A 55810-nucleotide genomic window follows, 5' to 3' on the forward strand; every position below is an offset into this window, starting at 1 on the left:
CGACCGCCACCGGCTCCACGCACAGCCGCAGGATCCGCGTGTGCTCCGGCTGCGGCCGGGCGGCCGTCTCCGGCTGCGGGTCCGCCGCCGTCACCGTCGTGATGAGCGTGAAGTCGGCGCGGCTCGGCCGGGTGCGGCCCCCGGTCAGGGTGAACGGCCGTACCAGCCGGCCCGCCGAGTCGCTGCCGCCCACGTCACACGCCTGGGTCGACGGCGGGACCGCCGGCGTCCCGCGGGGCCGCGCTGAGGTGCTCGCCGATCTTCTTCACCAGCATGTTCATCTGGTACGCCACCACGCCGACGTCCGCCTTCGGACCCGTCAGCACCACCAGGTGGGCGCCGGGCCCCGCCGAGGTGAGGATCAGGTAGCTGTGCGCCATCTCGATGAGCGCCTGGCGCACCGGGCCGCCGCGGAAGTCCATGCTGACGCCCTTGCTGAGGCTCATCAGACCGGACGCGGTGGCGGCCAGTCGCTCCGCGTCGTCGCGCAGGAAGCCGGTGGACTTGCTGACCACCAGGCCGTCCTCGGAGAGGACCACGGCCTGGTTCACGTCGGCGACCCGTTCCACGAGTCCGGTCAGCAGCTGGTCGAGCTGGGTGTGGGTGGCGGGCAGGGGGCGTGTCATGGCGGTGTTCCTTCGTCGGCGTTCAGCGGTCGGCGTCAGCGGTCGGGGTCGGGTGCCCGGGGGACGGGGCGGGCACGCGCGGCGGGTCCTGCGGGGTGTCCTCGTGCTCCGGCTTCTCGTCCGGCGCGGCGCGGTCGTCGCCCTCGGGCGCCCCGCCGACGGCGTCCCGGGCCTTGGACGTGCCGCGCTGGAAGCCTCCGAGGGAGGAGGCGGCGCGTTCCGCGGTGAACTCCTCGTCGGACGCGTCCGCGGGCCGCCGCCCGGGCGCCGGCTCCTCGAGCAGTTCGGCGGCCAGGCTGGTCTGCGGCACCCGGCGGGGGAGCGGGGCGAGCCCGCCGCCGGAGCCCGGGACGGCCGCGTCGTTCTCCCGCGCGGGCACGGGCCGCGGGGCGGCGGTCCGGGGCACGGCGGCCGGGGCGGCGGTGTCCGCCGCCGGACGGGCGGGGCGCGTCCGGGGCTCACCGCCCGCGTCGTCGGGCTTGGCGGCGCCCGCCGTGCCGTCGGCGGCCCCGGCGTCGCGGACCACGACGTCGTGCGGGACCAGCACGATCGCGGTCGTCCCGCCGTACGGCGACGGGCGCAGGGTGACGGTGATGCCGTGCCGGTGCGCGAGCTGGGAGATCACGAACATGCCGAGGCGCAGGTCGTCGGCGAGCGCCACCACGTCGAACTGCGGGGGCTTGGCCAACTGCCTGTTGAGGGAGTCGTAGTCCTCCTCCGACATGCCGAGGCCCCGGTCCTCGACCTCCACGGCGAGGCCCTTGGCGACCATCGCCGCGCGCACCGTGACGGGACCGGGCGCCGGCGAGTACACGGTGGCGTTGTCGATCAGTTCGGCCAGCAGGTGGATGACGTCGGCGACCGCCGGCGGGGCGAGCGCCACCTCCTCGTCGGTGAACACCTCCACCCGCTGGTACTCGGCCACCTCGCCGACGGCGCTGCGCAGGATGTCGATCAGCGCGACCGGTTCGCTCCAGCTCCGCCCGGGGCGCTCACCGCTGACGATGACCAGGTTCTCCTCGTAGCGGCGCAACTGGCTCGCCGCGGAGTCCAGTTCGTACAGGCCCTTGAGGACCTCGGGGTCGGTGTGCCGGCGCTCCAGCGCGTCGAGCTTGCTGAGCTGGAGGTTGACCAGGTTCTGGCTCTGCCGCGCGATGCCCAGGATGATCTTCTGGAAGCCCCGCCGAGTGTCGGCGAGTTCCACCGCGGTGTGCACGGCCGTGCGCTGCGCGGTGTTGAACGCCTGCGCCACCTGTCCGAGTTCGTCGTGACCGTAGTCCAGGGGAGTGGTCGCGGACTCCGCGTCGACCTTCTCGCCCCGCTCCAGGCGCGCCACCACGTCGGGCAGCCGCTCCTGGGCCAGGCCCAGGGTGGCGAGCCGCAGCCCGCGCAGCCGGCGGGACAGCGAGCGGGTGATGCGCCAGGACAGCCCCACGCACAGCAGCAGCGCGAGCAGCCCGGCGGCGCTCAGGGACGCGGCCGTCACCAGCAGGCTGCGGGCCTCGTCGGCGCTGCGGGTGAGCAGTTCGCCGGTCTGCTGCCGGATCATGGTGCTGTAGCGCGGGGAGACCGTGTCCATGGCCCCGTCCCAGCGGTCCTTCAGGTCCGGCAGCTCGATCTCACCCGCCTCCCCCTCGGCCGGGGTGGCCAGGACCTGGTCCTCCACCGCCTCCAGCGCCCGCCACGCGGGGCTCTGCAGGATCTCCTCGGCCTGCGTCTTGATGCCGCCGCTGAGCGACGGCACGATCTGGTCCGCGACCAGCCAGCGCCGGGTGTGCACCAGCGCGGCGAACTCCTGCCGGCGCTCGGCGCCGAGACGGCCCGACGGCCATGCCAGGGTGAGCAGCGCGTCCTCCCGGGAGACCAGCTCCGCCGCGTGCTCCAGCGCCACCAGCGGCTGCGCCTGGGAGGTCAGGTCCCCGTCGTCGACCTGGGACAGCTCCTGGAAGGCGTGGATCTGGTCGTCGATGATCGAGGTGTACTGCTCCAGCGCCTCCTCCGCGGTGATGTCGCGGGGGCTGTCGATCTGGTCCCGGTAGTACTCCAGGCTGCCCACCGAGCCGAGCACCGAGTACAGCCGGTCCGAGACGCGCGCCGGTGCCTCGGCGATCGCGTCGGCCTGAGCCGTCAGCCGCGCCACCGACCGGTCGGTGGTCCGGCGCTGGGCGTCGAGCGCGGACCGCGAACCCCCCGGTCCGGCCAGCCAGGCCGCGGTGAGCCGCCGTTCACGCTGAAGGGCGAGCGTGGCGTGGGTGCCCATGGCGCCGGTGTCACGGCTCAACTGCGTCTGCGACCGCAGCTCCAGACCCTCCGAGAACATGCGGATCGTCGTCAGGCCCCACAGGGCCGCGAGGGTGACGCAGGGCACCAGGGCGAGCAGGATCAACGAGAGGCGTATGGAGCCGAGACGGCGCCGGGCACCTGTCCGAGAAGACATCGTGGTCCTAGAGCGGTCGGGTGAGGGGGACGGTACGCACGGGTGGCCCGTCAGCGGGTTCCGTCGGCGGCGAACCGGGCGACCGAGTCCGCCTGCGTCTTGGTGACGAACGCCGGCCCGGTCAGGACGGGCGCGACCCCGCCGCCGCTGACGTTGCCGTTGGTCCGGTACAGGTGCAGCGCGTCCACGGCGAGGTAGCCCTGCAGGTAGGGCTGCTGGTCGACGGCGAACCGCACGTTGCCGCCGCGCACGGCGTCCACCAGGTCCTCGTTGAGGTCGAACGTGGCGACGGCGGCGTCGCTCTCCGCCTTCGCCGCCGCCTCGACCGCGGTGAGCGCGATGTCGGCCCCGTTGGTGACGACCTGGTCGATGGTCGGGTCCTGGCGCAGCCGGGCCGTGACGATGCCGGAGACGGCCCGCTCGTCGGTACCGTCCACATAGAGGTTCTCCGTCGTGCCGCGGAACGTCTTCTTCACCCCGGCGCAGCGGGCCTCCAGGCCGACGTTGCCGCGCTCGTGGACGACGCACAGGGTGTGCTTGGCCCTCAGGTCGTTCAGCTTCTCGCCGACGGCCCGGCCCGCCAGGCTTTCGTCCTGGCCGAAGAAGGCCAGCAGTCCGGCCTTCTTCCACGCGTCGAGGCCCGAGTTGAGCCCGACCACGGGGATGTCGGCGGCCCGCGCCTCGTTGACCGGGCCCTTCATCGCCTGCGGCTTGGCCAGGGTCAGCGCGATGCCGTCGACGCCGTCCCGGACGGCCTGGCGCACGAGGTCCGCCTGCCCCGCCCCGTCCGGGTCGCTGAGGTAGGTCAGCTCGATGCCGTCCCGGGCGGCCGCCGCCTCGGCGCCCTTGCGCACCCGGTCCCAGAAGACGTCACCCTCACTGCCGTGGGTGACCAGGGCGACCCGCATCCCCCCGGAGCCGCCCGCCGCGTCCGAGGGCCTCTCGTCCGTCCCGGAGGCGGAACAGCCGGCCGTCAGCAGGCCGATGGCGACCGCCACGACCGCCGTACGGCGTCTCGGGATGCGGCGGGACGGGGGACGAGTGTTCATGAGGAGCGCGGACCTCGCTGTGCGGCAGAGCAAGTGCAGGGGAGAGCACGGACGGATCCGGGCCACCGCAGCGTGCGGCCGACCGGGTGACTCTCGCTGGCCGGAGCCAACCGCGTGGAACCACTGGTCGTCAAGTGAACAGCCACGTGAAGTGAGGCGCCGCTGCCGCATTGTGATGAACCGTGAGCAGAGGCGGTCGGGCGTGCACCCTCCGCTCCGGGCGTTCCGGCACCGCGTGCGAAGACCCGGCGCGCTGTTTCGTTCCGCGACGTACGCTGCTTTTGCCCCTCTTGTTCAACTGCGCCCGCCCGACGGGGTGGTGATCGCCCGCACACAGTGAGTTATCGTGTACAGGGCGTTAAAACAAACGGCATGGACCGTCGCTTTCCGGCCACAGGAGTGCAGTCGATGGCAAGGCAGGTGCGCGCCGAGAAGACGCGCGCGACGATCATCACGGCCGCCGCCGACCTCTTCGACCGGCAGGGCTACGAGTCGACCAGTCTCAGCGACATCGTCGAGCACGCCCGGGTCACCAAAGGGGCGTTGTACTTCCACTTCGCGGCGAAGGAGGACCTCGCCCACGCCGTCCTCGAGCTCCAGTCCGTGACCTGCCGCCGGCTCGCCCGGGACACCGCGCCCCAGGGCCGCACCTCCCTGGAGGCGCTGATGCGCCTGACCTTCTGCGTGGCCAGGATGTCCGCCGAGGACCCGGTGCTGCGGGCCGGGCTGCGTCTGGCCACCGGCGGCACCCGGCCGCGCCCGCCGCTCAGCCATCCCTTCACCGAATGGCTCGACATCGTCACGGCCCGGCTGGAGGGCGCCGTCGAGGAGTCCGACGTCCACCCGGACGTCGACATCGACGTCGTCGCCCACTCCCTCGTCTGCTTCTTCGTCGGCACCCGGGTGGTCGGCCGGACCCGGGAGGACGTCACCCGTCAGCCCCGCCGCACGGCCGAGATGTGGCAACTCCTCGTCCGCGGCCTGGTCCCCGTGCCCCGCCGCGCCCGCTACCTCTCCCTGGCGGCACGGCTGGAACGGGAGATCGCGCCGCTGTGACACCCGGCGCCCCGCCCGCCCCCGGGTTACGGTGAGCCCCATGTCCGACACCACCGCCGCCCCCGTGATCGTCGCCGACGAGCCCGGCACCTTCCCGCACGGCGTGCTGGCCGAGCGGCATCCCGCGATCCTCCGGCAGATCGCCGAGGCCCTCCCGTACGGGCCCGATCAGCGGCGCGCGCTCGACGACCTGCTGGCGAACTGCACCGAGGGCACCATCACCCCCCTGCCCGCCGACGCCCACGACCGTGACCGCTGGGCCGCCTGGGGCATGGACGCCCACGCCGGCCGCTCCTGGTACGACGTGCCCTGGCTGTGGTCCGAGAGCTGGTTCTACCGTCAACTGCTCCACGCGGTCGGCTACTTCGCGCCCGGGCCCTGGCAGGGCATCGACCCCTTCCGCCCCGCCAAGCTCGCCGAGCTCGACGCGCCCGCCACGGACGAGGAGCTGGCCGCGCTCGACGACCTCGAAGGCCGCCCCGAGGAGATGCGGGCCCGTGCCCTGCTGCACGGCTCCCTCTGGGGCAATCGCGCCGACCTCGGCTTCCGCCTGTCCGCCGAGGGCGCCGAGGAGACCGCCGCCGTGCCCGCGCTGGTGGCCGACGACAGTGAGCGCCTGTGGGCGCTGCTCGACGGCTCCCCGGCCGGCACCCTGTGCCTGGTCGCCGACAACGCCGGCCGCGAACTCGTCCCCGACCTGCTGCTGATCGCCCACCTGCTGGCCTCCGGCCGCATCTCCCGCGCGGTGCTGCACGTCAAGCCGCACCCGTACTACGTCTCCGACGCCACCACGGCCGACGTTCTCGACGCCGTGCACCGGCTCACCGGTGCCAAGGGGGCCGCCGGGGCGTACGGACAGGGCCTGCGCGCCGCCCTCACCGACGGCCGGCTCGAACTGCGCGCCCACCCGTTCTCCTGCGCGCCCCTGCCCTACTCCGACATGCCGGACGACCTGCGCGCCGACTTCGCGGAGGCCACCGTCACCGTCCTCAAGGGCGACCTCAACTACCGCCGCCTCGTGGGCGACCGGTACTGGCCCCCGACCACCCCGTTCGCCGACGCCACCGCCTACTTCCCGGGACCGGCCGCCGCCCTGCGCACCCTCAAGTCCGACGTGATCACCGGACTCGCCCCGCAGACGGAGGCGGCGCTGGACGCGGAGGAGGGCGGGCGCTGGCGCACCGGCGGCACCCACGCGCTGGTCCAGGTACGGACCTGAGCCCTCAACTCCCGTTTCCGGGCACGGTTCACGCGAAGGTGTGATCACGAAGCGGCCGGCGGATGCGGCCGGAGCGGCGCGGGTAGCCCCCGGCCATGACGCAGCCCTTCGAACTCCCGCACTTCTACATGCCGCACCCCGCGCGCCTCAATCCGCACGTGGACCAGGCCCGGGCCCACTCCACGGCCTGGGCGCGCGAGATGGGCATGCTGGAGGGCAGCGGGGTCTGGGAGCAGGCCGATCTCGACGCGCACGACTACGGCCTGCTCTGCGCCTACACGCACCCCGACTGCGACGGCCCCGCGCTGTCCCTGATCACCGACTGGTACGTGTGGGTGTTCTTCTTCGACGACCACTTCCTGGAGAAGTACAAGCGCACCCAGGACCGCGTCGGCGGCAAGGCCCACCTGGACCGGCTGCCGCTGTTCATGCCCCTGGAGCCCGGGACGCCCGTCCCCGAGCCGGAGAACCCGGTCGAGGCGGGCCTCGCCGACCTGTGGGCGCGCACCGTGCCGGCCATGTCCGCGGACTGGCGCCGCCGCTTCGCCGTCGCCACCGAGCACCTCCTCAACGAGTCCCTGTGGGAGCTGTCCAACATCAACGAGGGGCGGATCGCCAACCCCGTCGAGTACATCGAGATGCGCCGCAAGGTGGGCGGCGCCCCCTGGTCGGCCGGACTCGTGGAGTACGCCACCGCCGAGGTGCCGGCCGCCGTCGCCGGGTCCCGCCCGCTGCGGGTGCTGATGGAGACGTTCTCCGACGCCGTGCACCTGCGCAACGACCTGTTCTCCTATCAGCGGGAGGTCGAGGACGAGGGCGAGCTGAGCAACGGCGTCCTCGTCCTGGAGACCTTCTTCGGCTGCACCACCCAGGAGGCCGCCGACCTGGTCAACGACGTCCTCACCTCGCGGCTGCACCAGTTCGAGCACACCGCCTTCACCGAGGTCCCCGCCGTCGCCCTGGAGAACGGCCTCACCCCGCCCGAGACCGCGGCCGTCGCCGCGTACGCGAAGGGCCTGCAGGACTGGCAGTCCGGCGGCCACGAATGGCACCTGCGCTCCAGCCGCTACATGAACGAGAACGCCCGGCCCGGCGCCTCCTGGCAGTCCCTCACGGGCCCCGGCACGTCCGCCGCCGACGTCGGCGCGCTGCTGGCGAGGGCCGGCGCGGAGCGGCTGCGGCCCTACCGGCACGTGCCGTACCAGAAGGTCGGGCCGTCGGTCGTGCCGGACATCCGGATGCCGTTCCCGCTGACCCTCAGCCCCGCCCTCGACGGATCACGGCGGCACCTTCTGGAGTGGTCGTACCGCATGGGCATCCTCAGCGAGGGCGTCTGGGACGAGGACAAGCTCGCCAGCTGCGACCTGCCCCTGTGCGCGGCGGGCCTGGACCCGGACGCCACCCAGGAACAGCTCGACCTCGCCTCCGGCTGGCTCGCCTTCGGCACCTACGGCGACGACTACTACCCGCTGGTCTACGGCCACCGCCGGGACCTGGCCGCCGCCCGGCTGACCACGGCCCGCCTGTCGGCCTGCATGCCGCTGGACGGCGAGGAGGTCCCGCCCCCCGCCAACGCCATGGAGCGGTCCCTGACCGACCTGTGGGCCCGCACCACGGCCGGCATGACCCCCGAGCAGCGGCGGCCCCTGAGGGCGGCCGTGGACACGATGACCGAGTCCTGGGTGTGGGAGCTGTCCAACCAGATCCAGAACCGCGTCCCGGATCCGGTGGACTACCTGGAGATGCGCCGCGCAACCTTCGGCTCCGACCTCACCCTGGGGCTGTGCCGCGCCGGACACGGACCGGCGGTCCCGCCCGAGGTCTACCGCACCGGACCCGTCCGCTCCCTGGAGAACGCGGCCATCGACTACGCCTGCCTGCTCAACGACGTCTTCTCGTACCAGAAGGAGATCGAGTTCGAGGGCGAGATGCACAACGCGGTCCTCGTCGTGCAGAACTTCTTCGGCATCGACTACCCGACCGCGCTGTCCGTGGTCGCGGACCTGATGAACCAGCGCATGCGCCAGTTCGAGCACGTCGTGGAGCACGAACTGCCCGTGGTCTACGACGACTTCCAGCTGTCGGAGGAGGCGCGGACGGTCATGCGCGGCTATGTGACCGACCTGCAGAACTGGATGGCGGGCATCCTCAACTGGCACCGCAACGTCGACCGGTACAAGGACGAGTACCTCTCCGGCCGGGTGCACGGCTTCGTGGCCCACCGCTCACCGGCACCCCCCGTTCTCGTCTGACGGCCGGCCCCGACCCCGGGCGGTCCCCTGACGGCCGGCACGTCCGGCGGAGGCGACATCATGGAACAACCTGTACTGCGGCCCCGGCCGATGCCGGGGGACCGGGTCGGGCCGCAGTACTCTCCCGAGCCGGCCCCGGCCGGGGGCGGCACGCCGAAGCGGCCGAGACGGCTGCTGCGCGCGCTGCTGGGCACGGCGGCGGGCCTGGTGCTGCTGCTGTCCGGCGTCGGCCTGGGCGTGCTCGGGGCCACACTGGCCGGCGGGGGCGGGCTCGCCGAACTGACGCGGCAGGCGGGCCTGTCCCCGGCCGCCGGGGCGCCCCCTCCCGCCGCGCCGGCACCACGGCAGGCGCCGGCCGCGCCCGTCGCCGCCCGGCTCGGCGTGGAGGTGGCCGACGACAGCGGACCGGGCGCCCTGGTGGTCGGCGTGCACGTGCCGGGGCCCGGCTCCGCCGCCGGTCTGGAGCAGGGCGACCTGCTGCTGGCCTTCGGATCCACCCGCGTCGACTCGGCCGCCGACCTGGCCCGCGCCGTGGCCCGGGCACGCCCCGGCGACGAGGTGAAACTGACCGTGCGGCACCCCGGCGGCGGCTACCGGCAGCTGACGGCCGTCCCCGGCATCCTCACGTGACCACCCGGAAGTGGCTGGTCAGCCGCCCCTCGTCGTCCAGCACATGGAAGGCGAGCCCGACCGGGGCGTCCCGGTCGGCCGGCTGCTCGCCCTCCCAGGGAAGCCGCAACGTCCACGTCACACCCGGCCCCACCAGCACCGGCCGGCCGGCGAACGTGGTGGCGGCCGGGGTGTGGGCATGACCGGTGATCAGCGCCACGACCTCGGGGTGGCGCGCCAGCAGCACGGCCAGCCGCTCCGGTTCGCGCAGCGGATACGCGTCGGGCAGGGGGTGGTGCAGCGGCACCGGCGGGTGATGGAAGGCGAGCAGCGCCGGCAGTCCCGCGTCGAGCCCGTCCAGGGTGGACTCGATCCAGGCGACGGTCGCGTCGTCCAGGGCGCCCTCGTCCTCGCCCGGAACGCTCGAGTCGCACATCAGCACGGCGGCGCCGTCCAGCACCCGCACCTCGTTGACCGGCCTGTCCGCGGGCGGCAGGCCCAACAGCGCCTTGCGGTACGGCCCCCGGCTGTCGTGGTTGCCCGGACAGGCCAGCACGGGGAACGGGGCGTCCCCGTCGCGCAGCCCGAGCAGGGCGGCGGCCTCCTCGTACTCGGACTCGGTGCCGTGGTCCGCGATGTCACCGGTCACCAGCAGCGCGTCCGGCGGGACCGGCAGCCCCCACAGGTGGTCGCGCACCCTGCGGGCCCGCTCCGTCGCCCGTGCGGTGCCGTCCAGGTGCAGGTCGCTGACGTGTGCGAGTACGAGCACGGTCGTACGCCTCCTCGGCCGAGCCGTTAATGGTTGGCCATGATCCAAGCATTAGACCGGGGGGCGGGGCAACGGGGTGCCGCCGGCCGGGCGCGGATCGGCGGGACGAACACCGCGAACCGGCTCGCGCCGCACCCGTCCGGCGGGCAGGATGCTGCCCGTAGCCCCGACGTCCGCCCTGGGAGGCACCCCGGATGACCGGCACCGCGCCCGCGTCCTTCACCGCCGACGACTACAGGACCCGCATGGACCGGGCGGCGCGGCAGGCCGCCGACGCGGGACTGGCCGGACTGCTGGTCGCCCCGGGCCCGGACATGGTGTGGCTCACCGGGTACACACCTCCCGCCGTCACCGAACGGCTCACCCTGCTGGTCCTGGCCGCCGGGCGGGAACCCGTGCTCGTCGTGCCCACCCTGGAGGCACCCGACGCCGAGCGCGCCGCCGGCGCTCCCGCCCTCGCGCTGCGCGACTGGACCGACGGCCAGGACCCCTACGCCGCCACCGCCGCCCTGCTGGACGCCGAGGGACGGTTCGGCGTCAGCGACAACGCCTGGGCCCTGCACCTGCTGCGGCTTCAGCAGGCACTGCCCCGCACCGCGTACGTCTCCCTCACCGAGGCGCTGCCGATGCTCCGCGCCGTGAAGGACGCCGCGGAACTGGACCGGCTCGCCGCGGCCGGTGCCGCCGCCGACGCCGCGTTCGAGGAGATCAGGAACGTCGCCTTCGCCGGCCGCCTCGAGTCCGAGGTGGCCGCCGACCTCGCCGGTCTGCTGCGCCGCTTCGGCCACTCCCAGGTCGACTTCACCATCGTCGCCTCCGGACCGAACGGCGCCGACCCGCACCACGAGGCCGGCGACCGCCGCATCGGGCGCGGCGACATGGTCGTCCTCGACTTCGGCGGCCTGAAGGACGGCTACGGCTCCGACACCTCCCGCACGGTGCACGTCGGCGAACCCACCGAGGAGGAGCGCCGGGTGCACGACCTGGTGCGCGAGGCGCAGGAGGCGGGCTTCCGCGCGGTGCGGCCCGGGGCGGCCTGCCAGGACGTCGACCGGGCGGCCCGCGCGGTCATCGCCGACGCCGGGTACGGCGCGTACTTCATCCACCGCACCGGGCACGGCATCGGCGTCACCACCCACGAACCGCCGTACATGATCGAGGGCGAGGAGCAGCCGCTCGTCCCCGGCATGTGCTTCTCCGTCGAACCCGGCGTCTACCTGCCGGGCCGGTTCGGCGTGCGCATCGAGGACATCGTGACGGTCACCGAGGACGGCGGGCGGCGGCTGAACGACACCACACGGGAGATGGTCATGGTGGACTGAGCGGCCCCTCCCGTCCCTCCCTGCCCTCTCCGAACGGCAATGGCGCGACCATGACCCAGGCACCGACACCCACCGCGGACACCGTCCGCCGACTGGCCCGCACCCTGCTGAAGGACGGCGGGCAGACCGGCGACGCGACTTCCGCGGAGCCCGACCTCAGGCCCGTCGAGGGGGCCGCGCCCACCGCGTGGTGGGTCGGCACCCGGCACGTGCTGCGCCTCGCCCCGGACCGTGCGGCGAGCACCCGCCGCCGCCGCGAGCTGAGGCTGCGCGAGCTGGTCCGCCCGCACGTCCCGGTGGCGCTGCCCGTCGGGGTGGCGCAGGCCGAGTGGGCGCCCGGGCTGCTGTGCACCCTGGACACCCGGCTGCCCGGCGGGACGGCGGAGGAGAACAGGGTGTCCGCCGTCGGTGAGACCGACCTGGCGGGCCTGCTCACCGGGCTGCACCAGGTGCCGGCCCGGCAGGCCGAGGCGCTGGGCGTGCCCCGGGTGCCGCCGCGGTCCCTGGAGGCGCTGCGCCGGGCCGGCGCGGAGGCCGCCGAACGGCTCGCCGAGGCCGACGAGTTCGAGGCCGGGCGGCTGCACCAGTTCACCCCGGCCGCGACGGTCCAGCTCGCCGCCCAGCCCGGCTCGGCGGTCCTCGTCCACCACGCGTTGACCGGAGGGAACCTCGTGGTCGGCGCGGACGGCCGGGTGCGGGGCGTCCTCGGCTGGGACGCGGCGGTGATCGGCGACCCGGCCGAGGACATCGCGGGACTGGCCCGCGCGCTCGGGGCCCCGGCCGCCGTCCGCGCCGCCACCCTCGCGGGATACGGCGCCCGCCCCTGCCTGCGCGGCCTGTGGCTCGCCCGCTGCGACTGCGTCGTCCAGCTCGCCGAGGCCCTGGCCCACGACGCGAAGGCGCCCCTGCCCCTCCTCCGCACCCGCCTGCGCCGCGCCTGGGAACCCATCATGCTGGAACGCGTCACGGACCTCAGAGACAGCGACGCAGCCCCGTAACCGTGCCCCGGGGCCCGGTTACGGGGCGCCCGCCCACGCAGGCTCCCGCCCCCGCCCCGGATTGGTGAGATCCGCCGCGCACCCCCGGGGCGATTCACGGGGGCCGGCCCCCGGTTGCGGGGTGCTCCGCCTCACTCCTGCAGGAGGACGACCGCCGACTCCGCCGGGAGGCGCAGGACGCCGTTCGGGCCCGGGGGGCCGACCGGCTCCCAGGCCGCCAGGACGCGGGCGTCGCGGATGCCCAGCGGGATGTCGGCCGGGCGGTCGCCGAGGTTCACGGCGACCCGGACGTCACCGCGCCGGAAGGCGAGCCAGCGCTGCTCCTCGTCGTACGCCACCTTGGTGTCGGCCAGGTCGGGATCGGTGAGGTCCGGCTGTTCGCGGCGCAGCTCCAGCAGCCTCCGGTACCAGTCCAGCACCCGTGCGTGCGGCTCGCGTTCCGGCTCGGACCAGTCCAGGCAGGAGCGGTCCCAGGTGGCGGGGTCCTGCGGGTCGGGCACGTCCTGCTCCGCCCACCCGTGCGCCGCGAACTCCCGGCGCCGGCCCTCGCTGACCGCCTTCGCCAGCTCCGGATCGGTGTGGTCGGTGAAGAACTGCCACGGCGTGCCCGCCGCCCACTCCTCGCCCATGAACAGCATCGGCGTGAACGGCGCGGTCAGCGTCAGCGCCGCCGCGCAGGCCAGCAGCCCGGGGGAGACCAGCGCGGCGAGACGGTCGCCCTGGGCGCGGTTGCCGATCTGGTCGTGCGTCTGGCTGTAGCCCAGCAGCCGGTGCGCGGCCACCCGGGTGCGGTCCAGCGGGCGCCCGTGGTGCCGGCCCCGGAAGCTGGAGTACGTGCCGTCGTGGAAGAAGCCCCCGGTGAGCGTCTTGGCCACCGCAGCGAGCGGGGCCCGCGCGAAGTCGGCGTAGTAGCCCTGCGCCTCGCCGGTCAGCGCGGTGTGCAGGGCGTGGTGGAAGTCGTCGTTCCACTGCGCGTGCAGCCCGAAGCCGCCGTTCTCGCGTGAGGTGATCACCCTCGGGTCGTTGAGGTCCGACTCGGCGATCAGGAACAGCGGCCGGCCGGTGTCGCCGGCCAGGGCGTCCACGGCCTGCGACAGCTCCTCCAGGAAGTGGCGCGCGCGGGTGTCCACCAGGGCGTGCACCGCGTCCAGGCGCAGCCCGTCGATCCGGTAGTCCCGCAACCACGCCAGCGCGCTGTCCACGAGGTACGCGCGCACCTCGTCCGAGCCGGGCGCGTCCAGGTTGACCGCCGCGCCCCACGGCGTCTGGTGGGTGTCGGTGAAGTACGGGCCGAACTGCGGGAGGTAGTTGCCCGACGGACCCAGGTGGTTGTGCACCACGTCCAGGACCACCCCGAGCCCCAGCGCGTGCGCCCGGTCGACGAACCGTTTCAGCCCCTCGGGCCCGCCGTACGGCTCGTGCACCGCCCACAGCGAGACACCCTCGTACCCCCAGCCGTGCCGGCCCGGGAACGGGCACACCGGCATCAACTCGACGTGTGTGACGCCGAGGCCGGCGAGGTGGCCGAGCCGCTCGGCGGCGGCGTCGAAGGTGCCCTCGCGGGTGTAGGTGCCGACGTGGAGTTCGTACAGCACCGCGCCGGGCAGCGGACGCCCGGTCCACCCGGTCCGCCAGGTGAAGCCGTCGTGGTCGACGACGGCGCTGAGTCCGTCCGGCCCGTCGGGCTGGCGGCGCGAGCGCGGGTCCGGCAGCACCGGTCCGTCGTCCAGCGCGAAGCCGTACCGGGAGCCGTCGTGCGCCTCGGCATCCCCCCGCCACCACCCCTCCCGCTCCGGATCGCGCTCCAACGCGCGCGTGACGCCGTCGCACCGGAGCGTCACTCGGCCGGCCTGTGGTGCCCACACCTCGAACTGCACGGACGGTTCCCCTTCGTCTGCTCACCGTGATGAAGCGCCTCCATCGTGCGGCATGAGAGATCAATTCGCCGGGGGATCCGCCGTTTTGCGGCGGGTGTCGTACGAGGTGTGCGTGCGAAGGGCGTCCGTTTCCGCGGTTTCTGGACAGCCCGGCCGTGACTGACCGACAATCGACAGCGTGACGTCGTCCTTCGAGTTCTCCACGTATCCCGCGCGGTTGTCCGACGCGGAGCGGGACAAGGCGCTGAGCGTGCTGCGGGACGGCGTCGCCAAGGGCCGCCTGTCCCACGACACGTTCATCCGGCGCATGGAACTGGCGCTCACCGCGCGGCGCGCCGACGAACTCGCCGCGCTCACCGCCGACCTCCCGCGCGAGAACCGTCTCTCGCGCGCGGTGTTCGGCTCGGTCGAGGCCGTCTCCGGGTTCACCGTCCGGCTGCGCCGGGCCTGGCAGGCGGAGAAGCTGCCGAAGCTGCTGCTGCCGCACCCGGCGCACGGCCATCCGCTGCGGATAGGGCGCGACCCCGCCAACGGGCTGCGGCTGACCCACGAGACGGTCTCCCGGGTGCACGCCGAACTGCGCCATCAGGGCGGCCTGTGGGTGCTCCGGGACCTCGGCTCCACCAACGGCACGACGGTGAACGGCCGTCGGGTGGTCGGCGCGGCCGTCGTACGCGAGGGCGACCAGGTCGGCTTCGGCCGGATCAGCTACCGGCTCGCCGTCAACTGACGCTGCGGCAGGCGCTGTTGAGACTCAACGGTGTTGACGTGCCCCCATGATGCGTGACTGACTGTAGGTGTACGGTGCACTCGGAGTGCTCCCGCGCCGGCCGGCGCGATCCCGCACGTCCCGCACGTCCCGGTGCTCACCGCACCGCCCGCACGGCCAGTACATCCGGTGGACGACGGCGTCGCTTCGTGGAGGTGTGACCTGACGCCCCTCCTGAACTACCCGACCGTCGACGAACTCGGCGCCCGGGCCGCCGCCCTCGCCGCCCGGCATCCCCGCGACGCCCGTCTGCGCCGCGTCGGCGTCTCCCGTGCGGGCACCCCGCTGTGGCTGCTCGGCGTCGGCCACGGCAGCCGCCAGGCGCTCGTCGTCGCCGGACCGCACGCCAACGAACCGGTGGGCGGCGCGACCGTGCTGCGGCTGGCCGAGCGCGCCCTCGCCGACAGCCGGTTCACCGACGGTGCCGACGTCACCTGGAACCTGCTGCTCTGCCTCGACCCCGACGGCCTGCGCCACAACGAGGGCTGGCTGACCGGCCCGTACACCCTCGGCCGGCACTACCGGAACTTCTTCCGCCCCGGCTTCCTGGAACAGCCCGAGTGGCTGCCCGACGGCGCCGCCTCCGCCGCGCTGCCGGAGACCCGCGCGCTGCTGGCCCTCCAGGACGAGTTGCGTCCCTTCCTCCAGTGCTCCCTGCACGGCGTCGACGTCGGCGGCGGATTCGTCGAACTCACCCGCGACCTGCCGGGCCTGGACCGCCGCGTGGCCGCCCTCGCCGCCCGCCACGGCGTCCCGCGTGAACTGGGCGCCTACGACGCCCTGTACTGGCCCGGTCTCGGCCCCGCCGTCTACCGCATCCCGCCCCCGCGCCGCCGGGACCTCGCCGCCGCCATCACCGAGGCGGCCGTGGAGTCGACGTGGTTCCACCCGTACGGGTACGGCACGGTCACCGCGGTCGTGGAGGCGCCCATGTGGGCCGTGCCGGGCGTCGAGGACGGCGCACCGCACCCCGACCCCGACGGCGAACTGCGCTCCGTCAGCCGCACCCTGCGTCAGGACACCCGCATGCTCGGTGACCTCGCTGAGCGGGTCCGCCCGTACCTCACCGGTATGCCCGAAGCGGCCCGGCTGCTCGCCCCGGTCGACGACTACCTGCTGGTCTGTCCCGGCCTCGCCGATGCTTGGGACCCCGACTGCGGAAACGATTCCGCACATCCGCTGCCGCCCATGACCACCGCCCGCCTCGCCGCCCTGAGGCTCGCCGGACGGCGCTTGGCGCTGCGCACCGCCGGGCTGCTGCACCAGCTGGTCACCCGCGCCGGACGTGATCCCGTCGGGGCGCTGCCCCGGCTGGACCGGCTGATCGACGCGCGGTGCGCCGACCTGCGTGACGCGCTCGGCGCCCGCTGGATCCCGGTGGAGCGCCAGGCGGAGTACCAGGCCCGGGTGGTGCTCGCCGCGTGCGCCCTGGCGGTACGGCGGACGCCGGGGCCCTCCCGTTCGGGTGAGCCGGGCTGGGGCCCGGGGCCCGCCGTGCCGATGCACCGGGAATGACGCACACCTCGATGACCGCGGTACGGGCAGGACTGTTCGCCGCTGCTCTCCTCCTGCTCGCCGGCGCGACACCCACGGCCCACGCGGACACCCCGCCGGAGTCCGGGAACTGGCTGGTGCTCGGTGTCAGCCACGGGGAGACCCCGGCCGCGGCGGACGGCGGCACCATGCTGCGGTGCGACCCGCCCGGCGGCGGCCACCCGCACGCGGACCAGGCCTGCGCGGACCTGACGGCGGCGGACGGCCGCATCACGGCCCTCCCCGCGGAGGACGCCCTCTGCCCGATGATCTACGCCCCGGTCACCGCCCACGCCCAGGGCATGTGGCGCGACCGCCCCGTGGACTACACGGAAACCTTCCCGAACACCTGCGTGCTGCGCGCCCGAACGGGGGCGCTGTTCGCCCTGGACGGGGCGTAGGCCACACCCCTGCACGGGGCCGGGTGCGCCCGCTCATCAGGCCCGGGCCTGCCCGTTCGCCTGCCGGGGGCGGTCCTGCCACGGGCTCGTGCGCGGGCCCCGCCCCCACGACCTCCTGGTACTGCCTGACGCCCGTTGCCCGGACGACCCCGAGTGCACGGTCCCGAGGGTCAGAGCCCGACCCGTGCCTGTCGTGCGGCCGCCACCACCGTGCGGGACTGGTGTTCCACCTGGTGCCGCACCGGTACCCAACGGGCCCGGAAGCGGGTGGCGAAGGCGTCGCTCCACTGGGCGACCATCTGGTCGAGCCGTGCCGCCGCCTGCGCGTCGGTGTGCCGCAGCGCGCGGCGCAGCATCGCCGCCGCCCGCAGCGGAACCCGGCGGGCAAAGGCGTCCACGCTGCCGACGTAGGCCCGGGTGCCGTCGGCGGGCGGCGTGTGGGCGAGGTCGGCGGCCAGCCCCGGGACCAGCTCCAGCACCCAGGTGGCCGCCCGCAGCAGGGGGCCGTCGGTGTCACCGGGCAGGGGCCGCGCCCCTTCGAACACGTGCCGCACCTCCCCGGCGTCCCGCAGCAGCCGCTCCGCGAGCGCGTGCATCGCGGTGTCCGGCGCCGGATGCGGGGCGGGGTCGTCCACCAGGTCGCTCGCCCACATCGGCACCTCGATCACCGCGGTCAGCCCGCCGTAGCGGTGCGCGTGGTACCAGGTGCTGTGCCGGGCGTCGTCGGACAGGCTGGGGTAGGCCGGCGCGGCCTCCGGCGCGGGCATCACGTGCACCCCGGGCCCCGACGCGGGCCAGCCCGCCGCGTCCGAGGCGCCCGTCTCCACCGGGATGTGCAGCTCGGCCGCGGACTTGGCGAAAGGTTCCGCCAGACCCGGCACGTCCCGGGTCAGCTGCACCCAGCTGCCGCCCAGATCGGTGCCGTGCAGGGACACCTGGAGGAAGGGCCGCAGCTCGTCGATCACCCCGGTCAGCGCCCGGGTCTCCGGCGGGAGCCGGTCGGCCGGCAGCACCGAGGGAGCCCACTCGGGCTGCTCCGGCCCGGCGGGACGGAAGAAGCCGAGGTGGTAGTCGTAGAGGCTGCGCGGGGCCGGTGTGACGTGCAGGCTCGCCCCGTCGGGGTCGGCGCACAGCAGGAAGTGCCACGACATGCCGTCGCGCAGCTCCCGCTGCCGCAGGGTCCGCCGCGCCAGCGCCAGCAACGTGCCGTTGCCCGCGGGTTCGTTGGCGTGGGCGCCCGCCACCACGAGGACGGCGCTACGGGCGCGTCCGACGGACAGCAGGTGCAGGGGCCGTCCCGCGCGGGAGACGCCCACCTGTCGCAGCACACACAGCCCCGGCCACTGGACGGCCAGCGCCCGGGCGGAGAAGACCAGCTCGGCCACCGTCGGATAGCGCGACTCCCGCAGCGGACCCACCCCCCGTCACCGCCCGCATCCGCACTGCGCAGTACCCCACGGTCACGAGGTGGTGTCAAGGGCACCGAGGGGGAGCCGCCAGGGGGCGCCCGGAGGCACTTCCCGGCCCCCGCCCGCACACCCGCCGCCCCGGGTCCGCCGCACCCGCACGAGCCCCGCACCGACCCCGCACGCCGCCCGCACGCCCCTACGTGCGCGCGCCCACGAGGGCCTCCCCGGACCTCACTCCGGCACCCTCTCCAGCAGCGCCACCGGCAACTCCGCGAACAGCTCCGCCGCCGGCACCTCGCCGCCGAACTCCCGGCCCGGGACCCGCACATCGGCCCACCGGCCCGGCGGGAGCGGGAGGCGGGTGTCGTGCCAGCCGCCCGACTCGGCGAGGCGGAGGGACAGGCGGGTCACCGCGGTGATCACCTCGCCGGAGCGGGCGAACGCCAGGCAGTGCGCCGCCGCCGGGCCCTCGGCCGTCAGCGGCTCGTACGACGCCGTCTCGCCGAACAGCTCCGGCCGCCGTGCCCGCAGGGCCAGCGCCGCCCGCGTGACCGCCTCCTTGTCGCCGCCGTCCTCCCCGAACCACACCGGCCTGCGGTTGTCCGGGTCGACGAGGGCCCGGTACTCGTGCTCGGTGCCCTGGTAGAGGTCGGGCACGCCGGGCATCGTCAGGTGCACCAGCGCCGCGCCCAGCGTGTTCGCCCGGATGTGCGGCTCCAGCGACGCGCGGAACTCCGCCACCTTCCGGCCCGGCACCCCGCACGGGCCCGCCGACACGAACCCCGCCACCGCCTCCTCGTACGGCGGCTCCTGCTCGGTCCAGCTGGTGAACAGGCCCGCCTCGCGCACATGCTTCAGCAGCGCCGCCTGCACCCGCTCCTCGTCGGCCGGTCCCAGCCCGAACACCGTCTGCCAGGCCGCCCACGCCAGTTGGGCGTCGGGCACCCCGTCCCCGGTGCGGGACACCTCGGCGAGAAGGTCCGCCCAGCGCTCCGGGCACTCGGTGAGCACGTGCAGCGCCGCCCGCACGTCCGCGCTGCGCTTGGCGTCGTGCGTCGACAGCACCGTCCCCGTGACCGGCCAGTCGCGCTGCACGCGCGCGCAGTACGCGTGGAACCGGTCCGGGTCCACCGCCGGATCACCCGGCTCGCCGCCGACCTCGGTCGCCGACAGCAGCGGGACGTAGCGGTAGAACGCCGTGTCCTCCACGGACTTGGCCCGCAGCGCCGACGCCGTCTGCGCGAACCGCGTACGGAACTCCACGTGCGCCGGTCCGTCCCCGTACCGCCCGAGCACCAGGTCGCGTACGACGTCCACCGCACCGGCCTCCTCCGGGACGGCGAACGCGCGCCGGGCCCCGTCCGCGGCCTCCTCGGTCACCACCGAGGCCGGGTCCACGGAGGCGTACGGGCGGTACACGTCCAGCCGTACCAGCAGCTCCAGCAGGGCGGTGCGCAGTGCCCAGGGCGCGCGGTCCCGCAGGGCGGTCTCCGGCGCGGTCGCGCACAGCCGGCTCGCCGTCCGGGTCAGCCGGTCCATCTCGGTGGCCAGCTCGTGCGTCAGCACCTTGTACGCGGCCCGCCGCACCGTGGCGTCCCAGTCGCCGCCCCGGTCCGTCTGCGGGGCCGCGAAGGCCCGGTAGCGGCCCAGCAGCTTTCCGAACCCGGCCGGGTCGGTGAACACCCCGTCGACATGGCGCAGGGCGTCGTAGCCGGTGGTGCCGGCGACCGGCCAGGACGGCGGCAGCGGCTCGCCGTCGGCGAGGATCTTCTCCACCACCGTCCAGCGGCCGCCCGTCGCCTCGTGCAGCCGCCGCAGATAGCCGTCGGGGTCGGCGAGCCCGTCCGGGTGGTCCACGCGCAGCCCGTCGACCACGCCCCCGTGCAGCAGCTCCAGGATCTTGCCGTGCGTCGCCTCGAACACCTCGGGGTCCTCCACCCGCACCCCGATCAGCTCGGAGATGCTGAAGAACCGCCGGTAGTTGAGCTCGGTGCGGGCCAGCCGCCACCACACCGGCCGGTACCACTGCGCGTCCAGCAGCTGCGGCAGCGGCAGCCCCGCCGTCCCCTCGCGCAGTGGGAACGTGTGGTCGTAGTAGCGCAGCACGTCGCCGTCGACCTTCAGCCGGTCCGCCTCCTCGCCGAGCGGGCCGCCGAGCACCGGCAGCAGCACCTGCCCGCCCTGCGCCTCCCAGTCGATGTCGAACCAGCGGGCGCGGCGCGAGGACGGGCCGTCGCGCAGCACCTCCCACAGCGCCGCGTTGTGGCGGGGGGACATCGCCATGTGGTTCGGGACGATGTCCACCACGAGACCCAGCCCGTGCCGCCGCGCGGTGCGGGACAGCTCCCGCAGCCCCTCCTCACCGCCCAGCTCCTCCCGTACGCGCCCGTGGTCCACCACGTCGTAGCCGTGCTGGGAGCCGGGCACCGCCTCCAGGACGGGCGACAGATGCAGATGGGACACGCCGAGCGAGGCCAGGTACGGGACGGCCTCCGCGGCCGCCGCGAACGGGAAGGACGGCTGGAGCTGCAGCCGGTAGGTCGCCGTGGGGACTGCCGGGTCAGGGCGCTCAGGGGTCATGGGGACGTACGTACCCGCGTTGGCGCGTCTCGTGCCATCGCTGCTCCGTTCGGGGGTGCGAGCGCGATGGTTTTCCGCCCCCGCCGCCCCTTCCCGTCCCGACACCGGGGCGCCGCCCCGGACCCCGCTCCTCGAACGCCGGAGGGGCTGATCTCCAGCCCCTCCGCCCGCTACGCAGGCCGTTGCAGCACCGTCAGGCTGCGGTCGGTCAGCGTCAGCCGGGTGCCGGCCGACACCTTCGGGCCCGTGCCCGGGGGCACGCCGTCCGCGCGCGCGGTGTCGACCACCACCTGCCACTGGGCGCCGTGGTCCACCGGCACCACGAAGTCCAGCGGCTTGGGGGAGGCGTTGAACATCAGCAGGAACGAGTCGTCGGAGATCCGCTCCCCGCGCTGCCCGGGCTCGGAGATGGCGTTGCCGTTGAGGAACACCGTCAGCGCCGACGCCCGCGCCGAGTCCCAGTCCCGCTGGGTCATCTCCGCGCCCTCCGGGGTGAACCAGGCGATGTCGGAGAGGTCGTCGTGGGTGCCCTCCACCGGCCGGCCGTGGAAGAAGCGGCGCCGGCGGAAGACCGGGTGGTCCTTGCGCAGCCACACCATCGCCCGGGTGAACTCCAGCAGCTGCCTGCGGACGTCCCCCGCGTTCCCCCCGCCCCCTTCGCCCTCCTCCTCGTCCGGCCAGTCCAGCCAGGCCAGCTCGTTGTCCTGGCAGTAGGCGTTGTTGTTGCCGCGCTGGGTGCGGGCCAGCTCGTCGCCGTGGCTGATCATGGGCACGCCCTGGGAGAGCATCAGCGTCGCGATGAAGTTCCGCATCTGCCGGGCTCGCAGTCTCAGCACGTCCGGGTCGTCGGTGTCGCCCTCGGCGCCGCAGTTCCAGGACCGGTTGTGGCTCTCGCCGTCCCGGTTGTCCTCGCCGTTGGCGTCGTTGTGCTTGTCGTTGTAGGCCACCAGGTCGTGCAGGGTGAAGCCGTCGTGGCAGGTGACGAAGTTGATCGAGGCCAGCGGGCGCCGCCCGTCGTCCTGGTAGAGGTCGGAGGAGCCGGTCAGCCGGGAGGCGAACTCCGCGAGCGTGCGCGGCTCGCCCCGCCACAGGTCCCGCACGGTGTCGCGGTACTTGCCGTTCCACTCGGTCCACAGGGGCGGGAAGTTGCCCACCTGGTAGCCGCCCTCGCCCACGTCCCAGGGCTCGGCGATCAGCTTCACCTGGGAGACCACCGGGTCCTGCTGCACCAGGTCGAAGAACGACGACAGCCGGTCCACCTCGTGGAACTGCCGCGCGAGGGTCGCCGCGAGGTCGAAGCGGAACCCGTCGACGTGCATCTCGGTGACCCAGTACCGCAGCGAATCCATGATCATCTGGAGCACGTGCGGGGACCGCATCAGCAGCGAGTTCCCGGTGCCCGTGGTGTCCATGTAGTACCGGGGGTCGTCGGTCAGCCGGTAGTACGAGGGGTTGTCGAGGCCCTTGAGGGACAGCGTCGGACCCAGGTGGTTGCCCTCGGCGGTGTGGTTGTAGACCACGTCGAGGATCACCTCGATCCCGGCCTCGTGCAGCGCCTTCACCGCCGACTTGAACTCCAGCACCTGCTGGCCCCGGTCGCCCCAGGAGGCGTAGGCGTTGTGCGGGGCGAAGAAGCCGATGGTGTTGTAGCCCCAGTAGTTGTTCAGGCCCATGTCGACCAGCCGGTGGTCGTTCACGAACTGGTGCACCGGCATCAGCTCGAGCGCGGTCACGCCGAGCTCGGTCAGGTGCTCGATGATCGCGGGGTGCGCCAGACCCGCGTAGGTGCCGCGGAGCTCCTCGGGGAGCCCCGGGTGGCGCATGGTGAGGCCCTTGACGTGGGCCTCGTAGATCACCGTGTGGTGGTACTCCGTCCGGGGGCGCCGGTCGTCCCCCCAGTCGAAGTACGGGTTGACCACGACCGACGTCATCGTGTGCGGCGCCGAGTCCAGGTCGTTGCGCCGTTCGGGGTCGTCGAAGTGGTAGCCGTAAACCTCCTCGCCCCACTGGATCGAGCCACTGATCGCACGCGCGTACGGATCGAGCAGCAGTTTCGAGGAGTTGCAGCGCATCCCCCTCTCGGGGGCGTACGGTCCGTGCGCACGGAAGCCGTACCGCTGCCCGGGCATGACCCCGGGCAGGTACGCGTGCCGCACGAACGCGTCGCTCTCCCGCAGTTCGACCGCGGTCTCGGAGCCGTCGTCGTGCAGCAGACACAGCTCTACTCGGTCCGCGGCCTCCGTGTAGACCGCGAAATTCGTTCCGGCGCCGTCGTACGTGGCACCGAGCGGATATGCCTCGCCAGGCCAGACCTGCATGGACACGACTCTTTCAGGTGTACGGCGCCGGTGGGGACGCCTTGGGTCCGAGTGTCTCCGTGTCTCCCCGAAAGGGCGGGAAGAACCTTCTACCCCGGCCCTCGGCTCCGACGACCGCCCACCTCGCGAATCCGCTATGAAACCGCTCACTCGCCGTCCCGCGGAGGGCGGAACGGTCGCTTGGACGGGGGAAGTTGGGAAACGACCCTGTCCATCGGGCTGCACCGCGCGCCGCAGGCGGAGTAGTCTCCTTGATCGTCAGGACGGGAGTGCTCGGGGGAGCGGAAGGCGGTGCGCGGGTGGGGTCGGGAGGGCTGGAACTGCCCCCTGGTGACGAGGGTCACGAGGGGAGCGGCTCCACGGACGTCCCGCCCGGTGCGGTGTCCCTGGCACGGCCGATGGACGCGGGTTCGATCGGGCCGGAGCTGGACTGGGGCGCGGACGCCTGGCGCGAGGTGCGCACCCGCGCGCAGCGGGCCGGCCGGGCCTACATCTGGCTGAATCTGGTCGAGCAGCGGCTGCGCGCGGTCGTGGCCGCCGTCCTGCGGCCGGTCTACGAGCCCGTGCACGGCGACGACTGGGTGGTGGCCGCCGCCGGGCCCGCCGGGCAGGAGTGGGTGCAGCGCGCGGTCGCCGTGCGCGAGGTCAGCCGCCGCAAGGGCTATCTGCTCGATCCGGCCGACGACAACGTGCTGTCGTTCCTCACCCTGCCGCAGCTGCGTGAGCTGATGGTGCAGCACTGGCCGTGCTTCGAGCCGTACTTCGACGACCGCCGGGACGTCGAGCTGGCCCTGGACGAGCTGGAGGTCACCCGCAACGTGGTCTCCCGCAACCGGGCGCTGTCCGAGGCGGTGCTGAACCAGGCCGAGCGGGCCTCCGCGCGGCTGCTGGAGATGCTGGGTGCCGGCGGCGACGTGCCCTCGGCGCGCCGGCTTCCGGTGGACGCGGTCGAGGACCTGGTCGGCGACCGGTACGCGGACGTGGTCGCCGTGCACCCGGACCGGGTGCGGCTGCTGCGCCAGTTCCCCGCCGAGGACATCTTCGGCGGGGCCCGGCGGCTCGACGCCATCGGCATCGGCCTGAACCTGCTCGTGCAGAACTTCTCCGGCCGCCGGCTGGTGCGGCTCGCCGAGTCGGGCTGCCGGGTGCGGCTGCTGTTCCTCAACCCGGCCTCCAGCGCGGTCAAGCGGCGCGAGCGCGAACTGGGCATCAAACGCGGCGAGCTGGGCCGTTCCGTCGAGATGAACATCCTGCACATGCGCCGCGTGCGGTCGCGGCTGAGGGACCCGGGCGCCTTCGAGATCCAGGTGTACGACGAGACGCCGCGCTGCACGGCCTACCTGGTGGACGGCGACGGCTCGGACGGCATCGCCGTGGTGCAGAACCACCTGCGGCGCGTCCGGGGCATGGAAGCGCCGGTGCTGGTCCTGCGCAACGGGACCAAGGTGGTCAAGCCGGGCGAGATCGAGGAGGGGGGCCTGTTCCCCACGTACCGCGAGGAGTTCGAGCTGATGTGGGCGGATTCGCGGCCGGTGTCCTGAAAGCGGGTGACTGTCCGGGATCGGGCGGGGCGTACCGCTCGGGGCCGGGCCGGCCCGTCCCTCCCGGCAAGCGGAATGCGATCCTCTGATTGTCAGTGGCGCGTGTCAGGGTGAAAGCCACTGGGGGAACGCACCACACAGAAGGGGGGCAGCCCATGGGCTGGCACCGGGAGCTGCTGATCGGCTTCGACCTGGAGACGACGGGGACGGACCCGCGCGAGGCGCGGATCGTCACGGGAGCCGTGATCGAGCTCAGGGCGGGCGAGCCGCTGGGGCGCCGTGAGTGGCTGGCCGACCCGGGCGTGCCGATCCCGGACGACGCGGTCGCGGTCCACGGCATCAGCAACGAGCGCGCGGCCGCCGAGGGCCGCCCCGCCGACCAGGTCGCCGACGCCATCGCCGGTGTCCTCGCCGCCTACTGGCGGACCGGCGTCCCGGTCGTCGCCTACAACGCCTCCTTCGACCTGAGCCTGCTCTCCGCCGAACTGCGGCGGTACGGACTGCCGTCCCTGCGCGACCGCCTGGGCGGCGCCGACCCGGCCCCGGTCATCGACCCGTACACCATCGACCGCGCCGTCGACCGCTACCGCCGCGGCAAGCGCACCCTCGAAGCGGTCTGCGCGGAGTACGGTGTCGTCCTCGACGCGGCGCACGACGCGACGGCCGACGCCCTCGCCGCCGCCCGGCTGGCCTGTGCGATAGCCGTCCGCCACCCGAAGGTCGCGGCCCTCGGCCCGGCGGAGCTGCACCGCCGTCAGATCGAGTGGTACGCGGCCTGGGCGGCGGACTTCCAGGACTTCCTGCGCCGCAAGGGCGACCCGGCCGCCGTCGTCGACAGCATCTGGCCGCTGCGCGAGCCGGCGGGCGAGCCCCTGCGGCCCGCCGCCTCCTGACCCGGCCCGCTCAGAACGGATACCAGCGCACCGTCTCGTCGCCGTCCCGCAGGGACGCCACCCGGCGGCGGAACTCGGCCAGCGCCTTGGGGTTCCCCGGGGCGTGCTGGGCGACCCAGGCGCAGCTGGCCGTCTCACGCGCCCCGCGCAGCACCGAGCAGCCGTCCCACTCCCGCACGTCCCAGCCGTAAGTCCCGGTGAAGGAGGCGTACGCCTCGTCCGGCAGCCCGTAGCGGTCGTGCGAGAGGGCCATCACCACCAGGTCGTGCTCGCGCAGGTCCGAGGAGAAGGTCTCCAGGTCGATCAAAACCGGCCCGTCCGGGCCGACGTACACGTTGCGGGTCAACGCGTCGCCGTGGATGGGCCCGCGCGGCAGCCGGGGCGTCAGCGCGGCGGCGGCCTCGGCGAATCCGTCGCGGCGTTCGCGCAGATAGGCGGCGTCCGCCGGGTCGACGGCGTCGCCCGCGAGCCGCAGCCAGCGCTCGACGCCGTCCAGCAGCGAGCGGGGCGGCAGGGCGAACGGGGGAGCGGGCAGCGCGTGGACCTGCCGCAGCAGCGCGGCCAGATCCGCGGGGCCCGCCGGCCGCACCGGCTCCGCGAGCCGGTGCCAGACGGTCACCGGGTGCCCCTCGACCAGCAGCGCCTCCGGTGCGGCCGGCCGCACCGCGGGCACGCCCTGCTCCGCCAGCCACCCCGCGACGGCCAGCTCCCGGCGGGCCCGCTCCAGCAGCTCGGCGTCCCGGCCCACCTTGACGGCCAGGTCGCCGGCCGCGAGGACGGCGTTCTCCCCGAGCGCCAGCAGCCGCGCGTCCCCGGCGCCCCCGGGAAGCACCCCCGCGGCGTCCAGGACCTCCCGCGCCCGTGCCTCGTCCATCGTCCCGCCTCCGTGTCCGCCCTGAGCCCGCCGTCCCGCCGGACGCCGCCGTCCGGCGGCCCTTTGCCGGTCAGTCTCGCATTCGTACAGGTCGGGTGGTGTGCGCGGGCCCTTGACGGGGGATGGCAGGTTCACGACCATGACCGGGCCCACCCCCCACCGTGCAAAGGGGCTGATGCCGTGACGTCGGTGACCGAGGCGAGGAGATCCGAGCCCCGCGCGCCCGGCCCGGACCGCCGCGTGCGGCGCGCCGCCGGTCACGGCCCGTGGTTCCTGGTGCTCCCCGCGCTGATCCCGATCCTGGTGCTCAGCGTCGGCCCGCTGCTCTACGGCATCCTGCTGGCCTTCACCGACGCCCAGTCGGGCCGCACCGGGACGACCCGCTGGATCGGCACGCTGAACTTCCAGGACCTGCTTCAGGACACCCTGTTCTGGGAGTCGTTCCGCATCGGCCTGGTGTGGGCGGTCGGTGTGACGGTGCCGCAGTTCCTGCTGGCGCTCGGCCTCGCCCTGCTGCTCAACCAGGATTTGCGGCTGCGCTGGGCGGCCCGCGCCCTCGCCATCGTCCCCTGGGCGATGCCGGAGGTGGTCGTCGGCATCATGTGGCGGATCACGTACAACCCGGACGCCGGCATCCTCAACGAGACCCTCCGCGACCTCGGGTTCGGGGGCGACCGGGACTGGCTGAGCGGGCTCGCCACCGCCCTGCCGGCGGTGATCGTCGTCGGCGTGTGGGCGGGGATGCCGCAGACGACGGTGGCACTGCTCGCCGGGCTCCAGAACACCCCGCGCGAGCTGCACGAGGCCGCCGCCGTGGACGGCGCCGGACCGTGGCGCCGTTTCCGCACGGTCACCTGGCCCGCCCTGCGGCCCGTCGCGTTCGCCATCACGGCGCTCAACCTGATCTGGAACTTCAACTCCTTCGCCCTGGTCTACGTGCTGACCAACGGCGGCCCGGGCGGTCGCACCCGGCTGCCCATGCTGTTCGCCTACGAAGAGGCCTTCCGGTACGGGCAGTTCGGCTACGCGGCCGCCATGGGCTGCGTCATGGTCGCCGCGATCTCGGTTCTGTTGGCCGTCTTCCTCGCCGGCCGGCTCAAGGGAGGCGACGACACATGAGGACCCGCACCGCCGCCCGCGCCGGCCAGTACGCCGCGCTGCTCGCGTACCTGGTCTTCCTGGCCTTCCCGCTCGTCTGGCTGGCGTCCACCGCGTTCAAGCCCCCGGCCGAGCTGGCCGGGCTGCACCCCACCTGGATCCCCGAGGACCCCACCCTCGCCAACTTCCGGCAGGCCTTCGACGAACAGCCGCTGCTGCGGGCCGCCCTCAACTCCCTGCTCACCGCCTCCGCGGCGGCGGTCGTCGCGGTCACCGTGGCCACCCCGATGGCGTACGTGACGGCCCGCCACCGCACCGCCCTGTCCCGCGCGACGACCGGCTGGGTGGTGGTCAGCCAGGCGTTCCCGTTCGTGCTGCTGATCATCCCGCTGTTCCTGGTGCTGAAGAACCTGCGGCTCATCGACTCCCTGCCCGGCCTGGTGCTGGTCCACGTCGTCTGGGCGCTGCCCTTCGCGCTGTGGATGCTCACCGGGTACGTCCGCGCCGTGCCGGCCGAGCTGGAGGAGGCCGCGGCCGTCGACGGCGCCGGGCGGCTGCGCATCCTGGTGTCGGTCACGGCACCGCTGCTCGCGCCGGGGATCGCCGCGACCGCGCTGTTCGCCTTCGTCACCGCGTGGAACGAGTTCTTCTTCGCCCTCGTCCTGCTGAAGACGCCGGAGCAGCAGACCCTGCCGGTGCTCCTCACCCGCTTCATCGGGGCCGAGGGGGTGGCCGACCTGGGCCCGCTGGCGGCCGCCGCGTTCCTCGCGACGCTGCCGTCCCTGCTCGTCTTCGCACTCATCCAGCGCCGCATCACGGGCGGCGTGCTCGCCGGGGCGGTGAAGGGCTGATGACCCGCACCAGGATTTTCGTCGCAGCCCTCGCGCTCGCCCTGCTGCTGGCCGGCTGCTCCTCCGGCGGCACCCGCGACGACGGCCGGATCACCCTGCGCTTCCAGTCCCTGGCCTGGCAGCAGGAGTCGGTCGAGGCCACCAAGGAACTGGTCGAGGAGTGGAACGCCGCCCACCCCGACGTCCACGTGGAGTACGTCCAGGGCAGCTGGGACAGCGTCCACGACCAGCTCCTCACCTCCTTCGAGGGCGGTGAGGCCCCCGACATCGTCCACGACGCCTCCGACGACCTCGCCGACTTCGCCTACGGGGGTCATCTGGCCGACCTGACGGACCTGCTGCCCGAGCGGCTCAGGTCCGACATCCCGCCACTCGCCTGGCGGTCCGTCACCTTCGGCGACGGCGTCTACGGCGTCCCCTTCCTCCAGGAGCCGCGCGTGCTCATCGCCGGCACCGCCCGGCTGAATGAGTCCGGCGTCCGCGTCCCGACTCCCGCACACCCGTGGAGCTGGGCGGAGTTCCGGCAGGTCACGAAGGAACTGTCGGGCGACGGCAGATACGGCGTGGCCTGGCCCCTCAAGGAGCCGGTGTCCGCCACGCTCAACCTGTCCCTCTCGGCCGGCGGCCGCCTCTTCCACCGGGACGCCGACGGCAAGGTCACCGTGCGGTTCGAGGACGGCGACGAGGTCGTCCCGCGCACGGTCCACGAACAGGTGAACACCGACCGCAGCGCCTCACCCACCACCCTCGGCAGCGGCGGCTCCGACACCCTGCCCGGTCTGTTCGCGGGGAAGTACGCGATGGTGCCGCTCGGCTTCTCCTACCGCCAGCAGATCGTCCAGCAGGCGCCCGAGGGCTTCGACTGGCAGGTGCTGCCCGCACCGGCCGGGGCCGGCGGGCTCGCCCAGGGCGTCAGCCCGCAGACGCTCTCCGTCGCCGAGGACTGCCCGCACAAGGAGGAGGCCGTCGCCTTCCTGGACTTCCTGCTCCAGCCGCGGAACATGGTCCGCCTCGCGCTCGGCGACTGGATGCTGCCCACCGGCCGCCAGGCCCTCGCCGACCCCGCGCTGCGCACCCCCGAGCACGGCTGGGCCACCGGCACGGCCCTCGCCGCCCACCTGCGCCCGGCCCCCGCCCAGTCCGTACGGGGCTACCCGGAGTGGAAGGACAAGGTCGCCACCCCGGCGCTCCAGGAGTACTACAGCGGCGCGATCGGCCTCGGCGAGCTGCGGAAGCGGCTGGAGAGGGACGGCAACCTGGTGCTGGCCCGCTACCAGCGGTGAGCGGGGCGCGCCGCTAATACCGGCGGTGAGCGGGGCGCGCCGCTCAATCCAGTTGTACGAGACGTCTCGTCTCGCTTAAGGTCGCCCCATGACCGCTCCCGCACACATCGCCATGTTCTCCATCGCCGCCCACGGGCACGTGAACCCCAGCCTCGAGGTGATCCGCGAGCTCGTGGCGCGCGGTCACCGGGTGACCTACGCGATCCCGCCGCTCTTCGCCGAGAAGGTCGCCGCGACGGGCGCCGAACCCAGACTGTGGAACTCCACCCTGCCGGGCCCCGACGACGACCCCGAGGCCTGGGGCACCACCCTCCTCGACAACGTGGAGCCGTTCCTCGCCGACGCGATCCAGGCGCTCCCGCAGCTCATCGAGGCCTACGAGGGTGACACCCCCGACCTCGTGCTGCACGACATCACCTCCTACCCGGCGCGCGTCCTCGCCCACCGCTGGGGCGTCCCCGCTGTCTCCCTCTCACCGAACCTCGTCGCCTGGGAGGGTTACGAGAAGGAGGTCGCCGAGCCGATGTGGGAGGAGCCGAACAGGACCGCACGCGGCAAGGCGTACCAGGCCCGCTTCCGGGCCTGGCTGGAGGAGAACGGGATCACCATGAGCCCGGACGACTTCGGGGGCCGCCCCGCCCGCTCCCTCGTCCTGATCCCGAAGGCGCTCCAGCCGAACGCCGACCGGGTCGACGAGACGGTGCACTCCTTCGTCGGCGCCTGCCAGGGCGACCGCGGCGCCGAGGGGGACTGGCAGCGGCCCGCCGGGGCCGAGAAGGTCGTCCTGGTGTCGCTCGGGTCGTCCTTCACCAAGCAGCCGGCCTTCTACCGGCGGTGCGTCGAGGCCTTCGGCGGACTGCCCGGCTGGCACCTGGTGCTCCAGGTCGGCAGGCACGTCGACCCCGCCGAGCTCGGCGACCTGCCACCGAACGTCGAGGTGCGCTCCTGGGTGCCGCAGCTCGCGATCCTCAAGCAGGCCGACCTGTTCGTCACCCACGCCGGGGCGGGCGGCAGCCAGGAGGGCCTGGCGACGGCCACCCCGATGATCGCCGTACCGCAGGCGGTGGACCAGTTCGGCAACGCCGACATGCTCCAGGCACTCGGCGTGGCCCGGCACCTGCCCACCGAGGAGGCGACCGCCGAGGCGCTGCGCACCGCCGCCCTCGCCCTGGTCGACGACCCGGAGGTCGCCCGCCGCCTGAAGACTGTCCAGGCGCAGATGGCGGAGGAGGGCGGCACCCGCAGGGCCGCCGACCTGATCGAGGCGGAACTGCCCGGACGGAGCTGACGCGACGGGAAGGGCCCGGCGGTGGCAGCCGCCGGGCCCTTCCCCTTGTCCGTGCCGGTCAGGCCGGCACCTTCTCACCCTCGTCGTCCTTCGCCCGCGGCGTCGCCACGACCGCCTCCGGCGCCTCGTCGTGCGTCAGGTCGGGCAGCCGGTGCAGCCACTTCGGGAAGTACCAGTTGCGCTCGCCGAGCAGCGACATCACCGCCGGGAGCAGCACGCCCCGGATGACCGTCGCGTCGATCAGCACCGCAGCCGCCAGGCCCACGCCCATCTGCTTCATGGACTGCATGGACAGCGTCCCGAAGATCGCGAACACGGCGACCATGATGACGGCGGCACTGGTCACCACACCGGCCGTGGTGACCACCCCGTGCCGGATCGCGTCCCGCGTCCCGAGGCCCCGTGCCCGCGCCTCCCGGATCCGCGAGACCACGAACACGTGGTAGTCCATCGACAGGCCGAACAGGATCACGAAGAGGAACAGCGGCAGCCAGGTGATGATGGCGCCCACGCCCTCCGCGCCCACCAGGGACGCGCCCCAGCCGTGCTGGAAGACCGCCACGAGGATGCCGTACGCGGCGCCCACCGACAGCAGGTTCAGCACGATCGAGGTGACCGCGACCGTCAGCGAGCGGAACGACAGCAGCATCAGCACGAAGGCGAACACCACCACGAACGCGAACACCGGGACCACCGAGCCGACCAGCTGGTCGTTGAAGTCCTTGTTGCCCGCCACCTGACCGGTGATCGGTGCCTCGACCCCGTCGACCTTGCCCAGCGTCGCCGGCCGCACCTCGTCGCGCAGCTTCTCCAGGCTCACACCCGCCGCGTCCTGGTCGGAGCCGCCGACCAGCGGCACGTACACGAGGGCCAGGTTCCGCCGGTCGTGCAGCTTGATCTCCACCGGGCCGCGCGAGGCACCCGAACTCACCGCCTGCTCACGGAAGTCGGCCAGCGCCGCCTTCACCTCGGGCGCGTTGATGTCGTCCGCCTTGACGACCACCTCGGCCGGCTCCGACCCGCCCGGGAACGCCTCGTTGACCCGGTTGTACGTCTGCACGATCGGCAGCGAGTCGCCGAACTCCTGGTCCAGCGTCAGGTTCTCGGTCTTCATGCCGAGCGCGGGCGCGGCCACCGCGAGCAGCGCACCGGTCGCCACGACCACCGACAGCACCGGCCGGGCCAGTACCCGCTTCAGCACGGCCGACCAGAACCGGCTGTCGTCGCGGCCGCCCGTCCGCCGCCGCAGGAACGGCAGCCTGCCCTTCTCGACCCGCTCGCCCAGCAGTGACAGCAGCGCCGGCAGCACGGTGACGGAGCCGACCATGGCGACCGCGACCACCATCAGCGAGGCCAGACCCATCGCCTCGAACTCGGCGATGCCGGTGAACAGCATGCCCGCCATGGCCACGCACACCGTGACACCGGAGACGACGATCGCCCGGCCGCTGGTCGCGGCGGCGATCCGCAGCGCCGTCCGCGCGTCCCGGCCGGCCGCCCGCTCCTCCCGCTCACGCCGCAGGTAGAACAGGCAGTAGTCGACACCGACGGCCAGACCCACGAGCAGCATCACCGAGTTGGCGGTGTCGCTCATCGGCTGGAGGTGGCTCACCAGCCCCATCAGGCCCATGGTCGCCACGATCGCGGTGATCGCCAGCGCCACCGGAAGCAGCGCCGCCACCAGCGCGCCGAACGCGATCAGCAGGATGCCCAGGGCCACCGGCACCGCGGAGTACTCGGCCTTCTTGAAGTCGTCGCCGAACGCGTCGTCGAACGTCTTCATCATGCTGGCGCCGCCGATCTCCTCGATCCGCAGCGAGCCGTGGTCCTTCTGCACGTCCGCCACCGCGTCCAGCACCGGCTCGATCCGCTCACCGGCCGTCCGCGGGTCGCCCCGCACGTCGAACTGGACCAGCGCGCTGCGCCCGTCCTTCGCGACCGTGCCGCTGTCGTACGGCGAGGTGACGTCCGTGACCTCGCCGGTCCGCTCCACGGCCGTCATCACCGCGGCGACCGCGGACCGGAACTCCGCGTCCGTGGACGTGAGACCGTCGTCCTTCGCCTGGACGAGCACGGTCTCCGACGCCGGCTCCTCGATCCCGGCCTCCTCGATGATCCGGGCCGCGGTGCTGGTCTCCCCCTTGAGCTGTTCGCTGTCCTCGACGTCGACCCGGCCCGCCGCCGAGCCGAGCCCCATCGCCAGCACCACGAACAGCACCCAGATGCCGACGGCCGCCCAGCGGTGCCGCGCGCTCCAGCCGCCGGCCCGGGCGGCGAGCCCCCGTACCCGCGCGTCTCCGTTCCCCATGACGGGTTCGCTCCCTCGTATGCGGCAGCGACCCCCTGCCGCCACCTGACGTTTCGACGGTAGGGGCGGCGTGAGGGCGTCTCGTCGTGCTGCCCGGTGAAGCCGCGGGGCGCACACTCATCCCACCGGCTCGGCCCTCCTCCCCACTGGGGAGGACCGTGGCCCCCTACACATGTCCGGGACACCGGCACGGTGGATCAGGGGCGGCGGCGGAACGGCACGAACCGGTCCCGGCCATTCCGCAACCTTGTCGAATAAGTCACAGCAGTGTGTTCAGGTTGCTCCGGGAGCCGCCCGTCGGTCAGAGTTGCGAGGCCCGCCGCGCGCGGGCCCCGGCCGTCGTGCCCACCCCCACGGGGCACGACGGCCGCACTACAGTCGGGGCCATGGCGACGAGATACGCGGCGCTGCTGCGCGGCATCAACGTGGGCGGCGGCAAGAAGGTCCCGATGGCCGAGCTGCGCGCCCTGCTGGAGAGCCTCGGCCACGAGGACGTACGCACCCACCTGCAGAGCGGCCAGGCCGCCTTCACGGCCGGGCACGGCGACGAGGAGTCGCTGGCCGCCGAGATGTCCGGGGCGCTCGCCCGGCACTTCGGCTTCGCCGTGGACGTGATCGTCCGCGACCACGCCTACCTCGCGGGCATCGTGGACGCCTGCCCCTTCCCGGCCGCCGACCTGGAGCCGAAGCAGCTCCACGTCACCTACTTCTCCGCACCCGTCACCGAGGACCGGTTCGCGGAGGCCGACCGCGAGACCTACCTCCCGGAGGAGTTCCGCCTCGGCGACCGCGCCCTCTACCTGTACGTCCCCGACGGTCTCGGCCGCTCCAAGCTCGCCGAGTTCCTGTCCAGGCCCCGCGTCAACAAGGGCGTCGTCGCCACGAGCCGCAACTGGAACACCGTGGTCAAGCTGGTGGAGATGACCGAGGCCTGAACGGCCGGCTCACGCGCCCAGCGCCGTCAGCACCGGCGTCCGCGCGGCGTCGTAGCGCTCCAGGAGCACCTGCGCGACCTCGGGGGAGGGGCCCAGCACGTCAGCCAGGACGTCGGCCTCGGCCGCGCCCCGGGCGATCCGGTCGGGCAGCCGCCCCGGCGCCAGGACGTACGGCGCCACAGCCACGCGGGCGCAGCCCAGGGCCCGCAGTTCCCGCACCGCGTCCTCGGTGCGTGGAAGGGAAGCGGAGGCGAACGCAGGCCGCACGGCGCACCAACCGGTGTGCCGCCACTCCCGCGCGACGTCTGCGATCACTGCGATCGCCTCCGGGTCCGACGACCCCGCCGAGGCCAGCACGACCCCGGTCGAGGACTTGTCGGCGGGCGTCAGGCCCGCCTCGTACAGCCGCCGCTCCAGCGCCGCCAGCAGCAGCGGGGACGGGCCCAGCACCTCGGCCCGGCGGATCCGCAGCCGCGGCGGGGCCTCGGCCAGCACCGCGGGGATGTCCGCCTTGGCGTGGAACGCCCGGGTCAGCAGCAGCGGCAGCGCGACCACGTCCCGCACGCCCTCCGCGTCCAGGGACTCCAGCACACCGTTCACGGACGGCACGTTGAAGTCCAGGAAGCCGGTCTCGACCCGCAGCCCGGGCCGCAGCGCGCGCACCCGGCGCACCAGTTCGTGCACGGTCGCGGCGTGCCGAGGGTCACGGCTGCCGTGGGCGACGACGAGGAGGACGGGACGACGCATGGCGGGCACCTCAGCTCTTCACCAGAAGTCCGCGGGTGCGCAGGACCCGGCGTTCGAGGGGGCTGAAGATCAGCAGGTCGATGGCGATGCCGACGGTGAGGATGAGGAGGATGGCCTCGAAGACCATGGCCATGTCGCTGGCGTTGCGGCCGTTCTCCAGGAGCTGCCCGAGGCCGACGCCGAGGTCGGGGAAGGAGGCGATGATCTCGGCGGCCATGAGGGAGCGCCAGGAGAAGGCCCAGCCCTGCTTGAGGCCGGCGACGTAGCCGGGGAGCGCGGCGGGCAGGGTGATGTGCCAGGTGCCCTTCAGCCCGGTGGCGCCGAGGGTGCGTCCGGCGCGCTGGAAGAGGGGCGGGACCTGGTCGACGCCGGAGAGCAGTCCGTTGGCGATGGAGGGGACCGCGCCGAGGAGGATGACGGCGTACATCATCTGGTTGTTCAGGCCGAGCCAGATGACGGCGGGCGGGACCCAGGCGACCGACGGCAGGGACTGCAGCCCGGACAGGATCGGCCCGATCGCGGCGCGGATCAGTTTGACGCGGGCGAGGAGGAGGCCGAGGGGGGTGGCGATGAGCAGGGCGAGGCAGAAGCCGAGCAGGCCGCGGGAGACGGACGTCCAGATGTAGCCGAGGAGTTCGCCCTGGAGCCAGGCCTTCTCCAGCACGTGCCAGACGTCGGCGGGCGCGGGCAGCCTGGTGGGGTCGTCGACGACCTTGAAGGTGATCAGCGACTGCCACACGGCCAGCACGAGCGCGACGGCGACGACCGGGGGGAGGATCTTCTGGGTGAACGTCTCACGGAACGGCTTGCGACTGGTCCGCACGGTCTCCAGCGCGTCCAGCCCGGCTTCGAGTCCGGCCAGGTCGCCGGCGCCGTCCTTGGCCGTGGCGGGGGTGGTGTCAGTGCTGGCCATGGCGGCGGATCTCCCCACGGAGTTGTTCGGTGATCTCGACGGACAGTTCCGCGACGGCGGTGTCCTCGATGCGGCGCGGGTGGGGGATGTCCACGGTCCACTGGTGGGCGACGCGTCCGGGGCGGGAGGACAGCAGCACGACGCGCTCGGCGAGGCGGACGGCCTCGCGGACGTTGTGGGTGACGAACAGGACCGACAGGCCGGTCTCGCGCCAGATGCGGGTGAGTTCGTCGTGCAGGACGTCACGGGTGATGGCGTCGAGCGCGGCGAAGGGTTCGTCCATCAGCAGCAGCCGGCTCTCCTGCGCGAGGGCGCGGGCGAGGGCGACGCGCTGGCGCATGCCGCCGGACAGTTCGTGCACCCGTTTGCCGTGCGCGCCGCCCAGCCGGACCAGTTCCAGCAGTTCCTCGGCGCGGTCGCGGCGTTCGTTCTTCGGCGTGCCGCGCAGTTTGAGGGCGAGTTCGATGTTCTTGCCGGCGGTGAGCCAGGGGAAGAGGGCGTGCTCCTGGAACATCAGGGCGGGGCGGCCGTCGGTGGTGATGGCGCCCTGGGTGGGCCTGTCGAGACCGGCGACCAGGTTGAGGAGGGTGGACTTGCCGCAGCCGGAGGCGCCGAGGAGGGTGACGAACTCGCCGGGGGCGACGTCGAGGCTGATGTCGTCCAGCACGAGCTGCTGCCCGGCGGGGCCGCCCGCGAACGACTTCGAGACGTGCTCGATACGGGCCGCGTGCGTCGCCGACTGCGTGTCGTCGGCGGCCTTGGCGAGGGTCGTGGCCATGGTCGTCACCTCCTGGGTGCGTGCGTGATCCGGGGCTGGGCGGTGCCGAGTCCGGCGTCGTCGACGGGTGGCAGGCCGGCCGCCTCCAGGACCTTGCCGAGCACGGAGAGGTCGTAGATCCCCTTCAGGTCCGGCTGCTCCAGCAGACCCGCCTCCACGGCGTGGCCCGCCTGCGTCTTGAGGGTCTCGGCCAGCGGGTCGTCGAGGAACGTGATCGACTCCCAGGCCGGGTCGAGCACGTCGGCGGGCAGCGGCTTGCCGGTGTCGGCGGCCAGCTGCTCGTTTGCGGCGGCCTTCGCCTCGTCGGGATGCGCGTTGATCCACCGGTTGGTCCCGACCGACGCCCTGAGCACCGCCTCCACGGCCTTCGGGTGCTTCTCCAGGAACTCCTGGCGGACGACGATGTTCGTGATCACGAACTTCTCGTCCGGCCACAGCGAGGCCTCGTCCAGCAGGACCTTGCCGCCCTGGGCGACCAGCCGGGAGGCGGTCGGCTCCGGCACCCAGGCGCCGTCGACCGACCCGGACCTGAAGGCGTCGGGGGTGACCTTGTTGTCGCTGCGGACGACGGTGACGTCGCCCTTGCCGCTTAGCGGGTCGACCTTCCAGCCCTGCCGGGCGGCCCAGTTGAGGAAGGCGACGTCCTGGGTGTTGCCGAGCTGCGGGGTCGCGATCCGCTTGCCCTCGACGTCCTTCAGCGACCTCACCTTGTCCGGGTTCACCACCAGCTTCACCCCGCCGGACGCCGAACCGCCCACGATCCGCAGGTTCTTGCCGTCCGCCTTGGTCCAGCCGTTGACCGCGGGGGAGGGGCCGATGAAACCGATGTCCAGGGAACCGGAGTTGAGCGCCTCGATCTCGGACGGGCCCGCGTTGAACACGGCGTACTTCGCCTCGGTTCCCCCGAGTTCCTTCTGGAACAGGCCCTTGCGGGCGCCGACCAGCGCGGTGCCGTGGGTGAGGTTGCCGAAGTAGCCGATCCTGACCGAGTCGAGACCGTCGGTCTTCTTCGCGCCCGCGGCCACCCGCACCGTGTCGTCGTCCTTGGCCTGCGACCCGTAACCGCAGGCGGCCAGGGCCAGCAACGGCAGCGCGGCCGTCACCGCGAGGGCGCGGCGCAGAGCGGTCGTGGCAGGCAAGGGGACGTTCCTCTCGGTGGCGGCCCGGCGGTCACGCGGTGGTCGTGCGGCCGGACCGTCGGCGGGTTCAGGGCAGTACGCGGGCGCCGGAGGACCGGCGAGTGGTCAGAAGTCCCACCCGTCGTCGTCCGCCCCGTCGTCGACCGGGTCGGGGGAGGCGAAGGACTCGCCGACCATGCCCGCGGTGAGCGTCGTTCCGTCGTTGGGGTCGATCAGGATGAACGACCCGGTGCGGCGGGAGTCGGCGTAGGTGTCGGCGGGCAGGGGTTCGGCGGTGCGGATGACGACGCGGCCGATGTCGTTGGCGGTGAGCCGGCCCGGGTGCGGGTGCAGGGACAGGTCGTCCAGGGTGAGCCGGGACGGGATGTCCTTCACGATCGCCTTCACGGTCCGGGTGCCGTGCTTGATCAGCACCCGGTGGCCCACGGTGAGCGGTTCGTCGGCGACGTGGCAGACAGTTGCTTCGAGGTCCTGGGTGGTGTCGGGGGCGTCCTGGGCGGGGACGATCAGGTCGCCGCGGGAGATGTCGATGTCGTCGGCGAGGAGCAGGGTCACCGACTGCGGTGTCCAGGCCACGTCGACGGGGTTGCCGAGCAGGTCGATGCCGGTGATGGTGGTCGACCGGCCCGAGGGCAGGACGGTGACGGTGTCGCCGACGCGGAAGGTGCCGGCGGCGATCTGCCCGGCGTAGCCGCGGTAGTCGGGGAGCTCGGGGCTCTGCGGGCGGATCACGTACTGCACGGGCAGCCGGGCGTGGCAGCGGGTCAGGTCGTGACTGACCGGCACCGTCTCCAGGTGCTCCAGGACGGTGGGGCCGCCGTACCAGTCCATGTGCGCGGACGGCTCGACCACGTTGTCGCCGACGAGCGCCGAGATCGGTATCGCCGTGACCTCCGGGACGCCCAGCTCGGTGGCGTACGCGGTGAACTCCTCGGCGATCGCCGCGAAGACGGGCTCCCGGTAGTCGACCAGGTCCATCTTGTTCACCGCGAGGACGACGTGCGGCACACGCAGCAGGGCGGCGATCGCGGCGTGGCGGCGGGTCTGCTCGACCACACCGTTGCGCGCGTCGACAAGGATCACCGTCAGCTCGGCCGTCGACGCACCGGTGACCATGTTCCGCGTGTACTGCACATGCCCCGGGGTGTCGGCGAGGATGAACCGCCGCCTGGCCGTGGCGAAGTACCGGTACGCCACGTCGATCGTGATGCCCTGCTCCCGCTCCGCCCGCAGACCGTCGGTCAGCAACGCGAGGTCGGGGGCGTCCTGGCCGCGGCTGGCGGAGACGCGCTCGACGGCCTCCAGCTGGTCGGTGAGCACGGACTTGGAGTCGTGCAGCAGCCGGCCCACCAGGGTGGACTTGCCGTCGTCGACGGAGCCGGCGGTGGCGAACCGCAGCAGGGTGGTGGCCGAGAGTTCCTCGGTCGTGACGGTGCTCATGCTTAGAAGTACCCCTCGCGCTTGCGGTCTTCCATCGCGGCCTCGGACATCTTGTCGTCGGCGCGGGTGGCACCGCGTTCGGTGAGCCGGGACGCGGCGATCTCCGTGATCACCTTCTCGATGGTGTCGGCGTCGGAGTCGACCGCGCCGGTGCAGGACATGTCGCCGACGGTGCGGTAGCGCACCAGGCGCGTCACCGTCGTCTCGTCGTCCTTGGGGCCGCCCCACTCGCCGGCGGTCAGCCACATCCCGCCGCGCTGGAACACCTCGCGCTCGTGCGCGTAGTAGATCTCGGGCAGGTCGATGTTCTCGCGAGCGATGTACTGCCACACGTCCAGCTCGGTCCAGTTGGACAGCGGGAACACGCGGACGTGCTCACCGGGTGCGTGCCGGCCGTTGTAGAGGTTCCACAGCTCGGGGCGCTGGCGGCGCGGGTCCCACTGGGAGAACTCGTCGCGCAGCGAGAACACCCGCTCCTTGGCGCGGGCCTTCTCCTCGTCACGGCGCCCGCCGCCGAACACCGCGTCGAAGCCCTCCTCGCGGATCTTCTCCGTGAGCGGCAGCGTCTGCAGCGGGTTGCGGGTGCCGTCCGGGCGCTCCTTGAGCACACCGCGGTCGATGTAGTCCTGCACCGAGGCGACGTGCAGCCGCAGGCCGTGGGCCGCGACCGTGCGGTCGCGGTAGTCGAGGACCTCGGGGAAGTTGTGTCCGGTGTCGACGTGCAGCAGCGCGAACGGCACCGGCGCGGGCGCGAACGCCTTCAGCGCGAGGTGCAGCATGACGATGGAGTCCTTGCCGCCGGAGAACAGGATCACCGGCTTCTCGAACTCACCCGCCACCTCACGGAAGATGTGCACGGCCTCCGACTCGAGGGCGTCCAGGTGGGAGAGGGCGTACGGGCTGTCCGTACCCTCCTCGACGGTGGCGACGGTCGTCGTCATGCCAGTCCCCTTTCGCTGAGCACGGCGTGAACGGCCGCCGCGGACTCCTGCACGGTCTGGTGCTGCGACTCGATGCGCAGATCGGGCTTCTCGGGCTCCTCGTACGGGTCGTCGACGCCGGTGAGCCCGGTCAGCTCACCCGCCGCCTGCTTGGCGTACAGGCCCTTCACGTCACGGACGGAGCACACGTCCACCGGCGTCGCCACGTGCACCTCGACGTACGGCGTGCCGTTCGCCTCGTGGCGGCTCCGGACGGCCTCGCGGCTGTCGGCGTACGGGGCGATCACCGGGACGAGCGCGACGACGCCGTTGCGCGCGAGCAGTTCGGCGACGAAGCCGATGCGCTGCACGTTGGTGTGCCGGTCCTCACGGCTGAAGCCGAGGTTCGCCGAGAGGAACTCGCGGATCTCGTCGCCGTCGAGCACCTCGGTCGGCCGGCCCTGTTCGCGCAGCCGGGCGGCGAGTTCGTGCGCGATGGTGGTCTTGCCCGCACTCGGCAGACCCGTGAGCCAGACGGTGGCTCCGGTCGTCACGTGGTTCTCCTGGTTCGTCGAAGGCGCGGTCATGGCGGTCAGCCGTGCAGTCCGCACTCGGTCTTGGCGCGGCCCGCCCAGCGGCCGGCGCGGGCGTCCTCGCCCTCCAGCACGCGGCGGGTGCAGGGGGCGCACCCCACGGAGGCATAACCGTCCTGGAGGAGCGGGTTGGTGAGGACGCCGTGCTCGGCGACGTAGGCGTCCACGTCGTCCTGGGTCCACCGGGCGATGGGGGAGATCTTCACCTTCCGCCGCTTCTCGTCCCAGCCGACCACCGGGGTGTTCGCCCGGGTCGGGGACTCGTCGCGGCGCAGGCCGGTCGCCCAGGCCAGGTAGTCCTTCAGACCCTCCTCCAGCGGCCGCACCTTGCGCAGCTTGCAGCACAGGTCCGGGTCGCGGTCGTGGAGCTTCGGGCCGTACTCGGCGTCCTGCTCGGCGACCGTCTGCCGGGGGGTGAGCGTGATGACGTTGACGTCCATCACCACCTCCACGGCGTCCCGGGTGCCGATGGTCTCGGGGAAGTGGTAGCCGGTGTCGAGGAACACCACGTCCACCCCGGGCATCGCCCGGGAGGCGAGGTGGGCGACCACCGCGTCCTCCATGGACGAGGTCACGCAGAAGCGCCTGCCGAACGTGTCGGCCGCCCACCGGAGGATCTCCAGCGCGGAGGCGTCCTCCAGGTCCCGGCCCGCCTGCTCGGCCAGTTCCCGCAACTCGACGGTGCCGCGCTCGTCCGATACGGCCGTCATGCCGGTTCCCCTCCCGTGTCGGATCGGTCGAGCCCCCGGGACAGCAGCCCGAGGAACTTCAGCCGGAAGGCCCGGTTGCACGCCGCGCACTCCCAGGCGCCGTGGCCTTCCTCGTTGGGGCGCAGGTCCTCGTCGCCGCAGTAGGGGCAGTGGAACGGCGCCGCGCGCTCGCTCATGACAGGGCCTCCTCGGAGGCCCGGGTCACCCAGGAGGCGAACCGCTCGCCGTCCGCGCGCTCCGCCTGGAAACGCCCCAGCACCCGCTCCACGTAGTCCGGCAGCTCGTCCGCGGTGACCTTCAGGCCGCGCACCTTGCGGCCGAAGCCGGCCTCCAGGCCCAGGGCGCCGCCGAGGTGCACCTGGTAGCCCTCGACCTGCTCGCCCTCGTCGTTCAGGACCAGCTGCCCCTTGAGGCCGATGTCCGCCACCTGGATACGGGCGCAGGCGTTCGGGCAGCCGTTGAGGTTGATGGTGATCGGCTCCTCGAAGTCCGGCATGCGGCGCTCCAGTTCGTCGATCAGCGAGGCGCCGCGCGCCTTGGTCTCGACGATGGCGAGCTTGCAGAACTCGATGCCGGTGCAGGCCATGGTGCCGCGCCGGAACGGCGAGGGGCGGGCGCTGAGGTCCAGCGCCTCCAGGGACTCCACCAGGGAGTCGACCTGGGACTCCTCGACGTCCAGGATGATCATCTTCTGTTCGACGGTGGTCCGCACCCGGCCCGAGCCGTGCGCCTCCGCGACGTCCGCGATCTTGGTGAGGGTGGTGCCGTCGACACGGCCGACGCGCGGCGCGAAGCCGACGTAGAAGCGGCCGTCCTTCTGGCGGTGCACGCCGATGTGGTCGCGCCACAGCTGCGAGGGCTGCTCCGGCGCGGGCCCGTCGGTCAGCTCGCGCTTCAGGTACTCGTCCTCGAGGACCTGGCGGAACTTCTCCGCGCCCCAGTCGGCGACCAGGAACTTCAGCCGGGCGCGGTTGCGCAGCCGGCGGTAGCCGTAGTCGCGGAAGATGGACAGGACGCCCTCGTAGACGTCCGGCACGTCCTCGATCGGCACCCAGGCGCCCAGCCGCACACCCAGCTTGGGGTTGGTGGACAGGCCGCCGCCGACCCACAGGTCGAAGCCGGGGCCGTGCTCGGGGTGGCGGACACCGACGAACGCCACGTCGTTGATCTCGTGCACCACGTCGAGCACCGGCGAGCCGGAGATGGCCGTCTTGAACTTGCGTGGCAGGTTCGAGTACGCCTTGTTGCCCAGGACGCGGCGCTTCATCTCCTCCAGCGCCGGGGTGCCGTCGATGATCTCGTCCTCGGCGATGCCCGCGACGGGGGAGCCGATCATCACACGGGGCGTGTCGCCGCAGGCGGTGACGGTGGACAGGCCGACGCCCTCCAGCCGCTCCCAGATCGCGGGCACGTCCTCGATGCGGATCCAGTGGTACTGGACGTTCTGCCGGTCGGTCAGGTCGGCCGTGCCGCGCGCGAACTCCTGCGAGATCTCACCGACCACCCGCAACTGGCGGGTGGTCAGGGCGCCGCCGTCGATGCGCACCCGCAGCATGAAGTACTTGTCGTCCAGCTCCTCCGGCTCCAGGATCGCCGTCTTGCCGCCGTCGATCCCCGGCTTGCGCTGGGTGTACAGGCCCCACCACCGCATCCGGCCGCGCAGGTCGTTGGGGTCGATCGAGTCGAATCCCCGCTTGGAGTAGATCGTCTCAATGCGTGTCCGCACATTGAGACCGTCGTCGTCCTTCTTGAACTGCTCGTTGCCGTTGAGGGGGGTCAGGTGCCCCACGGCCCACTGTCCCTCACCGCGGTGACGGCTCACCTTGCGGCGGGGGTTCGCGGCGCCAGGCTTCTGCGCGGCGGCAGGCTTCTGCGGGGTGGCGGCCATGGTTGATACGTCCTTCGGGACAGCGGTGGATGGTCTCTCGGCGCGCGGCGCCGTACCGGGAAGCGGCTCTGACCTGCGCCTACGGGCGCGCGGGCAGAAGAGTGCGCGTCCTTGCGCGGATGAAGCGGGGAGAGGGGTGTCGGGCGCTGCTGGGTGCTCTCAGCGCGCCGGACAGATGGCGCTGGACATGCGGCCGAGGTCGACGTGCCGCCGACTCACCAAGGCGATTCCAGTTCCAGGCATGACGGAAGCCTGGCACGGCGATCTGGAGGCAGTCCACCGTCTTCCGAAATGTGGACACCCCTGTCTCGTAGAGCGAGACGGGGGTGTCCTTGGTCACAAGCGCGGCGAGAGGTCTTGCCGGAGCCCGTCAGGCGGAGTACGCACCCGGCCAGGGACCCGGCGTGGCCACCTCCGGCTCCTCCTCCACCTTGGTGTCGAACAGCCGGAAACCCCGCCGCCGGTAGTTGTCCATGGCGTGCTCGCCGTCCTTGCTGCACGTGTGCAGCCACACCCGGGTGGTCGGCTTCAGCCCCGGCCACCGGTCCACCAGGTCCCAGGCGCGCGCCACGCCGTACGACAGCAGGTGGCCGCCGATGCGGCGGCCCCGGAAGGCCGGCAGCAGCCCGAAGTAGAGGATTTCGACCGCTCCCTCCTGCTGCGCCTCCAGCTCCACGTACCCGGCCGGCGTGCCGCGGTCGTAGGCCACCCACGTCTCCACACCCGGCCGGTCCAGGTGCTCCCGCCACCGCGCGTACGGCCAGCCCAGCCGGTCGGTCCAGCGGATGTCGCCGCCCACCGAGGCGTAGAGGAACCGGCTGAACTCGGGGGAGGGCACCTCGGAGCGGACCACCCGTACGTCCCCCTCGGGCACGGCGGCCGGACGGAGATCGGTGGGCGCGGTCTGCTCCAGGGACCAGGTGGTCACGGAGATGGTCGTCATGGCCGAAAGACAACCATCCGGCACACGCCCGTGTCGAACGCCTGACCGGGCCTCGGACACCCCGGCCCGCCGCCGCTCCCGTGGCCCGCTGCCGCTCCGGCGCCTCTCGGCCCAGGCCGGCGGCGGCGCGCCCGCTACCGCTCCGGCTACCGCTCCAGCGACCGGTCGACCGACGCCAGCGGCAGCGCGAACAGCATCCGCCCCGACTGCGACCACACGTCACCGGTCGCCTGCCAGTACGACAGGGACGTCGCGGGACCGCTCCAGCAGCGGTACGTCTCGTCCGCGCCGCAGCGCACCGGACGCGCGCCCTCGAGGTCCTGCCGCCACAGCGTGGAGCGCTCGTCCGGCGCCCCGGCGGCGCGGCTCACGTACCAGTCCGACCGGTGCGCCAGCACACCGGTCACATGGGTCAGCTCGGTCTCGTACACCCCGACCGGCTCCGCCTCCAGCAGCCCGGCGCGCTCCGGCCGGGTGCCGAACGCGTACCGCCACAGCAGGGTCGGCCCCTCGTCGTCCGGGGGTGTCGCCTCGTGCACCACCAGGCTGTCCGGCGCGGTGCTGCGGTCCAGGGCGATGCCGCCGGGACGCGGCGCGCCGGCGCCGGCCGTGCCGTAGGACGCGACCGCCGGGAGCACGTACCGGGCACCCGCCGCCGACCAGCCGCCGGGCACCCGCCCGACGGAGGTGCCGTCCACCGTGGCCCGCTGCACCCGGTCCAGGTCGTACACGTACAGCGCGCTGCCCTCGCCCCGGCCCGCGGTGACGAGCAGCTTGTCCTGGTACCAGACCATGCCGGACACGTCGGAGCCCAGGCCCCGGTAGTCCCGTCCACCGTCCACCGGGACGGCGAGCAGCGCCCAGGTGTAGCGCGGCGCGCGGTCGTCGTCGGCGGCCACGAAGGCGACCCGCGCGAGCCCCTGTTCGGCCGGCGTCCCCGTGCTCCGGGTCCACCCGGACAGCACCACCCGGTGCGCGCCCCAGCGGCCGTCCTCGTCCGCGTCCCCCGAGGTGGTGACCGCGCCGGCCCGCCAGCCTTCGGTGTCCCGGTCCGGCCAGCAGTACGCCCGGGTCGCGGCCGGTTCGACGGGCAGCGCCCGCCGGTCGACGTCCGTGCAGTCCCCGGTGTCACCCAGCGCGCCGTCGGGGTCGGCGAGTACGGCGTCCACACCCACGGGCCGGCCCATCGAGGCGGCCAGGCGGTTCAGTTCGGCACCCGGGACGGCGTGCTCGGCCAGCGTGAGCGGGGCGGTGTCGGCGGCCGTCGTCAGCGGTTTCAACGCCCCGGGGTCGTCGGCGTCGGTGGCCTGCGAGGTACTGATCAGGGTGGCCGCCGCGGTGAGCGCGAGGGCGGTCCCGGCCAGCGCGCCCCGCAGCGCTCTGCCCCTGCGGCGCCGGCGGTGTCTGCCGCGATGCTTCATAGCGTCCTCCCGAGCGAGCCAACTGCGTCCGGTGATCCGCGGGTTGACCGTGGAGCAGATGGGACGGCCCGTAACGGGATGCTACGGCAGCCGGCCGCCGGGCGACACGAAGACCGTGCAATTTCACGTGGCGACCGTCCGCCGGGCATCGGCCGGCGTACACCTGTACGCCCTCGACGCACCTGTTTCCGGCCAGGAGTCCGGCCCGGGTTCAGCCCGAACCGCGCACCAGCGCCGACGTGGTGTCGGCCGTCGCCGTATGCGTGTCGGCCGTCGCCGTACCCCTCGCGGCCGCGCGGGCCGGCGCCGTACGGGCGAAGGGGCCGCCGGAGTCGTCCGGGAGGACCACCTCCACCTCGGCGGACTCCGTGAACCGGTAAGGGCGGTGCTCCAGCAGCGACCCCAGATACCGCCGGACGCGCGACATCTCCGCGCGCACCGTCACCGTACGGGCCGGGTCACCGAACACGTCCCGGGCCAGGTCGGCCGCGCTGCGCCCCGCACGGTGCACCGCCAGCAGGTACAGCAACTCGGCGTGCCGCGGGCTCAGTTCCCGGGTCCACGAACCCGCCCCGTCGGACACCCGCACCGTGCGGCGGCGCGGCTCGGCCAGGTCCAGCACGATCCGGCTCGCGGCCCGGGGTGCCGGCTCGTCCGCCGCCCGCACCAGCCAGCCCCCGGCGAGCGGTTCGAGCGAGCACCGGCCCAGCGCCGGCAACCGGCACAGGCCCGCCGACAGCGACTTGGGCAGCGCCAGCCGCGCCGTGTACGGCATCCCGGTCACCGCCGCCGTCCACCCGTGCCGGTCCACCACCAGCGCCCTGCCGTCGATCCGGGCCAGCACCGGCGCCGCCACCGCGCGCAGCCGCTCCAGCGACCGTACGTGCGTCTCCCGCAGCCGCGCCTCGGCCAGCTTCGCCACCGAGTCCACCCAGGCCAGCGTCGCCGGGTGCATCGTCTCCAGCGGCCCGCTGACGTCCACCACGCCGATCAGCCGCCCGTCGCGCGGATCGGTGATCGGCGCGCCCGCGCACGTCCAGGTGGCGTGCGACCGCACGAAGTGCTCGGAGGCGAAGACCTGCACGGGCCGCCCGGTCACCGCCGGCGTGCCCACCCCGTTGGTGCCGACGACGTCCTCACGCCAGTCCGCGCCGATTTCGAAACCCAGCACGTCCGCCTTGCGCAGCACCGGCGCGCTGCCCTCCCGCCACAGCACCCGGCCCTCGTCGTCGGCCACCACCATGATGTGGTGGGCGACGTCCGCGACCGACAGCAGTCCCTCCCGCAGCACCGGCAGCACGTGCCGCAGCGCCGACGACTCCCGCCGTCTGCGCACCTCGTCCATGGGCAGCAGCCCGCTGCGCAGGCCTCGGTCCGGGTCGACCCCGCTGCGCAGCACCCGCTCCCAGGACTGTCCGATCACCGGACGGGGAGCGAGAGGCGCCGGCCGCCCGGACAGCGCGGCGGAACGGACCTCGCTGAGCACCCGCGCCGCACGCCGGGTGTCGACGGCGGCCATATGCGTCACGTCCGTCGGCGAGAGCGCCACTGCACCTCCCGGGAGGAGAAAACCTGTGGGACCACATACTGCCGCCTGCCCCGGTTGTCGACGCTCAGTACCGGAACGGAAGCAGCAAGTTGCAACCCCCTGCAACTCTGGTGGCACGAACGGTCACTGGTTGAAACTTGGGCGACGCCGTCCCGAGCGGCGTGCACGGCTCTTCGGGAGTCCGTTGCGGCGGGGGTGGTGCCGTGTCGGCGCAGCACCACCCCCGCGTCATGCCCGCGGCAGCCGGGCGGTGCGCGTCACGGGATGCGGTTCGATGCGCGTCGGCGGGTGCGCGCGCGTGGTGGCCGGTCGCGCGGTTCCCCACGCCCCTTGGGCGCTCGGGGTTCAAGGGCCTCAGGACAGCGGGCGGGCCCGCTCCACCACCGAGGCCAGGTCCAGGGTGTGCGGCAGCGTCCCGAACGCGGCGCCCGCGTCACCGCCCAGCCGTCCCGCGCAGAACGCGTCCGCCACCTCCGGCGGCGCGTGCCGCACCAGCAGCGAGCCCTGCAGCACCAGCGCCAGCCGCTCCGTCAGCCGCCGTGCGCGCCCCTCGACACCCTCCAGGTCCGCCAGGTCGGTCAGCAGGTCCTTGATCGCCGCGTCCAGCCGGTGGTCCGCCCCGCGCGCCTGCCCGACCTCCCGCAGATACGCGTCCAGCGCCGCCGGCTCCCGGCGCAGCGCCCGCAGCACGTCGAGCGCCTGCACGTTGCCCGCGCCCTCCCAGATCGAGTTCAGCGGCGACTCCCGCACCAGCCGCGGCATCCCCGACTCCTCGACGTAGCCGTTGCCGCCGAGACACTCGGCCGCCTCCACCGCGACCGGCGCGCACCGCTTGGTCACCCAGTACTTCGCCGCCGGCACCGCGATCCGCAGCAGCGCCCGCTCCTGCTCACCGCCGTCGTCGTACGCCGCCGCCAGCCGCAGCGCCAGCGTCGTCGCCGCCTCCGACTCCAGCGCCAGATCGGCCAGGACGTTGCGCATCAGCGGCTTGTCGGCGAGCTTCCCGCCGAACGCCTCGCGGTAGGAGCAGTGGTGCACCGCCTGCGCCACGGCCTGCCGCATCAGCCCCGCCGAGCCGAGCGCGCAGTCCAGGCGGGTCGCCGCGACCATCCCGATGATGGTGCGCACCCCCTGCCCCTCCTCGCCGACCCGGCGCGCCCACGTCCCGTCGAACTCGACCTCGGCGGAGGCGTTGGAGCGGTTGCCCAGCTTGTCCTTGAGCCGCTGGAGGAGGAACACGTTGCGGCTGCCGTCCGCCAGCACCCGGGGCACCAGGAAGCAGGTCAGCCCGCCGGGCGCCTGCGCCAGCACCAGGAAGGCGTCCGACATCGGCGCCGAGCAGAACCACTTGTGGCCGGTCAGCACGTAGGTGCCGTCCTCGGCCAGCGGCCGCGCGGCCGTCGTGTTCGCCCGTACGTCGCTGCCGCCCTGCTTCTCGGTCATCCCCATCCCGAACAGCGCGCCGGGCTTCTGCCCGGGCGGCCGCAGGGCACGGTCGTAGATCACCGACGTCAGCCGGGGCTCCCACTCGGCGGCGAGCGCCGGGTCCGTGCGCAGCGCGGGCACCGCCGCGTGGGTCATCGACAGCGGGCAGCCGTTGCCCGCCTCGACCTGCGTCCACATCAGGAAGGCCGCCGCCCGCCGCACGTGCCCTCCGGGCCGCCCCCACGCCGCCGTCAGCCCCGCCGAGACGCCCTTGCCGAGCAGCCGGTGCCAGGCCGGGTGGAACTCGACCTCGTCGATCCGCCGTCCGTAGCGGTCGTGGGTGCGCAGCCGCGGCGGGTTGTCGTTGGCCTGCACCCCCCACTCCTGCACCTGCGCGGACCCGGCCGTGTGCCCCAGCGCCGACAGCTCCGCCAGTCCGTCCTCGCGCACCTCGGGCGCCAGGTGCCGCTCAACCGCCTCCACCAGGGCCCGGTCGGAGCCGAACACGTCGTACTGGACGAGCGGCGGAGCCTGGTTGGTCACGGTGTGCGTGATGCCTGCCATGGGGCGAACCTACCCCGGGGTCCGCCCCGCCTCACGCGCGGACGGCGCCCGCGGGTGAGGAGGACGGGGCCTGTGGGTGAGTGGGCCCGGGCCCGGCGGATACCTTTGGTTCGTGCAGCCAGCAAGTGAATCCCCAGACGCGCCCTCCGGTCGCCTCCACCGGGCCCGCGCCCTGTACCGGAACGTCTCCAAACGCAGGACGGCCTGGCTGCTGCTCAAGGACACCGTCAATTCGTGCATGGAGTACCGCATCCTGGGCCTGGCGGCCGAGGCGGCGTTCTTCACGCTGCTGTCCGTGCCCCCGCTGCTGCTCAGTCTGATCGGCCTGCTCGGCTACGTCGACGCGTGGACCGGCGCCGACACCATCCAGAGCGTGCAGCGCAACCTCCTCGACGCCTCCCGCACGGTGCTGTCCGACCGGGGCGTCAAGGAGGTCGCGGAGCCGATCCTGCGGGACGTGACCAAGGGCGGCCGCCCGGACGTGATCTCCCTCGGCTTCCTGATCGCCGTCTGGTCGGGCTCCCGCGCGGTCAACGTCTTCATCGAGACCATCACCGTGATGTACGGCCTCGACGGTGTGCGGGGCATCGTCAAGACCCGGCTGCTGGCCTTCCTGCTGTTCATCGTGGCCCTGCTGATCGGCTCGGTGGCGCTGCCGCTGATGGTCGCGGGCCCGGACGCGGTCGTGGACGTGGTGCCGTGGTCGACGACGGTCGTCCAGATCCTCTACTGGCCGGTCGTGATCCTGCTGTCCGTGGCGTTCCTGACCACGCTGTACCACGTCTCCGTGCCGGTGCGCTCCCCGTGGATCGAGGACGTCCCCGGCGCGCTGGTCGCCCTCGCCATGTGGGTGCTCGGCAGCTTCCTGCTGCGCATCTACCTGACCAGCACCGTCGAGGGCCCCACCATCTACGGCTCCCTCGCCGCCCCCGTGGCCGTCCTGCTGTGGATCGGTGTCTCCGCCTTCGCCGTGCTGGTCGGCGCGGCCGTCAACGCGGCCATCGACCGGGTCTGGCCGGCCGCGGCCACCGCCGCGGCCCGCGAGGCCAACGAGCGGCAGCGGCAGGCACAGGTCGCCGAGTACGTCGCCCGCACCAGCGCGTCGGGGGAGGCGGACCCCGACATGCCCTCCGAGTTCCCCGAGCGCTGGTCGCGCTTCCTGCCCCCGGAGGACGTCACGGCCCGCCTGCGCACCCACACCAAGTCCTCCCACCCACGGGGAGGGAACGGCCCGGGGCACGACGACAGACACGGGGACTGAGCCCGCCGGGGCCCGAGGGCCGGGGGCCGGGGGCCAGGGCCGAGGGCCGGGGGCGGGGGTCCTGGGTTCACGTCGTCCAGGTCCCGGCCGCCGCCTCCTCCCGTACGAAGCCGGTGAAGTCCCGCGGCTCCCGGCCCAGCACCTGCCGCACCCCGTCCTCCACGCGCGCGTTGCGCCCGTCGAGCAGCGTCGCGAACACGTCGGTGAGGAACGCGGCCTCCTCGCCCGGCAGCCCGAAACCCTCCAGCGCCTCCCGGTAGGCGTCCGCCGGCACCGCCCGGTACGTCAGCGGCCGGCCCGTCGCCGCCGCGATCTCCGCCACCGCCTCCGCCCAGGTGAGCAGCCGCGGACCGGTCACGCTCAGCGTCCGCCCCGCGTACCGGTCCCCGTCCGCCAGCGCGGCCACCACCACCTCCGCGACGTCCCGCACGTCGACGAACGGCTCCGCCACCTCACCTGCGGGGAACACCAGCTCCCCGCGCCGCAGCTCTTGCGCCAGCGGCCCCTCGCTGAAGTTCTGCGCGAACCAGGCGGCCCGGACGACCGTCCAGTCCGCGCCGGACGCACGCAGCGCCTCCTCAGTGGTGAGCGCCTGGTCCTCGCCGCGCGCCGACAGCAGCACCAGGCGTCGCACGCCCAGGCCCAGGGCCACGTCCGCCAGGGCGCCCACGGCCTCGGCGGTGCCGGGCGCGCCGACGTCGGCCGGGTGGACCAGATAGGCCGCGTCCGCCCCGCGCAGGACGTCCGCCCACGTCGAGCGGTTTCCCCAGTCGAAGCCGGTCGCCCGTGACGCCGGCCGCACCGTGGTTCCGGCCGCCTTCGCGGCCCGCGCCACCCGGCTCCCGGTACGGCCCGAGGCGCCGGTGACGACCAGGGTCATGTCCTTCGTGTCCGTCTTCTCGTCCATGCCGCCGATTCAACTGCCGCGCCGTGCGCGGAACCATGGCCGAACGGCGCGTCCCCATACGCCCGCGTCTACGCTGACCGCATGGACGCGCTCACCGGTCTGCTGGAGGGTCCCCGCGCCCGCGGGGCGTTCATGATCCGGGCGTGCTTCGACCCGCCCTGGGCGGTGCGGGTGGAGGACCGGGCCCCGCTGACGGTGATGCTCCTGGTGCGCGGCGAGGCGTGGCTGCTGCCGGACCAGGGGGAGCGGGTGCGCCTGCGCGCCGGGGACCTCGCCGTCGCCCGCGGCCCCGGCCCGTACACCTGCGCCGACCACCCGGACACGGCACCGCAGGCCCTGATCCTGCCCGGCGGCGAGTGCCACCATCCCGACGGGCGGCCCCTCAACGGCGTGATGGACCTCGGGGTGCGCACCTGGGGCGACCACCCGGACGGGGAGACGGTGCTGCTGATCGGCACCTACCAGATGCGCGGTGAGATCGGCGGACGGCTGCTGGAGGCGCTGCCGCCGCTGCTGTATCTCGGCGCGGACGTGTGGGAGTGCCCGTTCACCCCGTTCCTGATGCAGGAGGTCACGCGCGACGCACCCGGCCAGGAGGTCGTCCTGGACCGGCTGCTCGACCTGCTGGTCATCGCCGCGCTCCGGGCCTGGTTCGCCCGCCCCGAGGCGGAGCCGCCCGCCTGGTACGAGGCCCTGTCCGATCCGGTCGTCGGCCCGGTGCTGCGGATGCTGCAGGACGACCCGGCCCGCCCCTGGACGGTGGCCGGCCTCGCCGCCGAGGCGGGCGTCTCCCGGGCCGCGCTGGCCCGCCGCTTCACCCGGCTCGTCGGCGAACCCCCGATGACGTACCTCACCGGCTGGCGCCTCGCGCTGGCCGCCGACCGGCTGCGCGACACCGACGACACCATCGGCGCGATCGCCCGCCACGTCGGCTACGGCAGCGCCTTCGCCCTGTCGACGGCCTTCAAACGGGCCTTCGGTGTCAGTCCGCAGGAGTGGCGCGGCCGGGCCGCCGCGTAGCCTGGACGGCATGTACAGGGAGCGGGCGTCCCGGCTGCCGGGAGCGGTCGTGTGGACCAGCACCCCGTCCGGTGACCGGGGTTCCGGGCTGGTGCTGCCCGACGGCTGCATGGACCTGCTGTGGCACGACGGACGTCTGCTGGTCGCCGGCCCCGACACCCGCGCGCACCTCGTCGGCGAGCCGAGCGCCTGGGCGGGCGTCCGCTTCCACCCCGGGACCGCGCCCGCCCTGCTGGGCGTGCCCGCCCACGAACTGCGCGACAGCCGGGTGGACCTGGCCGACCTGTGGCCGACGGCGGAGGTACGGCGCGCGACGGCCCGTGTGCACGCGGCGGACCGTCCGGCACGGGGCCTGGAGGAGGTCGCCCTGCGTCTGGCCGCGGAGGCCGCGCCGCCCGACCCCGCACTGGCCCGCCTCGTCACCGCGCTCGCCGCGGGCCGCCCGGTCACCGCAACGGCCGACGAACTCGGCCTCGGACCACGTCAGTTGCACCGCAGGTCGCTGAGGGCTTTTGGCTACGGCCCGAAGACCCTGGCCCGCATCCTCCGCCTGCGCCGCGCGCTGGCCCTGGCCCGGGCGGGCGTCCCCTTCGCGGAGACGGCGGCCCGCGCGGGCTACGCCGACCAGCCCCATCTGTCCCGCGAGGTACGAACCCTGACGGGGCTACCACTACGCGAGCTGGTCCCTGCCACCCCTCACTCCTGACGGCTCCCGGTGGCCCTGGCCCGGCCCCTGAATCCTGATAATGAGCCGGCCACGAGGGACGGCCACTCCGCAGCCCGGCTGATGCCGAGCCGTCAAACCCAACGGATGGCGTGAGAGCCAGTCGGTGTGCCGATCGCGCATCCGATCCCGTTCCCCGGGCGTGGCGGGGAAGGCGTCGGCGCCGCCGTCGTAGGGATGGTGGATGCCGCTGCCACAGCTCGGTCAGGACTGCCTGGACGCCTCCCACTACGTGCCGCACTCGTCCTCTCGCGCGAAGCTCCTGCCGGGCGACCATGATGACCGGCACCCGTCCGCCATGAGAAACGCATTCTCAGGCATGCAGACGCAGTGAGCTGGGGTACTAGCCGCCCGTCCCCAGCGGCGCGAACAGGTCCACGCCGTTGGCGTCCGGGTCGAGGACGACCGCGTATCGCTGTCCCCACTCCGCGTCCCACGGCTTCAACTCGGCCTGGGCGCCGGACTCCACCATCTCGGCGAACAGCGCGTCGACCTCGGCAGGGCTGTCGCACCGTACGGCCAGGGAGGTCCGGCCCCCGCCCGACGGTGCCCGCCACCGCGGGTGGAAGGACCGGACCATCTCCTCGCTGTCCAGCAGCAGCCGCATGCCGCCCGGCAGCTCCGCTTCCACGTGTCCCTGCGTCTCGGCCCCGTCGGGGAACGCCAGCCCGAGGCGCCGGTAGAAGGCGACGGAGGCGGCCATGTCCGAGACGACCATCCCGATGGCATCGAATCGTGCACTCATGCCGCCCACCGTAGGGAGGCCGGCACCGGGTGTCTTGAACGAATCGGACACGGGCGCCCTCGGCGCCATAGGCGATGCCTATGTCCTTCGCTCACATTTCGTCTTTGCTTCGTGATTCGAAGCGAACGTACGGTTTTCTCATCGCGAATCCCGGTTTACATCGAGGAAATCGCATGGATGATTCAGTGAAAGGGCCGTGCAATGTCCACAGCGCAGAACGAGAAGTCCGCCACCGGGGAACTCACCGGTAAGCGGGCCCTGGTCACCGGCGGTACCCGGGGGATCGGAGCGGCCGTCGTACGGCAGCTCCTCGACGCCGGCGCCGAGGTGCTGACCACCGCCCGGTCCGCGTCGGGGACCGTCCCCGAGGGAGCCCGGTTCGCGGCGGCCGACGTGCGGACCCGGGCGGGTGCGGAGGCGCTCGCCGAGGCCGTGGCGGACGGCCTGGGCGGTGTGGACATCGTCGTCCACAACGCGGGCGGCGCCGGCCCGCACCCCAGCGCCCTGGCCATCCCGGACGAGGAGTGGCAGGACGCCCTGGACCTCAACTACCTCTCGGCGGTCCGGCTGGACGCCCTGCTCGCACCGGGGATGCGCGACCGGCGGGCAGGCGCGATCGTCCACGTGTCGTCGGCCGTCGTACCCGTACCGGGGCCGCTGTTCCTGCACTACACGGCGGCCAAGGCGGCCCTGGAGAACTACAGTCGGGGACTGGCCACGGAACTGGCCCCCGCCGGGGTCCGGGTCAACACCGTGACACCGGGCCGGACGGCCACCCCCGGCGGCGAGGAGACGCGCCGGCAATGGGCGGCCCTGAGCGACACCACCGGCGCCACGTCGACCCCGCCTCTCGGCCGCGAGGGACTGCCCGACGACATCGCCCACGCGGTCCTGTACCTCGTCTCCGACCGTGCGAGCTGGGTGACCGGCACCAATCTCGTCGTGGACGGCGGCGAATTCCCCCGGTGAATTCCGTGAAGTCCGTGGATTTCGCGGATTCGTGAAGCCCGTGAATTCGGTGCAAGGCGGCGGAGGGCGGGTCAGGAAACCCGGGAGAGGGTGAAGGGATTCGATGCGGAGGCGGGCCAGTTCTCGTCGCGGAGCAGACCGAGGAGGGTGGTCTCTGCGGGGCCGCCGTCCTGCCGGACCACGGCGATGACCGGCCGGGAGAGGGCCGGGGACACCGGACGGGCGAGGTGCTCGTGCTCGGGCGGCACCGCCGACGCCGGGAGGAGTGTCACGCCCAGCCCCTGCGCCGCCCAGCGCACCGCCGTCGCCGCCTGGGACACCCGGGCGGCGGTGGCCGGCGCCAGGCCGTTGTCCCGTAGCACCTCCAGCAGGACGGCGTCGAGGGTGCTGTCCCGGTCGAACCGCACCCACGGCTCGCCCTCCAGGTCACGCAACTCCACCCGCTCGGAGCCGAGTTGCGGGTGCCCCTCGCCCAGCACCACGACGAGCTCCTCGTCGCCGAGGTGGTGGGCGTCGGAGGGGGTCCGGGTGCACGCCGCCATCAGCGCGAAGTCCAGCGCGCCGCGCCGGCACAACCGGTCCAGCTCCGCCGCGCTGGGCTCCTCGAACACGGTGATCTCCAGCCGGGGGAAGCGGCGTCGCAGTTCGCCCAGCGCCCGGGGCAGCTGCCGGGTGCCGAAGCCCATCTGCACGGCGACCACCAGCTCGCCCACCAGGTCCTCGGCACCGGCCCGGGCCGTGGCCCGCGCCCGCCGGGACGCGCTCACGGCGACCTCGGCCTCCCGCAGGAACGCCCGGCCGACCGTGGTGGGCACCAGCCCGGTCGGCGTGCGGGCGAACAGCTTCACGCCGAGCTCCC

49 protein-coding genes (2 of these 49 only partly in view) are annotated in these 55810 nt (G+C 73.4%); 20 read left to right on the forward strand and 29 right to left on the reverse strand.

Annotated elements, in window-relative coordinates; genetic code table 11:
- The 4 genes in view from ACIF8S_RS01840 to ACIF8S_RS01855 are tightly spaced (at most 50 nt apart) and all read right to left on the reverse strand, a layout consistent with a single transcriptional unit that may run on beyond the window.
- A protein-coding gene (locus tag ACIF8S_RS01840; protein WP_399996758.1) for a DUF742 domain-containing protein crosses the window boundary here: on the reverse strand, positions 1–193 show its 5' portion. 161 nt of this gene lie to the left of the window's left edge; only the first 193 of its 354 coding nucleotides appear in the window; the start codon lies at positions 191–193; its stop codon lies off the left edge, out of view.
- Position 194: 1 nt separating this feature from the next.
- Complete coding sequence (locus ACIF8S_RS01845) at positions 195–626, reverse strand: roadblock/LC7 domain-containing protein (protein ID WP_024884668.1); 432 nt, start codon at positions 624–626, stop codon at positions 195–197.
- Between the two features lie 22 nt (positions 627–648).
- Complete coding sequence (locus ACIF8S_RS01850; RefSeq protein WP_399996759.1) at positions 649–3063, reverse strand: nitrate- and nitrite sensing domain-containing protein; 2415 nt, start codon at positions 3061–3063, stop codon at positions 649–651.
- Between the two features lie 50 nt (positions 3064–3113).
- Positions 3114–4112, reverse strand: a complete 999-nt coding sequence (locus ACIF8S_RS01855; protein WP_399996761.1) for a substrate-binding domain-containing protein — start codon at positions 4110–4112, stop codon at positions 3114–3116.
- A 408-nt stretch (positions 4113–4520) separates the two neighbouring features.
- Here ACIF8S_RS01855 and ACIF8S_RS01860 point away from each other — a divergent pair, with 408 nt between their 5' ends.
- The 4 genes from ACIF8S_RS01860 to ACIF8S_RS01875 all read left to right on the forward strand — a co-directional run bounded on the left by ACIF8S_RS01860 (position 4521) and on the right by ACIF8S_RS01875 (position 9269).
- Positions 4521–5168 carry a ScbR family autoregulator-binding transcription factor gene (locus tag ACIF8S_RS01860; protein ID WP_399996762.1) on the forward strand — a complete coding sequence of 216 codons (648 nt, stop codon included), beginning with the start codon at positions 4521–4523 and terminating at the stop codon, positions 5166–5168.
- 40 nt (positions 5169–5208) lie between these two features.
- A complete protein-coding gene (locus ACIF8S_RS01865; RefSeq protein ID WP_399996764.1) occupies positions 5209–6387 on the forward strand; it encodes a damage-control phosphatase ARMT1 family protein in 1179 nt (392 codons plus the stop codon).
- 95 nt (positions 6388–6482) lie between these two features.
- Positions 6483–8639: a germacradienol/geosmin synthase Cyc2 gene (cyc2, locus tag ACIF8S_RS01870; RefSeq protein WP_399996765.1), complete on the forward strand. Its 2157-nt coding sequence runs from the start codon at positions 6483–6485 to the stop codon at positions 8637–8639.
- 60 nt (positions 8640–8699) lie between these two features.
- The gene (locus tag ACIF8S_RS01875) at positions 8700–9269 is read left to right on the forward strand and encodes a PDZ domain-containing protein (RefSeq protein ID WP_399996767.1); all 570 of its coding nucleotides are present in this window, start codon (positions 8700–8702) and stop codon (positions 9267–9269) included.
- On the opposite strand, the gene ACIF8S_RS01880 is transcribed toward ACIF8S_RS01875, so the two are convergent.
- A complete protein-coding gene (locus ACIF8S_RS01880) occupies positions 9262–10017 on the reverse strand; it encodes a metallophosphoesterase (protein ID WP_399996768.1) in 756 nt (251 codons plus the stop codon). The two genes, ACIF8S_RS01875 and ACIF8S_RS01880, sit on opposite strands and share 8 nt — an antisense overlap.
- 194 nt (positions 10018–10211) lie before the next feature.
- Between ACIF8S_RS01880 and ACIF8S_RS01885 the strand changes: the two genes are divergently transcribed.
- Both ACIF8S_RS01885 and ACIF8S_RS01890 read left to right on the forward strand, forming a co-directional pair.
- Entirely contained in the window at positions 10212–11339 is a 1128-nt protein-coding gene (locus ACIF8S_RS01885; protein ID WP_399996770.1) for an aminopeptidase P family protein, read from the forward strand.
- Positions 11340–11389: 50 nt separating this feature from the next.
- Positions 11390–12337: an aminoglycoside phosphotransferase family protein gene (locus ACIF8S_RS01890; protein ID WP_399996771.1), complete on the forward strand. Its 948-nt coding sequence runs from the start codon at positions 11390–11392 to the stop codon at positions 12335–12337.
- Between the two features lie 131 nt (positions 12338–12468).
- Here the strand turns inward: ACIF8S_RS01890 and treZ are convergent, their stop codons facing one another.
- A complete protein-coding gene (gene treZ, locus ACIF8S_RS01895; protein ID WP_399996772.1) occupies positions 12469–14214 on the reverse strand; it encodes a malto-oligosyltrehalose trehalohydrolase in 1746 nt (581 codons plus the stop codon).
- A 178-nt stretch (positions 14215–14392) separates the two neighbouring features.
- Here treZ and ACIF8S_RS01900 point away from each other — a divergent pair, with 178 nt between their 5' ends.
- The 3 genes from ACIF8S_RS01900 to ACIF8S_RS01910 all read left to right on the forward strand — a co-directional run bounded on the left by ACIF8S_RS01900 (position 14393) and on the right by ACIF8S_RS01910 (position 16917).
- The gene (locus ACIF8S_RS01900) at positions 14393–14944 is read left to right on the forward strand and encodes a DUF1707 and FHA domain-containing protein (RefSeq protein ID WP_349797229.1); all 552 of its coding nucleotides are present in this window, start codon (positions 14393–14395) and stop codon (positions 14942–14944) included.
- A gap of 168 nt (positions 14945–15112) precedes the next feature.
- Positions 15113–16498 (forward strand): M14 family zinc carboxypeptidase, encoded by a 1386-nt coding sequence (locus tag ACIF8S_RS01905; RefSeq protein ID WP_399996773.1) that lies wholly within the window; start codon positions 15113–15115, stop codon positions 16496–16498.
- Positions 16495–16917 carry an SSI family serine proteinase inhibitor gene (locus ACIF8S_RS01910; protein ID WP_399996774.1) on the forward strand — a complete coding sequence of 141 codons (423 nt, stop codon included), beginning with the start codon at positions 16495–16497 and terminating at the stop codon, positions 16915–16917. The genes ACIF8S_RS01905 and ACIF8S_RS01910 overlap by 4 nt, the downstream gene beginning before the upstream one ends.
- A gap of 170 nt (positions 16918–17087) precedes the next feature.
- Here ACIF8S_RS01910 and ACIF8S_RS01915 read toward each other — a convergent pair whose 3' ends face one another.
- The 3 genes from ACIF8S_RS01915 to glgX form a co-directional block, all read right to left on the reverse strand.
- Positions 17088–18335, reverse strand: coding sequence for a M14 family zinc carboxypeptidase (locus ACIF8S_RS01915; RefSeq protein ID WP_399996775.1), 1248 nt, complete (start codon positions 18333–18335; stop codon positions 17088–17090).
- 222 nt (positions 18336–18557) lie between these two features.
- On the reverse strand, positions 18558–20906 hold the full coding sequence (gene treY, locus ACIF8S_RS01920; protein WP_399996776.1) for a malto-oligosyltrehalose synthase: 2349 nt from the start codon (positions 20904–20906) through the stop codon (positions 18558–18560).
- Positions 20907–21076: 170 nt separating this feature from the next.
- Positions 21077–23224: a glycogen debranching protein GlgX gene (gene glgX / locus ACIF8S_RS01925; protein WP_399996777.1), complete on the reverse strand. Its 2148-nt coding sequence runs from the start codon at positions 23222–23224 to the stop codon at positions 21077–21079.
- Positions 23225–23493: 269 nt separating this feature from the next.
- On the opposite strand from glgX, the gene ACIF8S_RS01930 reads away from it, so the two are divergent.
- Positions 23494–24765, forward strand: coding sequence for an SAV2148 family HEPN domain-containing protein (locus ACIF8S_RS01930; RefSeq protein ID WP_399997059.1), 1272 nt, complete (start codon positions 23494–23496; stop codon positions 24763–24765).
- 155 nt (positions 24766–24920) lie between these two features.
- Positions 24921–25658 carry a 3'-5' exonuclease gene (locus tag ACIF8S_RS01935; RefSeq protein WP_399996778.1) on the forward strand — a complete coding sequence of 246 codons (738 nt, stop codon included), beginning with the start codon at positions 24921–24923 and terminating at the stop codon, positions 25656–25658.
- Between the two features lie 10 nt (positions 25659–25668).
- On the opposite strand, the gene ACIF8S_RS01940 is transcribed toward ACIF8S_RS01935, so the two are convergent.
- A complete protein-coding gene (locus ACIF8S_RS01940; protein ID WP_399996779.1) occupies positions 25669–26532 on the reverse strand; it encodes a phosphotransferase enzyme family protein in 864 nt (287 codons plus the stop codon).
- Positions 26533–26712: 180 nt separating this feature from the next.
- Here ACIF8S_RS01940 and ACIF8S_RS01945 point away from each other — a divergent pair, with 180 nt between their 5' ends.
- From ACIF8S_RS01945 to mgt, 4 genes are all read left to right on the forward strand, one after another.
- Positions 26713–27651, forward strand: coding sequence for a carbohydrate ABC transporter permease (locus tag ACIF8S_RS01945; RefSeq protein ID WP_399996780.1), 939 nt, complete (start codon positions 26713–26715; stop codon positions 27649–27651).
- Positions 27648–28481 carry a carbohydrate ABC transporter permease gene (locus ACIF8S_RS01950; RefSeq protein ID WP_399996781.1) on the forward strand — a complete coding sequence of 278 codons (834 nt, stop codon included), beginning with the start codon at positions 27648–27650 and terminating at the stop codon, positions 28479–28481. Before ACIF8S_RS01945 ends, ACIF8S_RS01950 begins: the two co-directional genes overlap by 4 nt.
- On the forward strand, positions 28481–29764 hold the full coding sequence (locus ACIF8S_RS01955; protein WP_399996783.1) for an ABC transporter substrate-binding protein: 1284 nt from the start codon (positions 28481–28483) through the stop codon (positions 29762–29764). Before ACIF8S_RS01950 ends, ACIF8S_RS01955 begins: the two co-directional genes overlap by 1 nt.
- Before the next feature lie 88 nt (positions 29765–29852).
- Entirely contained in the window at positions 29853–31052 is a 1200-nt protein-coding gene (mgt, locus tag ACIF8S_RS01960; RefSeq protein ID WP_399996785.1) for a macrolide-inactivating glycosyltransferase, read from the forward strand.
- Positions 31053–31110: 58 nt separating this feature from the next.
- On the opposite strand, the gene ACIF8S_RS01965 is transcribed toward mgt, so the two are convergent.
- The gene (locus ACIF8S_RS01965; protein WP_399996786.1) at positions 31111–33360 is read right to left on the reverse strand and encodes an MMPL family transporter; all 2250 of its coding nucleotides are present in this window, start codon (positions 33358–33360) and stop codon (positions 31111–31113) included.
- 386 nt (positions 33361–33746) lie between these two features.
- On the opposite strand from ACIF8S_RS01965, the gene ACIF8S_RS01970 reads away from it, so the two are divergent.
- Positions 33747–34295, forward strand: coding sequence for a DUF1697 domain-containing protein (locus ACIF8S_RS01970; RefSeq protein ID WP_399996787.1), 549 nt, complete (start codon positions 33747–33749; stop codon positions 34293–34295).
- A gap of 9 nt (positions 34296–34304) precedes the next feature.
- On the opposite strand, the gene ACIF8S_RS01975 is transcribed toward ACIF8S_RS01970, so the two are convergent.
- From ACIF8S_RS01975 to ACIF8S_RS02045, 15 genes are all read right to left on the reverse strand, one after another.
- A complete protein-coding gene (locus tag ACIF8S_RS01975; RefSeq protein ID WP_399996788.1) occupies positions 34305–35042 on the reverse strand; it encodes a sirohydrochlorin chelatase in 738 nt (245 codons plus the stop codon).
- A 10-nt stretch (positions 35043–35052) separates the two neighbouring features.
- On the reverse strand, positions 35053–35955 hold the full coding sequence (locus tag ACIF8S_RS01980) for an ABC transporter permease (protein WP_399996789.1): 903 nt from the start codon (positions 35953–35955) through the stop codon (positions 35053–35055).
- A complete protein-coding gene (locus ACIF8S_RS01985) occupies positions 35942–36733 on the reverse strand; it encodes an ABC transporter ATP-binding protein (RefSeq protein ID WP_349797195.1) in 792 nt (263 codons plus the stop codon). The genes ACIF8S_RS01980 and ACIF8S_RS01985 overlap by 14 nt, the downstream gene beginning before the upstream one ends.
- Positions 36734–36738: 5 nt before the next feature.
- Positions 36739–37872 carry an aliphatic sulfonate ABC transporter substrate-binding protein gene (locus ACIF8S_RS01990; RefSeq protein ID WP_399996790.1) on the reverse strand — a complete coding sequence of 378 codons (1134 nt, stop codon included), beginning with the start codon at positions 37870–37872 and terminating at the stop codon, positions 36739–36741.
- A 105-nt stretch (positions 37873–37977) separates the two neighbouring features.
- Positions 37978–39312 carry a sulfate adenylyltransferase subunit 1 gene (locus ACIF8S_RS01995; protein ID WP_399996791.1) on the reverse strand — a complete coding sequence of 445 codons (1335 nt, stop codon included), beginning with the start codon at positions 39310–39312 and terminating at the stop codon, positions 37978–37980.
- A 2-nt stretch (positions 39313–39314) separates the two neighbouring features.
- Positions 39315–40253 carry a sulfate adenylyltransferase subunit CysD gene (gene cysD, locus ACIF8S_RS02000; RefSeq protein ID WP_399996792.1) on the reverse strand — a complete coding sequence of 313 codons (939 nt, stop codon included), beginning with the start codon at positions 40251–40253 and terminating at the stop codon, positions 39315–39317.
- The gene (gene cysC / locus ACIF8S_RS02005; protein ID WP_399996793.1) at positions 40250–40819 is read right to left on the reverse strand and encodes an adenylyl-sulfate kinase; all 570 of its coding nucleotides are present in this window, start codon (positions 40817–40819) and stop codon (positions 40250–40252) included. The genes cysD and cysC overlap by 4 nt, the downstream gene beginning before the upstream one ends.
- A 5-nt stretch (positions 40820–40824) precedes the next feature.
- Positions 40825–41535, reverse strand: a complete 711-nt coding sequence (locus ACIF8S_RS02010) for a phosphoadenylyl-sulfate reductase (RefSeq protein WP_399996794.1) — start codon at positions 41533–41535, stop codon at positions 40825–40827.
- The gene (locus tag ACIF8S_RS02015; RefSeq protein ID WP_349797184.1) at positions 41532–41711 is read right to left on the reverse strand and encodes a hypothetical protein; all 180 of its coding nucleotides are present in this window, start codon (positions 41709–41711) and stop codon (positions 41532–41534) included. Before ACIF8S_RS02015 ends, ACIF8S_RS02010 begins: the two co-directional genes overlap by 4 nt.
- Complete coding sequence (locus ACIF8S_RS02020) at positions 41708–43423, reverse strand: nitrite/sulfite reductase (protein ID WP_399996795.1); 1716 nt, start codon at positions 43421–43423, stop codon at positions 41708–41710. The genes ACIF8S_RS02015 and ACIF8S_RS02020 overlap by 4 nt, the downstream gene beginning before the upstream one ends.
- A gap of 159 nt (positions 43424–43582) precedes the next feature.
- On the reverse strand, positions 43583–43666 hold the full coding sequence (locus ACIF8S_RS02025; RefSeq protein WP_310887545.1) for a putative leader peptide: 84 nt from the start codon (positions 43664–43666) through the stop codon (positions 43583–43585).
- Positions 43667–43793: 127 nt separating this feature from the next.
- Positions 43794–44366 carry a GNAT family N-acetyltransferase gene (locus ACIF8S_RS02030; RefSeq protein WP_399996796.1) on the reverse strand — a complete coding sequence of 191 codons (573 nt, stop codon included), beginning with the start codon at positions 44364–44366 and terminating at the stop codon, positions 43794–43796.
- 146 nt (positions 44367–44512) lie between these two features.
- Complete coding sequence (locus tag ACIF8S_RS02035) at positions 44513–45787, reverse strand: hypothetical protein (RefSeq protein ID WP_399996797.1); 1275 nt, start codon at positions 45785–45787, stop codon at positions 44513–44515.
- A gap of 211 nt (positions 45788–45998) precedes the next feature.
- The gene (locus ACIF8S_RS02040) at positions 45999–47336 is read right to left on the reverse strand and encodes a GAF domain-containing protein (RefSeq protein ID WP_399996799.1); all 1338 of its coding nucleotides are present in this window, start codon (positions 47334–47336) and stop codon (positions 45999–46001) included.
- A gap of 354 nt (positions 47337–47690) precedes the next feature.
- Positions 47691–49325 carry an acyl-CoA dehydrogenase family protein gene (locus tag ACIF8S_RS02045; RefSeq protein WP_399996800.1) on the reverse strand — a complete coding sequence of 545 codons (1635 nt, stop codon included), beginning with the start codon at positions 49323–49325 and terminating at the stop codon, positions 47691–47693.
- A 112-nt stretch (positions 49326–49437) separates the two neighbouring features.
- On the opposite strand from ACIF8S_RS02045, the gene ACIF8S_RS02050 reads away from it, so the two are divergent.
- The gene (locus tag ACIF8S_RS02050) at positions 49438–50586 is read left to right on the forward strand and encodes a YihY/virulence factor BrkB family protein (protein ID WP_399996801.1); all 1149 of its coding nucleotides are present in this window, start codon (positions 49438–49440) and stop codon (positions 50584–50586) included.
- A gap of 67 nt (positions 50587–50653) precedes the next feature.
- On the opposite strand, the gene ACIF8S_RS02055 is transcribed toward ACIF8S_RS02050, so the two are convergent.
- Complete coding sequence (locus ACIF8S_RS02055; protein WP_399996802.1) at positions 50654–51493, reverse strand: NmrA family NAD(P)-binding protein; 840 nt, start codon at positions 51491–51493, stop codon at positions 50654–50656.
- Positions 51494–51574: 81 nt separating this feature from the next.
- Between ACIF8S_RS02055 and ACIF8S_RS02060 the strand changes: the two genes are divergently transcribed.
- Together ACIF8S_RS02060 and ACIF8S_RS02065 are read left to right on the forward strand one after the other, a co-directional pair.
- The gene (locus tag ACIF8S_RS02060; RefSeq protein WP_399996803.1) at positions 51575–52513 is read left to right on the forward strand and encodes an AraC family transcriptional regulator; all 939 of its coding nucleotides are present in this window, start codon (positions 51575–51577) and stop codon (positions 52511–52513) included.
- Positions 52514–52523: 10 nt separating this feature from the next.
- Entirely contained in the window at positions 52524–53219 is a 696-nt protein-coding gene (locus ACIF8S_RS02065; RefSeq protein WP_399996804.1) for a helix-turn-helix domain-containing protein, read from the forward strand.
- 361 nt (positions 53220–53580) lie between these two features.
- Here ACIF8S_RS02065 and ACIF8S_RS02070 read toward each other — a convergent pair whose 3' ends face one another.
- Positions 53581–53982 (reverse strand): VOC family protein, encoded by a 402-nt coding sequence (locus tag ACIF8S_RS02070; RefSeq protein ID WP_399996805.1) that lies wholly within the window; start codon positions 53980–53982, stop codon positions 53581–53583.
- 201 nt (positions 53983–54183) lie between these two features.
- Between ACIF8S_RS02070 and ACIF8S_RS02075 the strand changes: the two genes are divergently transcribed.
- Positions 54184–54951 carry an SDR family oxidoreductase gene (locus tag ACIF8S_RS02075; protein WP_399996806.1) on the forward strand — a complete coding sequence of 256 codons (768 nt, stop codon included), beginning with the start codon at positions 54184–54186 and terminating at the stop codon, positions 54949–54951.
- Between the two features lie 71 nt (positions 54952–55022).
- Here ACIF8S_RS02075 and ACIF8S_RS02080 read toward each other — a convergent pair whose 3' ends face one another.
- A protein-coding gene (locus tag ACIF8S_RS02080) for a LysR family transcriptional regulator (protein WP_399996807.1) crosses the window boundary here: on the reverse strand, positions 55023–55810 show its 3' portion. 121 nt of this gene lie beyond the right edge of the window; only the last 788 of its 909 coding nucleotides appear in the window; its start codon lies beyond the right edge, outside the window; it ends in the stop codon at positions 55023–55025.

The sequence above is a fragment of the Streptomyces sp. NPDC085937 genome (assembly GCF_044540535.1).
In the GTDB taxonomy this organism is placed as follows: domain Bacteria; phylum Actinomycetota; class Actinomycetes; order Streptomycetales; family Streptomycetaceae; genus Streptomyces.

What these genes read in the sequence shown, in the direction of transcription:
- ACIF8S_RS01965 (WP_399996786.1), bottom strand. Translation starts at nt 33,360, where the DNA reads ATGGGGAACGGAGACGCGCGGGTACGGGGGCTCGCCGCCCGGGCCGGC.
- glgX (WP_399996777.1), bottom strand. Translation starts at nt 23,224, where the DNA reads ATGCAGGTCTGGCCTGGCGAGGCATATCCGCTCGGTGCCACGTACGAC.
- ACIF8S_RS01890 (WP_399996771.1), top strand. Translation starts at nt 11,390, where the DNA reads ATGACCCAGGCACCGACACCCACCGCGGACACCGTCCGCCGACTGGCC.
- ACIF8S_RS02070 (WP_399996805.1), bottom strand. Translation starts at nt 53,982, where the DNA reads ATGAGTGCACGATTCGATGCCATCGGGATGGTCGTCTCGGACATGGCC.
- ACIF8S_RS01860 (WP_399996762.1), top strand. Translation starts at nt 4,521, where the DNA reads ATGGCAAGGCAGGTGCGCGCCGAGAAGACGCGCGCGACGATCATCACG.
- ACIF8S_RS01845 (WP_024884668.1), bottom strand. Translation starts at nt 626, where the DNA reads ATGACACGCCCCCTGCCCGCCACCCACACCCAGCTCGACCAGCTGCTG.
- ACIF8S_RS01955 (WP_399996783.1), top strand. Translation starts at nt 28,481, where the DNA reads ATGACCCGCACCAGGATTTTCGTCGCAGCCCTCGCGCTCGCCCTGCTG.
- ACIF8S_RS02025 (WP_310887545.1), bottom strand. Translation starts at nt 43,666, where the DNA reads ATGCCTGGAACTGGAATCGCCTTGGTGAGTCGGCGGCACGTCGACCTC.
- ACIF8S_RS01975 (WP_399996788.1), bottom strand. Translation starts at nt 35,042, where the DNA reads ATGCGTCGTCCCGTCCTCCTCGTCGTCGCCCACGGCAGCCGTGACCCT.
- ACIF8S_RS01985 (WP_349797195.1), bottom strand. Translation starts at nt 36,733, where the DNA reads ATGGCCACGACCCTCGCCAAGGCCGCCGACGACACGCAGTCGGCGACG.
- ACIF8S_RS02055 (WP_399996802.1), bottom strand. Translation starts at nt 51,493, where the DNA reads ATGGACGAGAAGACGGACACGAAGGACATGACCCTGGTCGTCACCGGC.
- ACIF8S_RS01910 (WP_399996774.1), top strand. Translation starts at nt 16,495, where the DNA reads ATGACGCACACCTCGATGACCGCGGTACGGGCAGGACTGTTCGCCGCT.
- ACIF8S_RS01865 (WP_399996764.1), top strand. Translation starts at nt 5,209, where the DNA reads ATGTCCGACACCACCGCCGCCCCCGTGATCGTCGCCGACGAGCCCGGC.
- ACIF8S_RS02075 (WP_399996806.1), top strand. Translation starts at nt 54,184, where the DNA reads ATGTCCACAGCGCAGAACGAGAAGTCCGCCACCGGGGAACTCACCGGT.
- ACIF8S_RS01850 (WP_399996759.1), bottom strand. Translation starts at nt 3,063, where the DNA reads ATGTCTTCTCGGACAGGTGCCCGGCGCCGTCTCGGCTCCATACGCCTC.
- ACIF8S_RS01950 (WP_399996781.1), top strand. Translation starts at nt 27,648, where the DNA reads ATGAGGACCCGCACCGCCGCCCGCGCCGGCCAGTACGCCGCGCTGCTC.
- ACIF8S_RS02020 (WP_399996795.1), bottom strand. Translation starts at nt 43,423, where the DNA reads ATGGCCGCCACCCCGCAGAAGCCTGCCGCCGCGCAGAAGCCTGGCGCC.
- ACIF8S_RS02035 (WP_399996797.1), bottom strand. Translation starts at nt 45,787, where the DNA reads ATGAAGCATCGCGGCAGACACCGCCGGCGCCGCAGGGGCAGAGCGCTG.
- cysC (WP_399996793.1), bottom strand. Translation starts at nt 40,819, where the DNA reads ATGACCGCGCCTTCGACGAACCAGGAGAACCACGTGACGACCGGAGCC.
- ACIF8S_RS01875 (WP_399996767.1), top strand. Translation starts at nt 8,700, where the DNA reads ATGGAACAACCTGTACTGCGGCCCCGGCCGATGCCGGGGGACCGGGTC.
- mgt (WP_399996785.1), top strand. Translation starts at nt 29,853, where the DNA reads ATGACCGCTCCCGCACACATCGCCATGTTCTCCATCGCCGCCCACGGG.
- ACIF8S_RS02060 (WP_399996803.1), top strand. Translation starts at nt 51,575, where the DNA reads ATGGACGCGCTCACCGGTCTGCTGGAGGGTCCCCGCGCCCGCGGGGCG.
- ACIF8S_RS01885 (WP_399996770.1), top strand. Translation starts at nt 10,212, where the DNA reads ATGACCGGCACCGCGCCCGCGTCCTTCACCGCCGACGACTACAGGACC.
- ACIF8S_RS01995 (WP_399996791.1), bottom strand. Translation starts at nt 39,312, where the DNA reads ATGAGCACCGTCACGACCGAGGAACTCTCGGCCACCACCCTGCTGCGG.
- ACIF8S_RS02015 (WP_349797184.1), bottom strand. Translation starts at nt 41,711, where the DNA reads ATGAGCGAGCGCGCGGCGCCGTTCCACTGCCCCTACTGCGGCGACGAG.
- ACIF8S_RS01980 (WP_399996789.1), bottom strand. Translation starts at nt 35,955, where the DNA reads ATGGCCAGCACTGACACCACCCCCGCCACGGCCAAGGACGGCGCCGGC.
- ACIF8S_RS01970 (WP_399996787.1), top strand. Translation starts at nt 33,747, where the DNA reads ATGGCGACGAGATACGCGGCGCTGCTGCGCGGCATCAACGTGGGCGGC.
- cysD (WP_399996792.1), bottom strand. Translation starts at nt 40,253, where the DNA reads ATGACGACGACCGTCGCCACCGTCGAGGAGGGTACGGACAGCCCGTAC.
- cyc2 (WP_399996765.1), top strand. Translation starts at nt 6,483, where the DNA reads ATGACGCAGCCCTTCGAACTCCCGCACTTCTACATGCCGCACCCCGCG.
- ACIF8S_RS02030 (WP_399996796.1), bottom strand. Translation starts at nt 44,366, where the DNA reads ATGACGACCATCTCCGTGACCACCTGGTCCCTGGAGCAGACCGCGCCC.
- ACIF8S_RS01855 (WP_399996761.1), bottom strand. Translation starts at nt 4,112, where the DNA reads ATGAACACTCGTCCCCCGTCCCGCCGCATCCCGAGACGCCGTACGGCG.
- ACIF8S_RS01935 (WP_399996778.1), top strand. Translation starts at nt 24,921, where the DNA reads ATGGGCTGGCACCGGGAGCTGCTGATCGGCTTCGACCTGGAGACGACG.
- ACIF8S_RS02010 (WP_399996794.1), bottom strand. Translation starts at nt 41,535, where the DNA reads ATGACGGCCGTATCGGACGAGCGCGGCACCGTCGAGTTGCGGGAACTG.
- ACIF8S_RS02065 (WP_399996804.1), top strand. Translation starts at nt 52,524, where the DNA reads ATGTACAGGGAGCGGGCGTCCCGGCTGCCGGGAGCGGTCGTGTGGACC.
- treY (WP_399996776.1), bottom strand. Translation starts at nt 20,906, where the DNA reads ATGACCCCTGAGCGCCCTGACCCGGCAGTCCCCACGGCGACCTACCGG.
- ACIF8S_RS01940 (WP_399996779.1), bottom strand. Translation starts at nt 26,532, where the DNA reads ATGGACGAGGCACGGGCGCGGGAGGTCCTGGACGCCGCGGGGGTGCTT.
- ACIF8S_RS02045 (WP_399996800.1), bottom strand. Translation starts at nt 49,325, where the DNA reads ATGGCAGGCATCACGCACACCGTGACCAACCAGGCTCCGCCGCTCGTC.